We start from the raw sequence: 51,224 nt of genomic DNA on the forward strand, positions 1-51,224 counted from the left end.
ATGTGTTAGGCACGCCGCCAGCGTTCGTTCTGAGCCAGGATCAAACTCTCCAATTGTATTCTTGGTTTGCTTGAACCGGCGTTCCCCGAGACCCGGCTAAGGAGTCTCGGCTCGCTGATTCGTCGGCACTTCCCTCTCGCTGCGCTTTTCAGCGCTGCTCTTGAGGTGAAGCGCCCTCAAAAAATTGACTGCGGGTTTCCGCAATCCATTACTACTTGGGCTTGCTATTTGGTTTTCAAAGACCGAGCCGCTTGTTGCGACTTTGTTGCTTGCCGGCTTGTTTCGCCCGGCGGGGTTGCAGCTTCTATTTCAGTTCGCAGTCAGCGTCAACTTCGCTTTTGCGTCCTGCGGGCTGCTTCGAAGTTCGTCGGCGCCGTCCAGTGACTTCCGCCGTTTCTTTTCGAAGGGGAGCGGCTTCTACTTCAGCGCCGCGTTCCCTGTCAACCGCTTGCTGTCAGCTTTCTTCACCGCTTTGCGTCCGTCGTGTTGCCTTCCGGACCGCTGCTTCTTCGGTGGGGCGCGGCTTCTATCTCTTCGCCGCGCTCGCTGTCAACCCGCTTGTTGACTGCCCTATTTTCTTGTCGGTGCTGCTCTCTCCCCGAAGTGCCTTCCGCGCCAGTGCGCGGGCTTCGAGGTGAGGGGCGCGGCTTCTACCTCTTCGCCGCGTTCGGGATCAACAACCTTCGTCGATCCTTTTCTTCCCCCCCGCGCTGATTTCCGAGGCCCGGGGGCCAGCGGTTCGTCGCGGGGGGTGCACTCTCTAACGCTTCAGGCCGATGACGTCAAACCCTCGTTTGAGCGGACCTGGTCATTGGCGCTCCGACGAAAGGAGGCCTGGACGCCTGGACGCTGACCGGGCTGCAGGCCACTCCCTCGGTCCGGACACGACAAGGCCCCCGACCCGGTGACAGGTCGGAGGCCCTTTCTCCCTACGGATGCCGATTTACGTCACGGCGTCGCGGGGTCGAACGTGGAGATGCTCCAGCCCATGCGCTCGTGGCCGAACTTGTTCCAGTCCGGGTTCTTGCCGTCGACGACCTGGGCGTCCGTGTAGGACGGCGCCCCGGAGCCGGAGCCGGAGCCGGAGAAGATGTTCACGCTGATGGTGGAGCCCGTGTACGTCGGGTGCGTGTTGTCCGACTGGATGTAGTCGTAGCTGGTGCTGCTGTTCGCCAGGTGGCCGTTCGCGTCGCGCAGCGTGCTGCGCAGGGTGACGCTGATGCGCTGGACGTAGGCGTCCTCGGTCTCGCCGGCGCGGTACGCGATGGCCGCGGAGTCAATCTGACCGTCGCCGTTGCGGTCGTAGTCGGAGGCCATCATCTCCGCGAAGGCGTCCGCGCACTTGAAGCCGTACTTCGCCGCCAGGTTGCAGGCGCGCCAGTTGCTGCGCGCCAGCAGCGGCAGGAAGTACTGCTGCTTGTTCACCTTCTGGCCCGTCGTCGCGTCCGTGCAGGACGTCAGCACGTTGTCCGCGTCATAGCCGGGGTAATAGATGTTGGAGATGACCTTCACCTTGGCGGTGGTCGCGTACTGGTTGATGGCCTGCATGCCACGCTCCATGTACGTGGTGCACGCCGTCAGCGCGTTCTGCAGGCCGCTGTAGTTACAGGTGCCGGTCTGGTCGGAGAACGCGCTGCGGGCCTGCAGGTAGTCGTTGCCGCACATCTCGAACATCACGACGCGCGTCCGGGAGTCCTGCATGTAGGAGCGCTCGGAGACGATCTTGTTGTTGTAGATGTCGTCCGCCTTCGCGCCGGACTTCGTGCGGCGGATGACCTCCACGTTGGTGCCCCACTTCTTCGCCGCGTACTCACCTTCCACCACCGGGGCCGCACGACGCCCCACGCTGGTGATTCCGCCGTTGTAGCCGGCGAAGATGGAGTCGCCGTAGGCCACCACCCGGTACGTCTGCGACGCCGAGCGGTTGATGGTCCACGACGTGTTCTGGTTGATGGTGCTGGCCATCGCGGTGCCACTGAGGGTGGTGGCGGCGAGGACGGCGGCGAGGGACAGCCCGCTGCGACGAACGGACATACCGGCTCCTGAAGAGGTAGGGGGTTCCCGCCCCGGCAATGGGGAGAGGCCGCGCACGGTACACGGGTTTGACTCTGGAATCACTCCTCAGACCTGAATTAACCCCGCAATATGTATTCCATGTTGAACACGAATTCCGCCACGGTGCGTCAGAATGGAGCCGTTGTGTCCCCATTGCTGACGCAGCGCTTCCGGTTGACGCATTGTTTCACGGCTAGAGTCCAGCCATGAACCTCTCCGGGAGTGCTCGAGCGCTGGGCCAGTGGCTGCTGTTGGGCGCCATCGTGGGGGGCGTGTGTGGCGTGGCGTCCGCGGTGTTCCTGGCGCTGCTGGAAGAGGCCACGGAGTTCCGGCTGGCGCATGAGTGGCTGGTGTACGCGCTGCCCGTGGCGGGACTCGTCCTGGGTGCGGTGTACGGCCGGTGGGGCGCGTCCATCCGGGGCGGCAACAATCTGGTGCTGGACACGGTGCACGCGGGCGACGCGGTGATTCCCCTTCGCATGGCGCCCATGGTGCTGCTGGGCACGGTGCTCACACACCTGTTCGGCGGGAGCGCGGGACGCGAGGGGACCGCGGTGCAGATGGGCGCGAGCCTGGCGGACCAGATTGCCTGGCGCTTCCGTGTGACTCCTGACACCCGGAGCGAGCTGCTGGCGGCGGGCATCGCGGGCGGCTTCGGTTCGGTGTTCGGCACGCCGCTGGCGGGCACGGTGTTCGGCCTGGAGGTCGTGTGCGTGGGCCGGCTGGGCTACGAGGCGCTCCTGCCCGCGCTCACGGCTGCTGTCGTGGGCGACATCGTGACTCGCGGGCTGGGCATCCATCACACCGCGTACCCGGTGCCTCAGGCGCTGGCGCTGACGTTGCCCGTGCTGGGCAAGTGGCTGGTGTTCGCGGTGGGCATCGCGGGCGTGGCGGTGGCCTTCATCGAGGGCACGCATGGACTGAAGCGGGTCCTGGAGCGCCGTGTGCCGTGGCTTCCCGTGCGCATGGCCCTGGGCGGCCTGGGGGTGGTGGGGCTTTGGAAGCTCGCGGGCACCAGCGACTACCTGGGCCTGGGCGTGCCCGGCATCCTTCGCGCGTTCGAGGATGTGTCGCTGCCTTGGGGCGCGTTCGCCTGGAAGCTCGTGTTCACGGTGGTGACGCTGGGCGCGGGGTTCCTGGGCGGTGAGGTGACGCCGCTGTTCTTCATTGGCGCGGCGCTGGGCAACGTCCTCGCTCGGCTGTTGGGACTGCCGGTGGACCTGGGCGCGGCGGTGGGCATGGCGGCGCTGTTCGCGGCGGCGGCCAATACGCCGCTCGCGCTGTCCCTGATGGCGGTGGAGCTGGTGGGCGCCTCCGTGCTGCCTCACGTGGCCATCGTCGCCACGGTGGCGTACCTGCTCACCGGCCACCGGGGCATCTATCCGTCGCAGCGCATCGCCCGGAAGAAGCTGGGCGGGCCTCTGCTGGACCGTGTTGTCGCGTTGCGCGACCTGCACGAGGCGCCCCGGAAGGAATCCGAGGCGCCTCGCTGAGTGGGCGCTACTTGCAGGTGAACGACCAGCGACACGTGCCGGAGGCGCACTCGCGATCGCTGGAGCAGGCCGCGCCCCGGCCTCGCTTGTTCACGCACTTGCCGGAGTTGAGCCCCCAGCCGCAGAACTGGTTCGCTCCGCAGTGCGAGTCGCTGTCGCAGAGGCAGCTTCCCGTGGGGTTCAGGTAGCAGTCCGCGCTGCAGCGGTCGGTGGTGCACTCGCGGTCGGACTTGCAGGTCTGCCCGTAGGCCTTGGAGCGCGGCGTGTAGCACCAGCCCACCGCGTTGAAGCAGCCTCCGCAGGCTCGAGAGAGACACTGGCCGTCGCGGCTGCACGACGTGCCGTCCGTCTTGCGGTCCACGCAGTCGTTGTCGCCGGGGTTGCCCGGGATGTCGTTCTGGCAGTAGCGGGACATGCCGCAGTCGCCGTCGTCATTGCAGACGCAGCGGCCGTCGAAGGTGGCGCAGAGCACGGAGGTGCACTGCTCGCTCTGGCACTCGTCGTCGAAGCGGCAACCCTGGCCCAGCGTCTTGGAGTCCGGTGCGTAGGCCTTGCCGCAGACGGTGGGGTACGCCTTCTCGCGCTCGTCCGGCGGCACCCACTGCGCGATGCCTCCCGTGTCGATGTCCAGCGCGGGGTCCGCCATGCTGCCGTTGCGCGCGGTGCTCGCGGTGCGCTCCCACATGCGGATGAACAGCTCCGCCGAGCGGTCCAGCGGCGTGGTGTCCGCGCCCAGGTTGCGCACGTCCCGGAGCAGGTCCGGCAGGAGGCCCACGTGGGCCAGGCCCTGCTCGTCGAACGGCGTACCCAGCCTGCCCGGTGCCTCCAGTTCCTGCTGGTGGGCCTGGGCGTCCGCCTCCGCCTGGAAGCCCGCGGAGCATGCGCCGTTGGGGCCAAAGCGGGGCCGCGTCTGCTGGATGAAGCCGTTGAAGTCCGCGCCGAAGGCCATGGGGACCTTGAGGCCCTGGCGGCCGTACTCGTAGGCCTGCGCGAAGGAGCGGCTGGAGCCCTGGCAGTCGTTGGCGATGTTCGCGGGCGTGTACGTGCGCGTCTCGTCGTGCGCGGTGCGCAGGCCGAACATGCCTCCCGTGCGGCGGAGCATCTGCACCACCCAGGCGGGCGTGGTCTTCTCGTGCTGGGCGAGCTTGCCGTTCATCACCTCGCGGAAGTGGCCGTGGCTGATGAAGAGCGGGTAGTAGCGGTTCGCCTGGGAGACGGCGTACGCGTCACGCACGCTCTTCTCCGACAGGTGCGCCAGGTCGATGAGCATGCCCTTGTCCATCATCGCCTGGAGGAGCTGCTGTCCGTCCGCGGTGAGGCCCTTCACGTTGCGGCACTGGGCGTCCACGTCGAAGCCCAGCGTGAAGCCGGAGGCGGTGATTCCGCAGTCGGTGTCGATGTGGCAGTTCTCCAGGAACTGCGCGGCCTGGAAGATGGCGTTGTGCGGGGCCGCTCCTCCGAAGCGGTTGTCCAGCTGGTGCACGGGCTGGAGCGTGCGCACGCCCAGCGCGTGGAAGCGGTTCAGCTCCGCGCGCCAGTCCTTCGCGCCGAAGAGCTTGCTGGTCTCAATGGAGAGGACCATGGCGAGCTTGCCTTGCGAGATGATCCGCCTCGCGTCCGCGGGCGACAGGGCGATCTCCACCCAGTCGTTGGCCGCGTCGAAGGCGCGGGCCATCTGGAGCTGGACCTCCACGTCCATCATCTCGTCGCAGGCGCGCTTGCGGTTCTGCGGGGGCAGCGCTTCGCAGAGGAAGCCGTTGCTCACTGCGGACACCACCACCAGCGACATGCCTCCCTGGTGCGCCTGCTTGAGCCACCCACCCCAGGACTGCTGGTGGGCGATGGTGTCCCAGCGGGGCCACTCCGTGCCGGGCTGACGGCGGCCCATGTGCAGGCCGGTGTCCCCTTCTGTTCCTTCAATCTTCCCGATGAACTCCGAGCCCACCGCTCCCGCGACTCCGAAGAGCTGGGACAGGATGGGGACTCCGCTCAGGTCCACGCCTCCGGAGTTGGGACATAGGTTGAGCAGGCCACTCAGGTCCATGCGGACGCGGGCGTGGTCGCTCTCGGGCCAGCCTCCGTCACAGGTGTCGAGCGCGCCGTTGACGCCGCCGTGGAACCAGCCGCCTCCGAAGGCCTCCTCGGCGAACATGTGGTGGTGCAGCTCGGCGAAGCCCGGCACGTCCACGCCCTGCTTCTGGGTGGTGGGTTGTGGCGGGGGCTCCAGGTCCTCGGTGGGGGCACAAGAGAGGGAGGCCGCCAGCGTCAGAGCCAGGGGACTCCAGCGGAACCATGGGAGGGGATGGGACACGAACGCTCCGGGATGAGGGGAGCGTTCACATGCTTCAGCCCGGACACCGCGTGCAAGACGCGGTGTCCCAGAGTGTGTTCAGTGCGCGGTCTGAGCCGTCAGCTCTCTTCGCCTCAGCTCCGGGGTGGCCACCTGGAACTCCGTGGGCAACATCCTCAGGATGCGTTCGCGACGGTAACGGGCGTTGGTCAGGCGCTGCTCCAGGGCGGCCTTCTCGGCTCGGGTCGCCTTGTCGGGCGTCACGGTGCGCTGGGTGAGTGCCGTCAACCTTCGCGATACTTCTTCAATCTCGCGGTCGATGAGCACCGGCTGGATGTTCCGCTTCGATTTCGCCTTGCGGCCCTGGGCGTTGTTTTCAATCCAGACCGGCAACACTGAGACATCCGCCAGGGACACCGGGGCTCCGGGCTCTGCCCTGGTCACTCCGACTCGCAGGAGCAGGGTGTCCCGCTTGTCTCCGTCCTTGCCCAGTTGTCCCTTCACGTGCCGGTAGAAGCGCGCCTGGTTCGCCACCAGGTTGCCCAATGAGTAGGCGATGAAACCCCGGCGCCCGGACTTCGTTGTGTATGCCTCCAACGGCTGGAGCACGTGCGGATGGTGGCCGATGACCGCGAAGGCTCCTGCTTCCAGGAAGGCCTGCCCCAAGGCCCTGTCCAACGGATGCGGCGTGTCCGCGTACTCGCGCCCCCAGTGCCCCATCACGAAGAGCGCGTCACACTTCGCTGCCGCTGCTCGCACCCGCTCCAGCGCTTCCTCCGGCTTCAGCCCCCTTCTCGAGGCGTGCTCCGGGTAGGGCAAGAGCGCTACGTGCGGCGCGTCCGCTTCCTTCGGGTTGCTGAAGCCGTTCAGGCTCCTCGAGAAGGAGAGGAAGCCCAGCTTGATGCCTCGCACCTCCATGAACACCGGCTCCCAGGCCGCGTCTCTCGTGAGCCCCGTGCCCGTGTGGCGCAGTCCCGCCGCGTCCAGGTTTCGCAGCGTCTCCACCAGGCCTTCCACGCGCTGATCCCTTGCGTGGTTGTTGCCCGTGGACACCACTTTCACTCCGGCGTTCACCAACGCCTGCACCATCGCTGGAGGCGCGTTGAAGACCAGCTCCTGTGTGAAGGCCTTTCGCTCGTCCGTGACCGGCGTCTCCAGGTTCACCACGCCTACGTCCGCCGTGCGCAGCACGTCCGACATCGGCCCGAAGACGTGGTCCCAGCCTTCGTGGTTTCCACTGCGCGCGTGGGCCTTCGCCACCGACTTCACCTCGCCGTGCGGAATCACGTCTCCGCCAAAGACGAGCTCCACTCGCGCGGGCGCGGCCATCCCCCACAGCGGGATGAACAGCAGCAGGGCCCCCCACCCTCGCATCAGTCCTGCTCCCGCACTCCGATGAAGACTTCCCGGTTCCAGGGGTCCCTGCGCGTCGTCGCGGGACAGCCGGCCTCTTGCATCCATTCGAGCCAGTCGTCTCGCCGGAAGAGTCCGAAGCGGTGACGCTCCTGCGACATGCTCACCGTTCCGTCCGCTTCGCGCAGCAGATAGGCGAACGCGGTCTCGAACGTCTCGTCCTCCGGATCCGGATCCCAGGTCCACATGAGGTAGCGCATTCCTCTCCCGTCCGGCCCGTCGTGGCCTCCGGACTCGGTGAGGGGCTCGAAGGTCTCACGCACGCAGTCCGGCAACAGCACGACCCGGCCTCCCGGACGGCAGTGCGCCGCCGCCGTGTGGACCGTGGCTCGCGCGTCCTCGCGCTCCACCGCGTACATGATGGCGTCGTGCACCATCACCCGGTCGAACGTGCGCCCCAACCGCAGCGTGCGCATGTCCCCTACGCGGTGCTCGCACTCCGGGTTCACCTTGCGGCTCACCGCCACCATCTCCGCCGAGCGGTCCGTCAGCGTCAGCGTGAAGTGCTTCTTCAGGTGGAAGGCCAGGCTTCCTCCGCCCGAGCCCAATTCCAGCATCGTGCTCGCCGGGCCCTCCTCCAGATGCAACATGGGGAGCAGGTCCTCCGCCTCCTCGCCGTACTCCTCTGGTGGCGAGAACAACGGCCACCAGCCGGCAAGGTCGGTGTAGAGCTGGGGCTCCTCCACGGGAGGCGGGAGCACGGTGCGCAACGACGCCATGGATGACTTCCTCGGAGATGGGGCACCGTTCTATCGCCCGGACAACCCGTGCGTCCATGAGGCCTAACGGACCTGGATGGCGTCCGCGACCACGTAGGTCCCCGCCGTCACCCAACGGCTCAGCTGGACCTTGTTCCACCCCGCCGGGAAGCTCCACGTGCCGAGCGTGTTCCACCTTGCGCCGTTGACCGTCTGGTTCACCTTCACGTTCGCCAGCTGCGTGCCGGAGGCGTTCGTGACGATGAAGGGCGCCGCCGTGGAGCGGTCGCTCGCCGCCGTCCACCACGCGTCCACCGTCTTCGTTCCCGCCGCGGACAGGTAGAACCAGAACGTCGCCGGCTCCGACACCGCCGCTCCCGGAGACACCAGGTAGCTGGTGCCGTAGTAGCCCGCCACGTTCGTGGAGGACGCCCAGCTGGTGCCCGTGAGCTGGATGTAGCCCTTGGACTGGTCGTTGTTCGCGTTGTTGCTGTCGATGACCAGCCCCGTCGATGAACCACCGCCGGACGTCCACAGGTACGTCACGTCCACCCAGTCATTGTTCGACATGCCCAGGTCCAACCAGAACGTCCCGTCCGCGAGGTCGATGCCCGCGGGGTTCGCCGGCCGGCGACCGAACTGGTCCAACCCACCGTTGAAGTTGTCCTGGTATGCCGCCTGCGCCTCCGGCTTGCCCTGCGGCAGCGTCTTCCACATCTCGCGCACGCTGGACGGGTTCCAGTAGTCGTCCTTCGTGTTCCACGGGCCCACGTCCCAGACGGACGTCGTCGCGCACTTCGCCGTCTTCGAATAACAGACGCGCACCTGGTACTCGGAGCCTCCGTTCGACGCGAGGCCTCGCCGCGATGGCAGCGCCACGAAGCGGTCGTTCGTCTTGATGACGTGGCCGTTCGCCGTCGTGCCTCCCACCAGACCCTCACGGGTGGCGTAGACGCGGTAGGTCAGCGGCGCGAGCGTCTGGAGCCCCTCCTCCGTGCCTCCTTCGCGCCAGCCCTCCAGGCCCACCTCCTGGACCACCGGACCGCGGCCTCGCTCGTCCGCGATGAGCGCGAGGCGCACCTGCACCTCCGTGCCCGAACGGGGCAGGCGCACGGTTTCGTCTCCCGTGGCGGTGCGCCATTCGCTCCAGGCTCCTCCGGAGGTTCTCACGCGCACGTCCACTTCGACGCTCTGTCCCAGGCCCACCGTCGCCTGGACCCGGGGACGGAAGGTGTCCACGGGCTGCTCGAGCTTGCGCGCCGGGAACTCGAAGAGGCCTGTGAGCCGGCTCAGGCCTTCGGGACGGCGCATCACGGCGTTGGGTTCGTAGAGCAGCCCGTCTCGTGTGCCCACGAGCTCCGACGTGCCCGTTCCGGCGGAAAGGTTCTCCGTCCAGTGCTGCGCGCCGGGCTCCGCTGCCTCCACTCCTTCCGCGAAGACCGCGCCCAACATCACCGCCATCAGGGTGGACCGCCACGACGCGCGCATGCCTGGACTCCCGGGAAATGGACAAAAACGTTTAGACCGCTCAACGTTTAAATCCGTCTTTCCCGGTTCTCAAGAGCCAAGGCGTGAAACCGCCGTGGCTCGGTGCATCACGTCCCGTTGATGACGGAGCGGAGCCACGGCGTGTACGTGGCCACGTTGGTGAACATGGAGAACGTGTTGCACTGGTTGGAGCCGAACGCGCTCACAATCCCATACAACTTCCCGTTGAAGGCCAGGGGTCCGCCATCGTCCCGGGTGCAGACGTTCGCGGTGGCGCTCGGCGCCGTGCACAGCACCGCGCCGTTGACGTAGTCGCTTCCCACCATGTCGCGGCAGGTGGCCGTGGAGGTGATGCTCAGGCTCACGCGCTTGAGCGCATCGGAGGTGGGCGCTGTCGGCGTGCGCCCCCAGCCGCTCGCGACGTACGGCACTCCCATGGGCGCGGGCGCATCCGGCAGCGTCAGCGTCTGAACCGCCTGTGACAGGTTGAAGGGCTGGGCGAGTTGGAGGAGCGCGACGTCGTGGGCCCACCCGTCGTAGGACGGGTGCATCACCTTGCGCGACACCGCTCGGTACTGCTCGTCCGCCTCCACCGCGCCCAGCCGCAGGTCTCCCGCGTAGATGCGCATGGACGCGGGGGTGACGCCCTCGACGCAGTGGGCGGCCGTCACCACCCAACCGGCCCGGATGAGCGTGCCGCCACAGGTGAACGCGCCCGTTACATGGAGGCGCACCTGATGGGGCAGCTCGTACCGGGCCGCGAGGCCTCCGCCGATGATCTCCTGGGTCTGGACGCCGGGGACAGCTACCTCATCCGGCGCTCCACCACAGGCGAGGAACCCCAATGCCATCAACGCGGACGCGAAACGAGATGTCTTCATGCGGTGAGACATGAAGGATTCATGCCTCACCGTCAATCCAGCAAATCGCGACTAGTCAGTCCACTGACTTCGTGCCGAAGAGGCGGTCTCCCGCGTCGCCCAGGCCGGGCAGGATGTAGCCGTGCGAGTCCAGCTTCTCGTCGATGGCGGCGGTGAAGACTCGCACGTCGGGGTGGTGCTCGCGCAGGTTCGTCAGGCCCTCCGGACACGCGAGCAGACACACGAAGCGCAATGAGCCCGGGCGGCTTCGCTTCACTCGCTGGAGCGCCGCCACCGCGGAGTTGCCTGTCGCAAGCATCGGGTCACAGACGATGACGTCGCGGTCCTCCAGGTTCGCGGGCACGCGGTAGTAGTACTCCACCGCGCTCAGGGACTCCGGGTCGCGGTACAGGCCGATGTGGCCCACTCGCGCGGAGGGGACGAGTTGCAACAGGCCGTCCAGGATGCCCTGCCCCGCTCTCAGGATGGGCACCAGCACCAGCTTCTTGCCGTCCAGCGCCCAGCCCGTGGTGCGCGCCATGGGCGTTTCAATCTCTTCCTCGCGCAGCTTCAGGTCTCGCAGCGCCTCGTACCCGAGCAGGAGGGAGATCTCCTCCAGCAGCGCCCGGAAGGACGCCGTGCTCGTGTCCGTCCTGCGCATCACCGTCAGCTTGTGCTTCACCAGCGGGTGATCCACCACCGTGCAGTTCGGGAAGTCCATGCGTCCTCCTCTTGGATTTGGGTTTCAGAACACCGTGCCGTCACTGCGGATGCGGATGGGCGGCACGCCTCCGGGGCGCAGCTCCGCCGCCACCCGGCGGCCCGCCGTCCACGTGCCGCCCTGGAGCACCTTCGCCAGCGGCAGCTCCTCCGCGCTCAACTCCAGACGCCCTCGCACCAGCGCTGCAACCCGGTCCAAGAGCGCCACCGTCAGCGCCCGCCACTCCACGATGGGCGGGTCCCCCGGTCCGTAGACCTCCGTCGTCATGCGGGGGTCCTGCGGCACCAGCACTCCCAGGTCCACGAAGAGGCCTCCGTTGCGGTACTCCGGCAGGCCGGTGAGCGCGTCCAGCTCCGTCACCGTCACGCCCGCTTCCGCCAGCGGCTCCACCAGCGAGTACGCCAACCACTGGGACAACTTGTGGAAGGGCACCAGCGCGTCCGCGCTCCCGGGTGGCCCGAGCGCTGGATGCGGCCAGACGTCTCCCAGGTTCACTCCGTCCACCGTCGTGCGACCCGGCCAGATGGGGCCCAGCACCTCCAGCACCGTGCCCAGCACCTCCGCCGCTCGCACGCTGCGGCGGTGCGCGGCCAGCATGTCGAACAGCGTCCCCGGCCTGGGCAGCACGCGCGACAGCGCCTGCATGAGGTGCAGCCGCCCCTCCACGCCCAGGAGCGGATTGGATTCCGTCACCTGGAAGCCGCGCTCCAAATGCTCGCGCGTCATGCGGCCCAGCGCCTCCGCGTCCGCTCGCAGCGGCCGGTCCGGATCCGAGGAGAAGCCGCCCGCCATGAACATGCGCAGCGACGCCACCGCCAGTCCCTCCGAGCGCACGTAGGACGCGCCTCCGGGCTCCTGGTAGCGCCACGCGGGCCCGCTGCCCGCGTCCAGCAGCACGCTCACCACGCCCAGGTCCACCTTCGCCCTCGCTCGCTCCTCCGGCGGCAGCGGGGCCAGCCTCGCCTCCAGCTGCGCGAGCCTGGGCACTCCTCCCGCGTCGAAGTGCCTCCAGCGGCTGTGCACCGGGATGTCCAGGCGGGGGTACGCCTCATGCGTCACCGCCAGCACCCGGTCCACCACCGTGGGCAGACGGGACGGCTCCACCCGGAAGTACTCCAGCCGGCCGGCGAGCCCCAGGTCCAACACCTGGTGACAGCGCTCGCGGATGGCCGCCGGGCTGCGCAGCCACGCCACCGTGGGGGACACCTCCTGCACCCGGATCGCGTCAAGCATCGAGGTCCCGTCCCTTCACCTGCGCCAGCTCCCCCGCGTCCGCCACCGGCCCGCGCGTGAAGTAGCCCGCGGCCTTCTTCGCCTCCATCTCCACCTTCGCGTCGGCCGGGATGAGCCCGTCCGGGATGGGCACCCGCTCCAGAATCTCGATGCCCGAGCGCACGATGGCGTCGTGCTTCATGTCGCTCATGGAGATGAAGCGGTGGATGCGCGTGATGCCCAGCCAGTGCAGCACGTCCGGCATCAGCTCCTGGAAGCGCATGTCCTGCACGCCCGCCACGCACTCCGTGCGGTGGAAGTACGTGGCCGCGGAGTCTCCGCCCTCCTGGCGCTTGCGTGCGTTGTAGACCAGGAACTTGGTCACCTCACCCAGCGCACGGCCCTCCTTGCGGTGGTAGACGATGAGCCCCACCCCGCCCTGCTGCGCCGTCCGCACGCACTCCTCGATGCCGTGCACCAGGTAGGGCCGGCAGGTGCAGATGTCGCTGCCGAAGACGTCCGAGCCGTTGCACTCGTCATGCACCCGCGCCGCCAGCGGCACGTCCCGGTCCGCGAGCGAGTTGATGTTTCCAAACACATACAGCGACAGACCGCCGATGGGCGGCAGGAAGACGTGCAGGTCCGGGCGGGTGATGAGCTCCGGGTACATGCCACCGGTGTGCTCGAAGAGGCCTCGGCGCAGCGCGCCCTCCGTGAGGCCGAAGCGTTCGGCGATGCCGGGCAGGTACCAGACGGGCTCCACCGCGGCCTTCACGACCTTCACGTCACCGTTGGCAGCGACGAGGTCGCCGTCCACCTTCAGGCGCCCGGCGGCCATGGCCTCACGCACCTCCGGCATGTTGATGTGGGCCCGGGTGACGGCGATGGTGGGCCGGTAGTCCACACCCTGCTCGGCGTAGGCGCGGAACACCTGCGACGCCACCGCGCCCCACGGGTCCAGCGACACGATGCGCTTGGGGTCGCTCCACGCCGGATGCGGACCCACCTGCGCCGCCGGCGAGGTGTTGGTCAGGTCCGCCTTGTGGTCCTGCGGCAGCTTGCCCGCGGACACCGCCAGCGCGCGATAGATGGAGTACGCGCCCGAGTGCGTGCCGATGACGTTGCGGTTCGCGGGGTCGGAGAGCGTGGCCACCACCGGGCCCCGGCGCAGCGGCTCCGACTCGCCCCAGCGCAGGGGGACTCCGGGTGCCTGGCCATCAGGATGGGACGTGAGACGGATGTGATTGACCGGCTTCTTGTCAGCCATGGGTGCACCCTCCTCGCGGGGCGCGTGGGAAAAGACAGATGTCTGGGAATGGGCGAAGCAGCGGCGTCAACTCATCCAGGAGCCGTCGGTGCGCGTGGACCACTTGCGCGTCACCTTCTTGAGCTGGCTCCAGAAGTCGAGGCTCGACGGTCCGGTGATGTCCCCGTGGCCGAACTTCGACTCGCCCGTGCCGCCGAAGGAGAAGGGCTCGCGCGGCACCGGCACGCCCACGTTCACGCCCACCATGCCAGCCCTGGCGCCCTCCACCACCGACTGGGCCACCGCGCCGTTGGTGGTGAAGATGGACGCCGCGTTGCCATAGGGCGACGCGTTCTCCACCGCGAGCGCCGCCGACAGCGTGGGAACCCGCACGATGGAGAGCACCGGGCCAAACAGCTCGCGCCGCGCGGCCTCCATCTCCGGACGTACGCCGTCCAGCACCGTGGGCCCCAGCCAGTGGCCGTTCGCGTAGGCCTCACCCGCGGGCCGCTTGCCTCGCCCGTCCAACAGCACTCGCGCCCCGTCCGCCTGGGCCCTGGCGATGGCCGTCTCCAGCCGGTCCACCGCGCCCCGGTCGATGAGCGCCCCCATGCCCGGGCCGACCTCCAGACGGGATGCCCGCCGGAGGATGTCGTCCACCAGCGGCTGCACGTCTCCCACCGCGAGCATCACGCTGGCCGCCATGCAGCGCTGGCCCGCGCAGCCGGTGAACGAGTCCACCACCGCCTGCGGCGTGAGCTCTGGATCCGCGTCCGGCACGACGATGAGGTGGTTCTTCGCGCCGCCCAGCGCCAGCACGCGCTTGCCGTGGCGGCTGCCCTCTACATAGACGTGCCTCGCGACCGGGGACGAGCCCACGAAGGCCAGCGCCTTCACGTCCGGGTGCTCCAGCAGCGCGTCCACCGCGGGCTTCGCGCCGTGCACCACGGAGAAGACTCCCGGCGGATAGCCGGCCTCCACCATCAGCTCGCCCATGGCGGTCGCGGTGAGCGGCACCTTCTCCGATGGCTTGAGGATGAAGGCGTTGCCCACCGTGACGGCGATGGGGAACAGCCACAGGGGCACCATCGCGGGGAAGTTGAACGGCGTGATGCCGGCGACGACGCCCAGGGGCTCGCGGCGGTATTCGCAGGTGACGCCCCGGCTCACCTCCAGGTGCGCTCCGCCATCCAGGTTCTGGAGCGACAGGGCGAAATCACAGACCTCCATCCCCTTGAGCAGACCCGCGCGGCCCTCCGCCACCGTCTTGCCGGATTCGCTCGCGGCCAGGTGCGCGAGCCTTTCCAGGTGCGTCTCCAGCAGCGTGCGGAAGCGTTGCAGGAATTGGGTGCGCTCCCGCAGCGGGGTGACGCGCCAGCCTTGCGCGGCGACCTTCGCGGCCTCCACGGCCTGGGCCACACCGGAGGCGGTCGTCAGCGGCACTCGGCCGATGAGCGCGCCTGTATATGGACTGCGGACCTCCTGCGCGGACGCTCCGGACGGAGAGACCCACTCTCCGCCCACGAGGTTGCGACAAGAGACCACGCTCTCGGGTAACCGAACAAAGGACACGCGCACCCCCCCGGTGTTGCGTGACAAATGGGCGGCAAGGATAGACGCAACCCCGGAAGCCAGGGCAAGGCGGGGAGCGTCACCGTGTCCGCGCCTGATCGGAAGCGATGGATCTCCCCAGGTTGCTGTGTCGTAAACCCGACCGATGCGCGGGTGCGCGAACGTGCGCGCCGCGCTTCGTCAGGCCTGGGAGAGCATCCGCTGGTGCCGCTCCGACAGCGCGGAGAGATCCGTGAGGGTGCGCAGCTCCGCGATGGCGGTGGCGTCCTCGGTGTCCGGGTTGAGGCCGAGCGAGATGGCCTCCAGGTACAGCTCCAGCGACAGCAGGAAGCGCGAGTCCGCGGTGAGGGGGTCGCCCTGCTCGCGCATCAGCTCGCCGTCCTCTCGCACCAGCTTCGCGAGCATCCGCACGCGCGAGGCGGTGCCGAGCAGGCGAGAGGTGGACTCGGCGTCCGCGAGGACGAGCGCGCCGTACTCCATGCCCAGCACGGTGAGGGAGGTGTCGCGGATGAGGGCGCGTGCGTCCCCGTACCGCTTCTCCTTCCGGGCCTTGAGGATGCTGGCGATGGCGGCGACGAACTGCTCGATGGCGCGCTCGATGAAGTCCTTGCGGAGGGACATGGGTCCCGCAAGGTAAGCCCGACCCGGGGCATCCGCACGTTTCCCACCGTGGGGGCACTCTTCTGTCACATGAAACCCAGGAGGTTTCTTGGCTTCAGTGCCTTGGCGTGAGGGGGGAGTGTCCGGTGGACGCACTCCCTTTGCCCGGGAAGCGCGGCGGCACCTGTGTAGCGCGTGCCGCCGCCCATCACCCATCCAGGGCCCGCGGCCTCAGTCCGCGATGGACCACGAGTCCGCGCAGGGCTCGATGTCCGACGGGTTGTAGATGCTCGCCAGCGTCGGCGTCATGTTGCCCGAGGAGGGGATCTGCGCCACCAGGTCATCCCCGATGAAGAAGCCCACCACGTAGCTCTCCATCTGGGAGCAGACCCCCATCTGGAAGACCGGCGCGGCGTTCGGCTGCACATCGAAGGCCTCCAGGTAGACGACGCCCGACAGGCCGACCCGCTTGTAGAAGACGACGATGTCGAACCAGTCCGCCGAGGTGAGGTTGCGCACCGTCACCGTATAGATGTCCTCCAGCAGCGCCCCGGACGAGGACGGCGTCCCTCCAGCCAGGATGGACAGCGGACGGGCCGTCACGGGACGGAGCGCGAGCAGCGCCCGGGCCTCCGCCGTGCCCGGAAGCGTCCCATCGAACTGGGACACCAGCCGCAACAACCCTACGTCCACGGGGTCCTGGGCCCTCAGGGTCACGGAGACGAGCCCCTCCGCCTGGATGCGAGCGAGCAGCGCCTGGGCACGCGCCGCCATCCCCTCCTTCCGCGACGACGTCCCACTCCCGGACGCCGGCCCCTCCGCGAGGACAGTCGTGGAACCCAGCAGCATGCACATCGAGGCAACGACGGTCAGCAACCGCTTCACTGGCAATCCCTCCCACTTGCCAGTGATTCCCAACTCCTACCAAATGGGCTCAAAGCTTTTCAAGATCTTTCCTGAATTTACCATCTGCGTATGGATTTTCGATTGAGGCTGGAAAGGCATTCCGGGAGCCGGCCCGGCGCCTCGGGGCACATCTGACAGGCTTCTGGGGCGCACCATGACAAACTGTCGCGGTCCCAGGAGGGGAGGCACCCCATCCTCGAGGAATCCCAGTGGGTTCCAGACGGCATAGCGATTGCTAAGCTTTCACCCAAAAGGAGTCAGGCCATGCCCCTGTCCATGATGAAGTCTGGGATTCGCGCCGCCATGCTGCTGTCTGTCTGCATTGCTGGAAGGACTGCCTGGAGCGAGGAGGTCCAGCTCACCGTCCAGGACGTGCCCCAGCCGCTCGCCGCCGCGGTGAAGCAGCTGGAGACCCGCGAGGGGTGGGGCATCACCTATGAGGAGCCGCCCGACAGGCCCGCGCCGAAGGGCTCCATCACCCTGACCTATGCCGTCACGGACGCCACCCGGACGGATGCCAAACTCCAGGAGGAGGTCCTCACGCGGCTGCTCGCGCAGCAGGCCGGGAAGGAGGCCCCGCGTTTCCGGTTGGTGCAGGCGGGAGGACTCTGGCACGTCACGCCCGAGCAGGGCTCTCCACTGGAGACGCCCCTCACCCTGCCCCGCCAGGAGCGCTCCCTGGGAGAGCTCCTCCGGCTCCTCTGCGCGGAGGTCTCGAAGCAGAGCGGGACGCAGGTCGAGCTGGGGAGCACGGCCGGGCTTCCGTTGGAGAGCCGGGTCACCCTGGAAGCCGTGACCCGGGAGCCCGCGCGGGCCGTGCTGGCGCGGCTGCTGAACACCCCTCCCCGGCGTGCGGCGTGGACCCTGAAGACGCAAGGCCCGGAGCGGAAGTTCATCCTTTCTCCCCACCGGATCTTCCGTCTCACGGGCGGCACGCCGACGACCGCCGGGAGCGCGCCGGGGCCGGCTCCATCGAAGTGACCCACCCGTGACCTTCGGATGAGGAGGGCTTCCGGCGGGATTGAACGACCAGACCCAAGGTCCGGTTGCGTATCCCGTTCAAGCGCGGATCCACGGGAGCCCCGGAGGATTCGCGCGCCCCCCGACGTCATTCATCTGGAGAGTCCACCGTGGGAGCGCCTTTCGCTCGCGCACAGCTGCGTCCGTTGTCCGAGGCACCGGTCCTGGAATGGGGGATCCGGTGGGACGTCACCGACTCCGAGCGCATCCGCATCATCCTCGCCACCGCCGCCGCGATGGGCTCGTCCGCCCTGCTGCGACGGGGAGACATGGCGTCGCCGCTGCGGCTGGAGACGCTGGAGCTGGAAGGCGGAGTCCTCCACTGGTCCGGGCTGACGGTGGATCCGGGCGCGGACGCGTGGGAGGTGGAGGTGTTTGGCCATGGCTGCGTCTACCGGATGCTCCTGTCCGGTGAGCCGGCGGAGCCGGGGACGTGGGTGACGCCGCTGCCTCGTCAGTTGATCCAGGTGCGCCGCCGGGCGCATCGGCGTGCTCCCGCGCCTCCGGACCTGAGCGTGCGCCTGCCGCTGCCAGGGTGGCTGGGCCGGGAGCGCGACGCGGTGGATGTGTCCCTGCATGGGATGGCGCTGCGGCTGGGGACCGGGGAACGCCTTTCGCCGGGCCGGGTGCTCCAGCCCATCGAGCTGCGCACGGCGGCGGGTGAGGTCCTGTCGCTGCGCGGAGAGGTGCGCCATGTGTCGGACCGCACCGATGGGGAGCTCCAGTGCGGGCTCCTGGTGACGCCGCTGACCGCCGAGGACTCGGAGCGCTGGCAGGCGCTGGTGGCGCGGGCCCTTCATCCGACGACTTGCACCGATGGCGCGCGGGTGGAGGAGCAGTGGCGGCTGTTCATCGACTCCGGCTACTTCAACCTGGCGGGCAGGTCCGTGGAGGACTTCGAGTCGCGACGGCGGAGCTTCATCGAGCTGGGCCGCCAGGCCGGTTCGATGGGCTCGGTCCTCACCGAGGTGGTGTGGCCTTCCGAGCGTGGCTTGGAGGCGACCCTCTCCGCGATGAAGCCCTACCGCTCCGTGTGGATGGTGCACCAGCTGGCGCGGCGTCAGGACGCCACGCGGTTCGAGCGCCTCAAGGGGCAGATGCTGCGTGAGCTGTACGTGCATTGTGTGGAGCACGCGCAGCGGGACAGCGGGTTCCGGTGGTTCGCGGCGTACATCGAATCGACCGTGCCCTTCACGTACCGCTCGCACGTCGGCTTCGCCGAGCGCATGGCGGCGACGGGGCGGACGCTGATGCTGCCGATGCGAATGATTGACGTCGAGTGTGGCCATTCCCCTGCCCCGCCGTCGACGGGGCTGGAGCTGGGGCCCGCGACGGAGGCGGAGCGGAGGCTGCTCGTGGAGCGGATCGCCCTCACCCGCCCTGCCTGCTACGCCGAGGCGTTGGACCTGCGCCTGGAGACGCTGGACCTGCGGGACGTGACGCGGGCCTGGCAGGCGGTGGGCCTGGAGCGCGAGCGGCATCTGCTGGTCGCTCGCGAGGGCGCGAAGCCGGTGGCGGTGGCCGTCCTGGAGTCGGGGTCTCCCGGCACCAATCCCTTCGGGCTGCTGGACTCCGTGCGGGTGTTCGCGCTGTCGCCGCGTGCCCGGCAGGCCTATCCGGCGCTGATGGATGGGGCTCGCCGCTGGTTCGCCCAACGGGGCCGCGACGGCTTCACCTTCCTGGCTGAAGAGGCTGGCGACGTGGAGGCCGCGGGCCTGCATGACACCGCGCCCGACGCGAAGCCCTACCTGTGGCTCATCCCCGCCGACCTCGCTCCCGAGTTCCTGGAGCACATCCATGAGCAGACGGCGCCCCGTCCGCTCTCCCACCCCCAGAAGGAGCTGTCATGAGCCTCGTCCAGACGCAGTACCTGCCGCACGCCATGGAAACCCGCGCCCGCCTGGAGACGGAGCCCGTCGTGCGCACGCTCCTGTCGCCGGACATCACGCCGGACCTGATGGCGCGCTTCCTCATCGAGTGGTCCGCCCGGGGCGCGTACATGACCGAGCCCGTGGACGGATGGATCCGCGGCGCCGGTGAGCGCTGCATCGCGCTGGGCCAGGAGAAGGTGGGCCGGCAGCTCATCACCCACGCGAAGCACGAGGCCGGCCACCACCTGATGACCCTCCAGGACGCGCGCGTGCTGACGGCGCAGTGGAACGCGAGCCACGCGCGGAAGCTGGACGCGGATGCGCTGGTTGCCCAGGCGCCTACGGCCGCCATGCGCGAGTACCGGCAGGTGCACGACGAGGCCATCACCGGCGACCTGCCGCTGGGTCAGGCCGCCATCGAGTACGAGGTGGGCTACCTGGCGGTGGTGCTGGTGCCGCGCATCCTGGCGCGCGTGCGCGAGGTGCTGGGACAGGGGACGCTGGACACGCTCACCTTCCTGCGCGAGCACGCGGAGGTGGACGTGGGCCACACCGCGCTCAACGAGCGGATGATGGAGGGGATGCTGAGCACCCATCCCGAGGAAGGCCGGCGGCTGGCGTCGTTCGGCTCGCGCGGTCTGGACTGCTACCTGCGCTTCCTGGGTGACTGCATGGAGGCGGCGCGCCGGAGCGTGGGCGGCGTCACCGCCGCGGCGGCCTGACGTCTTCCCGGAGGGTCACGGAGCCGCGTGGCTCCGTGACTTCCAGTACTCGCGTTGCGCGGGCACGGAGATGAGCTCACGCTCCGGATAGCGCAGCGCGGTCAGCTTCCCTCCGAACACACAGCCCGTGTCCACGCAGAGGGTGTTGTTCACCCATTCGGCTTCAGGCACGGGGGTGTGGCCGTACACGACCGTCGCCGGTCCCCGGTAGTCCCGGGCCCAGTCGGCTCGCACCGGCAGGCCGTAGGCGTCCGCCTCGCCGGTGGTCTCTCCGTAGAGGGCGAAGTCGCGCACCTCCGGGGTGTCCCGGCCGTGCATGGACTCCTTCAGGCCCGCGTGCGCCACCACGAGGTGGCCGTCGTCCAGGACGTAGTGCGGCGAACGGGCTTCGATGAAGTCGGCGACCACCTGGGAGAATCCGGGCGGCTCACGTTCCAACTGCTCCAGCGTCATCGCGAGCCCGCGCGCCACGCGCACGTCCTTGCCACGCAGCTTCTTGAGCAACTTGATTTCGTGATTGCCCGGCGCGCACAGCGCCGTGCCCGCCTCCACCATCCCCATCACCAGCCGCAGCACTTCCACCACGCCGGGCCCCCGGTCCACCAGGTCGCCCAGGAACACCACCTTGCGCCCGGCGGGCGTGCCCACGTCGAAGCCGGGGGCTCCGTCCGCTCGCGGCGCGACCGTGTAGCCCAGCTCCGTCAGCAGGGCCTTCAGTTCGGTGAAGCAGCCGTGGATGTCTCCGATGATGTCGAAGGGGCCGTGCTCGTCCTGGCGGTGGCTCGGCAGCGGGCGGTGCTCGAAGGCCACCGCGCCCACCGTCTCCGGCGTGAGCACGTGCACGTGCCGGATGCCTTCCTTCGTCAGCCCCTTCAGCGCGTTCTGGAGCTGCTGCAACTGATTGCGCAGGGCCCGGGGACTGGTGTGCGACCCGGAGCGCGTGCGGTTGCGCTCCAGACAGAGCGCTTCCGGCGTGTCCATGGCCACCGCGACCAGGGCCACGTGGTGCTCGCGTGCCAGGGTCACGTAGTGACGGCGTGACTCGGCGCTGAGGGGGACGCCGTCGATGACGGTGAGCGTGCCCTTCGCGAGCCTTCGCGCCACCTCGTCGTGGAGCTTCGTTTCGTTGCCCGTGCCGGGCAGCACGTCCTCGGGGAGGAAGTGCGCGTTCGCGAGGGTGGACTTGCCGGAACCGGAGGGGCCCAGGAGCAGCACGAGCGACTGCTCGGGAATGGGAATCATCATGGTGGGAACACCGGGGTGGGGGTCGGCGTACCGACCGGCGCCCCTTCCGGGGCAGGGCGCACGCCACGACTCCGGCGCGCGATCCCTTCCAGTGCCCGGGTCACACGAGCGTTCGCGGACCCTCCGGCGTCAGACGGGATGCGCAATCCACGGATGAACGCGTCCCCGCCTGACATGCGTCACTTCAGGGGCAGCAGGTACGCCTCCAGGAACACCTCCGGACGACGGTCCATGTCGCCTTCCGGCACACGCTGGTAGCCCCGGCGCTGGTACATGCGCGCGACGCCCACGACCCCCTGGCGCACGTGGAGGGAGATGGCGTCCACGCCCCAGTGCTTCGCGAGGACCTCCGTCTCCGCCAGCAGCGGCTGGGCCAGGCCCTGGCCGTGGAAGCGCACCGCGGTGGCCAGGGCGCGCAGGTCCGCCGTGCGAGGCAGCCAGGCCTCGGTGCCGGGCGCGCCGGGCGGATACAGGGCCACCGTGCCCGCGATCTCTCCGTCCACTTCCGCCACCAGGATGGTGCACACCTTGCGCCGGGAGGCGATGTCTCGCAGGAACGCCTTGCGCTCGTCGGAGTAGACGATCTCCGGCAGGTGCTTCGCGTACTGCGTGACGTAGGCGTCCACCAACAGCTCGCCAATCGCCTTGTCGTCCTCGGGCCGCGCCTCGCGGATGACGGCTCGCTTCACCACGTCCGTGCTCATGCGACGCCCTCTAGCATGACGGCCCGGGCCCACGCGGCGCATCCGGGCAGGCAGCCAGTCTTGTACCTCCCCCGTCCGACACGGGCCCGACCTGGCTACCAGGACCGGGGGTCCGGGCCCCGGTCTTCCGAAACCTGTCCGACTGTCGGACAGGTTCGTGCGCTGTGCCTCCGGCGGAGAGGGTCTGCTGTCTTGGCGCGTTGCGGCAGGCGCGCTACGCCTGCCCCCGCGCCTACCTCCTCCGCGCGGGCACGGTCACGCGAGCGTGACGACGACGCATGCCGCCGAGCGCCCAGGCCGCGAACAACAGGCCCCCCGCGACCGCCGCCGTGCCGCCTCCGCCCGTGGTGCAGCCTCCCGCCTGCGCGTCACCGACCGCGGCCGGCGCCACATCGGAAGTGGAGCCGGGCGACCCCTTCGATGGGCCTCCCGCGGCTTCATCCGGCTTGGGCCCCGTGCCTCCGTCCGCGGGGCTTCCCGTTCCCGGCTGCTGCGTGTCCGGAGTCTGGGTCGCGGTCAGCTCCTCGTAACGCTGGATGAGCTTCAGCCTCGCCGCGTCGAACGCGGCGCCGTCGTCCGTCACTCGCGACGCGGCCGGGATCAGGTCCCTGGCCACCTTGCGCGCGAAGTCCGGGTCTCCCGCGTCACTCACCGCCTTGAGCCACTCGTAGTCCTGCATGCCCTGACGGATGAGCTTGAGCCGCAGCGAGGCCACCGGCACGTCCGTCTTGCCACCGATGGCTTCCGGCGTGCCCGGGTAGAAGAGCGTCCCGTCCCCGTTGCCGTTGAAGCGGTACTGGTCCGACCATGCCGTGGAGAGCATGCCCACCGACTGGTAGTAGAGCTCGCCCGTCGCGCCCTCCAGGAACGTCACCCACTCCATCGCGCGCGCCTTCGCCGCCGACCGGTCCAGCATGTACGACGGCCAGCCCGCGCCCGGCTGGTTCTCCGGCGCGTTGGTCCCATACGCACAGCCGTGGCTCATGCAGCTCTGATACATCCACAACGCCGTTCCAGGACGCTCCAGGAAGTTCGTGTACGTCCCCCGCTGGTCGCCCTGGAAGTTCGCGTCCGTGCCGTCCAGGTGGTTCACCAGCGGCACCACCGTGTCCACCGTGCCCTCCAGGCCGTTGGCCTTCAGCTCGCGCGAGTTCGTCGTCAGCAGCGTGCGCAGCCCGGGCGCAGCCTGGCGCACCAGCTCTCCCGTCGCTTGCACCTGAGCGAAGGGCGTGCCGTAGGGCGGTTCGTCCCCCAGCTGCACGTAGGCCCGGTCCAGCCAGCCCTTCTCCTTCATGTGCGCCGTGAAGTCCTTCAGGTTCGCCGCGTCGAGCGGACCCACGTACTCCAGGCTCGTCATCCGCGCGCCTTGCAGGCGATTGGGCGCCGTGCCCTCCAGGTACGGTCCCCACGTCGCGTCGAAGGCGCTCCACTCCGGCGGCCACGGCTTGCGCGGGAAGAGGCTGGAGAGCGTGAAGCGGTGCTCCAACGCCATCCGCTGGTAGCGCGTGAGCAGCGGCTGCAGCTCCTCCGGCGTGCAGTCCTCGCGGCCCGTGTGCGCGCGGCACACGTGCGGCGGCCAGAGCAGGAACGCGGACGGCAGTGAGGACGTGCTCGGCAATGCCGCGTCCACCACCGTCAGCCTCGCCGTCACCTGCCGCTGGAAGCCTCCTTCCGCCTCCACCGTCACCGTGCCCGTGTAGTCGCCGGGCGGTGCGTCCTCCGGCACGTGCACGTCCACCCAGAGGGCCCGTGCCTCATTCGCGGGCACGTCGAAGGGGAAGGCGCTTCGCGTCTCTCCGGCGATCTCGTCCGTGTCCGGCACCAGTCCGTCCGGCCACGCGCCCACGGACTCGCCCGCCACCGATGCCTGCTTCGTGGTGACCAGCGCCTCGCGGTACAGCGTCACGTCCGGCCCCGTCAGCTTCGCGGGCCCTTCCAGCGAGGGCAGGTTCGCGCGCACGCCCTTCAGCCCCGTGTCACCGCCTTGCAGCGCGACCTGGAAGGAGACGAACTCGTTGCGCGCGGCGGTGAGCCGCACCTCGGTGGCGCTCCGGGCGGCGGTCTCCGGCCGCACCTTCACCATCATCCCCTCACCCCACACGGCGGGCCCGGCCGCGAACACCGGCAGGGCCACGGTCAACGACAGCAGGGCAGCACGGAACGGTCGAATCGAAGGCATGAAGAAACCAACGCGCCCTGGCCCTGGCGGCCTTCCCACACCGGGTGTTCCTTGTCAGCCGGACAGGCAGGCGGCCAGGGGCTCCAGACCTCGCGGGGTGAGCTCACAGGAAGTCGCTGATGAACCACGGCAGCTGCTCGCCCAGCCTCTGAAGCAGGCCCCGCCGCTTCCAGCCGTGCCAGTGGACCTCCGCTGAGTGCGTGAGGTCCACCTCGAAGGACTTCGCCAGCTCCTCCGCGAACACCGGATCCTCCACCATCACCGAGGCCTCGTCGGTGTGGCTGAGCGCCAGCGGATCCAGGTTGGTGGAGCCCACGATGCTCAGCGTGTCGTCCGCGACCAGCGTCTTGGAATGCATCATCGAGATCTCGTACTCGTAGATGCGCACGCCTGCCTCCAGGAGCCTCGCGTAGGACGCCCGCTGCGCGTTGAGCACGGGCTTCACGTCGTGGTAGCGGCCGGGCACCAGCACCCGCACGTCCACGCCCTCGCGCGCCTTGAGGATGAGCATGTCGCTGATGGCTTCCGACGGGATGAAGTACGAGTTGGCGATCCACAGCCGGTGCTTCGCGGCGGCGATGGGCAGCAGCCACATCTTCGTGGCTTCCGACAGGAAGCGGTGCCCCGTGCTGGCGACGAAGAGGGCCCGCGCGCCGCCCGCGGGCGCCAGCTCCGGGAAGGACTCCGGGGGCAGGAAGGCGCCGCCGGACTCCTGCCAGTTCTGCGCGAAGGCGAGCTGCATGCCTCGCACGACGGGGCCCCGCACCCTCACGTTGGTGTCGCGCCAGGTCTCCGCCGCGTCGCCGTTGCCCAGCCAGCTGCGCCAGATGCCGAAGCCGCCGGTCAGCGCGACCTCGCCGTCGCGGATGACCATCTTGCGGTGCATGCGCGCGCGGATCCTCACCGCGTCCAGGGACGTCACCGCGCCCTGGTAGGGACGGTAGATGCGCACGTCGCAGCCCGCGTCCGCGAGCACCGGGGCCACGGCCTCGAAGTTCACGCTGCCCAGCGGATCCACGATGACCCGGCACTGCACACCGGGGGCCCGCTCGCGCAGCGCGATGAGCAGCCGGTCCGACGGGATGCCCGGACGCCAGATGTAGCTGGCGATGTGGATGCTGGAGCGCGCGGCGCGGATCTCCTCCTCGATGACGTCGAAGACCTGACCGTTCTGCACCAGCTCCACGCCGTTGCCGGGCTGCATCGGGACGCCCATCGTCTGCTCGATGGCGAGCTCCCTCGCGGCCGGGTCCTCCGGCAACGCGCGCAGGCGCAGGTCCTGTCGGTGGTTCGGGTAGGGACACCCCGCGGCGAGCAGGGCGAGCAGGATGGGCCAGACCAACCGCACGGTCCGGAAGCTATGGCAGCCCCCGCCCTTCCGCATCCGCCGTGTGTCTCCGAGTGGAGGAAGCGTGTGGATGGACACGGACACCGTCCACCCGCCGACGCTTGAGCCCCATGACACCCGAGCCCGGTGGTGCTGGACGCGCCGCGTGCGCACTGCTGGGTGCGGACAGCGGATGCACAGGAGGACGGACACGGCATGGGGCGACAGGGGATGGCACCCGCGTACGCAGCGCTCCTGTGGGTGGGCCTGCTGGGGGCACCGGCCGCGTCCGCCTCGGTGTGGAGGCAGGACGTGCCGCCCGCAGGGGATGTCTCATCCGCGCCTCGGGATGAGCAGACGCCCACGCCGGACGCGCCCGCGCCTCAGGATGAATCGAGCGCCGCGGATACGCCCGCGTCACCCGCGCCTGAACCTCCGCCGCCTCCGCTGAGGCCCACCGTCCTGGATGCGCCGTTCCTGGACGCGGATCCTCCGCCTCCCGCCGTGCCCCCCCGTCCGCTGCGGCCCTTCATTCCGCACGGCGAGCCCTACACCGAGGCACCGTTGTCCGCCGGCACCTGGGCCGCGCATGGCGGTGTCACGCTGCTGCCCCTGGGCACCGTCTGGGCCGCGACCCGCGTGGGCGGTGACACGCGCCTGGGCGCCAGCGCCGCGGAGGCCGCCGCGGGCACCGTGCTCGCGTCGCTTCCGGGGCGCTTCCTCTTCGTGCATCCCTCCTATCCGCAAGGGCGGTGGATGGAGCTGGAGGTGGGCGCGTTCGGCGCCGCCATGGTCGTCACGCCGCCCATCGCCGCGCTCGGCACCTGGGGCATGGGCGAGGTCGCGTTCGGCGGCAGCCAGGATCGCGGCCACGCGTACCTGGGCGCGCTCGGCGGCGCGACCGTGGGAATGCTCCTGGGCCTCGCCGCGCATGAAGGCCTGCGCCACCTGGCCGGCACCAGCGAACGGCTGGACCTCCTGCGCCAGTACCTCGCGTTCTCGCTCATCGGCAGCGGAGCGACGGTGGGCTATCAGTGGAGTCGCACCCCCACGCCCAGTCGTTGACGCATTGTTTCGCCGCATCGGTGTTTCAAATTTCTTCCCGCGTGCGGCGCCTTGGCGCCCCGCCCTCCGCGCGTGCGCGCGTGCCTGCAATCTCGCCAGTGGCGTTGTCAGCCCCGGTCCCTAGAGTGCTCCGTGCAGCGCCAACACATCGCAGGGAGACGACACCATGCAGGCTCGCAAGAACGTCCGTCGCATCGCCTTCGTCCTCGCCGCCGCCGCCACCGTGATGGGCCTGGGCATCGCCGCCACGCCGTCCTCCGCCGACGCGCAGGACTGCACGCCCCAGTGTTTCAAGAACCCCATCTCCGGGCAGATCACCTGTACGTACCCCTGCCCGTAGTCCCGGGCCGGCCACGACCGTGATGAAAAAAGGCCCCACCCGCTTCATGCCGGGTCGGGGCCTTCTCATGCGCCATGCTCGGATGAGCGCGTGCTACTCGGTGCGCATCGCCTCCACGGGGTCCAGCTTCGCCGCGCGCGCCGCCGGGTAGATGCCGAACGCCAGCCCCACCCCGCAGCTCATCACCAGCGACACCACCACGGACCACATGGGGACCTCCGTGGGCAGGTTGATCATCCACCGCGCCAGGTGCGCCAGGCCCACGCCCAGCGCCACGCCCACCGCGCCGCCCACCAGCGACAGCACCACCGCCTCCAGCGCGAACTGCGCGAGGATGCGGTAGCGCTTGGCCCCCAGCGCCTTGCGGATGCCAATCTCCCGCGTCCGCTCCGTCACGGCGACCAGCATGATGTTCAGGATGCCGATGCCGCCCACCAGGAGCGACAGGATGCACACGCCGAAGCTGGCCGCGGACACCGCCGCGGAGAGGCTGTTGAACATCTCCGTGGCGGACGCATTGTTGTAGAGGAAGAAGTCGTCCGGTTCGGTCGGCTTGAGCCCGTGGCGGCGGCGCATGAGCAGCGTCACTTCATCCTGGGCCCGCTGGAGCACCTCCGGGGACTTCGCCTGGATGCTGATGCGGAAGTCGCGCACGCCGAACATGCCCGCGAAGGTGGACAGCGGAATCATGGCCTGGTTGTCCTGGCTGCCGCCGCCCAGGAACCCGCCCCGGCGCTTGAGCGTGCCCACCACCTGGAAGGTGCGGCCCAGGAGGCGGAACTCGCGGTTCAGGGGGTCCAGGCCGGGCCACAGCGTGTCCGCCAGGTCCTGGCCAATCACCGCCACGCGCCGGCCGTCCACGAACTCCGCGTCCGTGAAGGGCCGCCCGGTGGCGAGGCTCACCGAGTTGGTGTTGAAGTACTCCGCCGTGCCGGCCCAGACGTTCACGTTGGGACGCGACTCGCGGTCGGCGGTGGAGGCCTTCTGGCCGCCCTTGGAGTCCTCGCCGGCGGCCTGCGAGATGGAGGGCTGCGTGCGGATGGCGTCCAGGTCCGCATAGGTGAAGCGCGGCCGGCGCGCGAGCTCCGCGATGGACAGCTCACCCTGGCCGAAGGGCAGCCGCTGCACCTGGAAGCAGTCGCTGCCCAGGTCCGACATCTGTTCGTTCACCTGGTTCCGGAGGCCCTCGATGAGGGCCATCATGGACACCACCGTGGTGACGCCGATGACGATGCCCAGCAGCGTGAGGAAGGAGCGCAGGGGGTTGGAGCGGAACGTGCCGAACGCCAGCCGCACCGTGTCCCAGAAAGCCATCCACATGGTCAGGTCTCCCGCTCGCGCCTAGTCGTGGCGGAGCGCTTCCACGGGGTCCAGGTTCGCGGCGCGCGCCGCCGGCCAGATGCCGAACAGCAGGCCCACCACCGCGGAGAAGCCCACGCCCAGCACCACCGTCATGGGCTGCACCGCCGCCGCCAGGGGCGTGAGGTAGTTCACCAGCCACGCGAGGCTCATGCCCACCGCGGTGCCCATCGCGCCGCCCACCGCGGACACGCTGGCCGCCTCCATGAGGAACTGGAGGATGATGGTGTGCTTGCGAGCGCCCAGCGCCCGCCGCACGCCAATCTCGCGCGTCCGCTCACGCACGGACACCAGCATGATGTTCATGATGCCGATGCCGCCCACGAGCAGCGTGATGAGCCCGACGCCGGTGGCCGCGCCGTAGAGCGCGCCGGTGAGCTGCGCGTACATGTTGGCCAGCTGATCCGGCCGGTTGATGGCGAAGTCGTCCGGCGCGCCGGGCTTGGTGTTGCGCTCACGGCGCAGCGTCTCCGTGAGCCGGTCCTGCACGCGGGGGACGTTCTCCTGCTGGTCCACCGCGAGCACCAGGGTCACGTCACGCTGGGTGCCGAAGTGCCCCTGGAACGCGGTGTACGGCAGCATCACCACCAGGTCCACGTTCTGCCCCAGCAGCGTGCCGCGCTCCACGATGACGCCCGCGACGCGGTAGGGGCGGCGGTCCACGAGGATGCGGTGGCCCACCGGGTTGATGCCCGGGAAGAGCACCTTGCCTATCTCCGCGCCAATCACCACGACGGCGGAGCGGTTGTCCACGTCCGCCTGCGTGAGGAAGCGCCCCTGGCCCATCTCCACGGAGGACGTCATCGCGTAGTCGGGGCTGGTGCCCATGGTCTGCACGGAGGCGAGCTTCCGGCTCTGGAAGGACACCTCCGCGTTGACGAACATCATGGGGGCCACCGCGATGACGTGCTCGGAGGCGGCACGCATGGGCTCCACCAGGTCCAGCGAGAGCTTCTTGCGGTTGCGGTACGCCCACCAGTCCCCGTTCATCACCCAGGGGAACTTGGACACCTGCAGCGTGTTGGAGCCAATCTTGCTGAGCTGGTCCGAGAACGAGCTGTTCAAGCCCTGGATGATGCCGACGATGGCCAGCAGGGTGCACACGCCCACGCCGATGCCCACCGTGGTGAGCACCGTCCGCAGCCGGTTGGAGCGCAGCGAGGTCAGCGCGATGCGCGCGCCCTCCCACACGTCGACCCGGAAGTTCACGAAACCACCTCTTCACGCTGGAAGCCATGCGGCCCACCGCACCGGGAAGGTCCCCGGCGGGCGGGCCGCGTCAGGCACTCTACGCCCAGGAGGGCCGCTCATTGCACGCGGCCTTCACCGGACGGCGTTTCGCGGCGGGATTTTCCCGTTTCAGGGCAGCACGGTCACCGTGTCACCGGTCAGGCGCACCTTGACGGTGACCTCGTTGGGCAGCGTGTCGGCCTCGTCCACGATGTGGTTCTCATCCACGCCCACGCGCACGGTGTACTCGCCGTCCGGGGTGTCGGTGACGTCCAGCCACTGGCAGGGCAGGTCCGCGGTGTAGACGTCCGACCAGCCGGGCGAGATGCCCGTGCCCGGGTCGTACCAGCTGTAGGGTTCCCCGTCCGCGCAGTACTGGGTGAAGTCGATCATGTAGAAGCCCTGCTTGCGCCCCACGGACGTCGTGTTACCGGCCGCGTCCTTCAGGTCGTAGCCTGCGAAGTTCGTCAGGTGGTGGTGCTGGTGGCACTCGTCGTAGACAAAGAGGTCCGGCCGCTCCTCCGGTGAAGGCACCACCAGCGGGCCCGTGCCCATGTTCATGATGGAGGTGGTGAAGCGCAAAAGGCGCCGCTCACCGCCCGCGGGCACGCAGCCCTCGCGAACCTCACACGAGTCCGCCGTGAAGGAGCGCCGGTCGATGTAGAGCGAGCGGGCGATGACGTCCCGGTCCACCGTGAGGTCCGGCTTGCCGTTCACCGGATCCACCTGGAGGCCGCACGTCCGCGTGGGAGCCAGCGCGGGCGCGGGCTCCTGGGAGTCCGGCACCGCGCCGCCGCCGAACACCATCACCCGGCCCAGGGCGGACTCGCCGTCGCCTCCCGAGGGTGTGCCCGCGGGCGTGCCGCTGAGTCCCGGGGACACGCCCACCACCAGGTCGTCGTACCCATCCCCGTCCAGGTCACCCGCGGAGGCCATGCCCAGGTAGTCGGTGCCCAGCGACGTCCGGGGGTCGAGCCGGTTGGCGCGCGGCCACGCCCACACCGGCTCCAGCGGGCCGGACACGTTCGCGGTGGGGCGGAAGAGGTACACGCGGCCGACAGCGCCGATGGCGAAGTCGTGGCCCGTGCCACCCTCCACCATGGAGCCCGCGGAGATGACGGTCTTGTTGAAGGTGATGAAGGCCTGTCCGAAGAGGGGGAAGGCCGCGTCGTCCATGGGCTGCCAGGTGATTTGCGGCGCGTAGCCCGGGCCCGCGGCGTCGGACAGGTGCAGGCGCTGGCTGCCGTCCAGCAGGAGGAGCGCCTCCGAGCGGCCGTCTCCGTTCAGGTCGGGCAGCGCGGCGAACAACTCGGCCTGGCCCGTCCACACGGGCTGCGCGGTGAGCGGTCCTTCACAGACGTGGGCGCTGCCCGCCTTGCACCCCAGGAATAGCTCCACCTTGAAGTCGTCGTGGGTCACGGCCAGGTCCTTGACCCCGTCCCCGTCAACGTCCCCTGCTGGGTTGGGGACGCCGGTCAGCTTGCGCACGGCGGTGAAGGCCCCCTCCGGTGCTCCCGGCGTCGCCCGGTAGACGGTGAGCTCCCCGTCGAGCGTGGAGACGGTGAGCTCGTCCTTCCCGTCCCCGTCCAGGTCCAGCAGCCGCGCGCCGCTGAAGCGCAGGGTGGTGGAGTCCGGCGCACGGAACACCGGCTGGGCCAGCACCTGGGACAGGTCCGGCCCGCCCTTGAAGACGCTGACGCCGAAGCCGGTGGCGACGAGAACGTCCGTGTACGCGTCCCCGTCGATGTTGCCCGTGGTCACCGTCATCCGGTTGCTGGAGGAGCGGGGGCTGGGGTGCACCCACGTCAGCGTGGTGGTGACCGGCGTCTTCGAGAAGTCGCGCGCCTCGCCCGCGTACACCATCACGCGGCCAGGGTCCGTCTGGGTGCTCGAGCAGGGCGCGGACGTCACCAGCAGGTCCTTGCGCCCGTCTCCGTTGAGGTCTCCCACCGCCACGGTGCGGCCGAAGCACTCCTTGGGGTTCGCGCCGTCACCGGTCACCTGCCAGCGCGGCGTTTCGGAGAGGGTGGGACCAGCGGAGGTGCCGCCGTCATCCCCCGAGCCCGCGTCCGGCGTGCCCGCATCCGGCTGGGGCTTCGGGTCGTCCTTGCAGCCCGTCAGGGCCAGGAGTCCCACCACCGCGCAGGACCGCGCGAGTCGCATCCGCATCGTGTCGTTCTCCCCGGAATGAACCGGCCGGCATTGCACCGGCCCCATCCCCAGGAGTCCCTTGGCGGAGAAACAATGCGCGCGGTCCGCCCTTTCGCTTCAGGGCAGCACGGTCACCGTGTCCCCCTTCAAGCGCACCTTGACGGTGGCCTCGTTGGGGAGCGCGTCGAGCTCGTCGATGATGTGGTTCTCATCCACGCCCACCCGCACGGTGTAGTCGCCGTCCGGGGTGTCCGTGACATCCAGCCACTGGCAGGCGGTGTCCGCCGTGTAGACGTCCGACCAGCCCGGCGAGATGCCCGTGCCCGGGTCGTACCAGGTGAACGGGGTGCCGTCCGCGCAGTACTGGGTGAAGTCCACCATGTAGAAGCCCTGCTTGCGCCCCACGGACAGGGAGTTGCCGGAGGCGTCCTTGAGGTCGTAGCCGGCGAAGTTCACCAGGTGGTCGTGCTGGTGGCACTCGTCGTAGACGAAGAGGTCCGGCCGCTCCTCCGGCGAGGGCACCACCGCCGGCGCGGTGCCCATGTTCACGATGGAGGTGGTGAAGCGCAGCAGGCGCCGCTCGCCGCCCGCGGGCACGCAGCCCTCACGCACCTCGCAGGAGTCCGCCGCGAAGGCGCGCCGTTCGATGTAGAGCGAGCGGGCGATGACGTCCCGGTCCACCGTGAGGTCCGGCTTGCCGTTCACCGGATCCACCTGGAGGTTGCACGTCTTCGTGGGCATCAGCGCGGGCGCGGGCTCCTCCGAGTCCGGCACCACGCCGCCACCGAACACCATCACCCGGCCCGGGGCGCGCGTGCCGTCGCTCTCCTGCGAGGCGCCCACCACCAGGTCGTCGTAGCCGTCCCCGTCCAGGTCGCCGGGGCTGGCCACGCTGGGGAGGATGAAGCCCAGCATCGTCTGGGGCAGGAGGCGGTTGGCGCGCGGCCACGACCACACCGGCTCCAGCGGACCGGACACGTTCGCCGTGGGGCGGAAGAGGTACACGCGCCCCAGCGAGGCGAGCACGAAGTCGTGGCCCGTGCTCCCCTCCACCATGGAGCCCACGGTGAGGCTCTGGGCGGCCACACTGGGGAAGGCCGGGTCGTCCATCAACGTCCACACGGGCGTGGCGGAGTAGCCCTGGACGGAGGCGTCGGACAGGTGCAGGCGCACGCTGCCCCTCAGCCCCGCGAGCATCTCCGGACGGCCGTCCCCGTTCAGGTCCGGAATCCCTCTCACACTCTCCGCCGTGCCCTTCCACACCGGCTGCGTGGTGAGCGGTCCATCACAGACGCGCGAGCTGTCCGCCTTGCAGCCCAGGAAGAGGCCCTGGCTGTTCTCCTCGTCGTACAGGGGGATGAGCAGGTCCTGGGCGCCGTCCCCGTCCGTGTCTCCCGCGGGCTGCGCGTAGCCGGACAGCACGCGCACGTTGGTGAAGGGGCCCTCCTTCCCGCCGGGCGTCGCGCGGTAGATCGTGGTGCTCCCGGTGAAGGTGGAGACGATGAGGTCGTCCAGCCCGTCACCATCCACGTCCAGCAGCCGCCCGATGCCGAAGCGCGTGGTCGAGGAGTCCGGCACGCGGAACAGCGGCTGGGCGAACACCTGGGACAGGTCCGGCCCGCCCTTGTACACACTGACGCCGTAGTAGCTCTTCACCACCACGTCCGCGTACGCATCCCCGTCGACGTCGCCCGTGCCCACCGTCATCTGGTAGCCCGACGTGCGCGGGCTGGGATGCACCCACGACAGCTTGGAGGTGACGGGCGTCTGGGAGAAGTAGGACGCCTGCCCCGAGTACACCATCACGCGGCCGGGGTTCGTGGGGCCGCTGGTGCACGGCGGCGAGATGACCACCAGGTCCTTGCGCCCGTCCCCGTCGAGGTCACCCAGCGCCACGCCACGGCCGAAGCACTCCTTCGCGTCGAGGCCATCGCCTTCCACCTGCCAGCGTGGCGTTTCGGAGAGGGTGGGCCCGGCGGTGCCGGCATCGTCCTGAGAGCCTGCGTCCGGAACTCCCGCGTCGGGCTGGGGCTTGGGGTCGTCCTTGCAGCCCGCCGTCAGGAACACCACCACGGCGCAGGCCAGCGCTCCACGGATCCGCATGTTCACTCCTGGGCAGGACGCGCTCACGCCCCCAGCGCGTCCGACGTCCGGTATGAAGGGAGGCGCAGGATAGAACCGCGCACCATCCTCCCCGAAAGACCCTTGTTGGATGAACGGCACTTCCGACAGCTGCCCGACGGCGCATTGCCTTCCGGACGGAGAGCAGCCGGGCAGGCGGACGTGGCCAGCCCCCGCCGCCATCCCCAGATTCGCGCGAATGCACGCGCCCTGAGCGCGTGCCCGAGCCATGGCCGACACCCCCGCCGACACCGCCCTGGACTCCCATGCCGCTCCGGCCTCAGAGCGGTTCAGCCGTTCACAGAAGGCCTTCACGCTGGCGGGGGCGCTGCTGGGGCTGCTGCTGGCGGCGTTGGATCAGACCATCGTGGCCACGGCGGGGCCCACCATCCAGGCGGACCTCCACATCGCGCCGGAGCACTACCCGTGGCTCACCACCGCGTACCTGGTGGCCTCCACGATGATGGTGCCCGTGTGGGGCAAGCTGTCCGACCTGCTGGGCCGCCGCGCGGTGCTGGTGGCGGGCATCGCCGTGTTCCTCACCGGCAGCTTCCTGTGCGGCGCGGCCCGCTCCACGCTCGTGCTCATCCTCTGCCGCGCGGTGCAGGGGCTGGGCAGCGCGGCGCTCTTCACCGGTTCGCTGGCGGTGGTGGCGGACCTGTTCCCGCCGCGCGACCGGGGCAAGTACCAGGGCCTGTTCGGCGCGGTGTTCGGCCTGTCCAGCGTCATTGGTCCGCTGGCCGGCGGCTTCATCACCGACTCGCTGGGCTGGCACTGGGTGTTCTTCATCAACCTGCCGGTGGGTGCGCTCGCGCTGGCGCTCATCTTCCTGCGCATGCCGCCGCTCAAGCCGGAGGGCGTGCACGGCGGGAAGCTGGATGTGTTGGGGGCGGTGGCGCTGGCGGTGGGCGTGGTGCCGCTGCTGCTCGCGCTCAGCCTGGGCCATGGCGCGGCGGTGCCCCGAGCGGGCGGGTTCCCTTGGGGCTCCGCGCCCATCCTGGGGTTGTTCGCGCTGTCGGCGGTGGGGCTGGGGCTCTTCGTGTGGCGGGAGCGCCATGCGAAGGAGCCGCTGCTGGATCCGTCGCTGTTCCGCCTGCGCGCGTTCTCCGCGGGCAACGCGGCGGTGTTCATCATCGGCGCGGTGTTCCTGGCGTCCGTCACCTTCCTGCCGCTGTTCATGGTGAACGTGGTGGGCCTGTCCGCGACGCACTCCGGGCTGACGCTGACGCCGCTGACGCTGGGCGTGGTGGCGGGCAACGTGCTGTCCGGGCAGCTGGCGTCTCGGATGGGCCGCTACAAGGCGCTGATGGTGGGGGCGCTGCTGTTCCTCATGGGCGGCTTCGCGGTGATGGGCTTCACGCTGACGCCCGACTCCAGCCAGGCCGAGGTCACCGTGAAGATGGTGCTGGTGGGCCTGGGCCTGGGCCCGTCCATTCCGCTCTACACCGTGGCCGTGCAGAACTCCGTGCCGCCCCAGCGCATCGGCGTGGCCACGTCCGCGACGACGTTCTTCCGGCAGCTGGGCATGACGGTGGGCGTGGCGCTCCTGGGCACCGTGTTCGCGGGCACGCTGGGCCGGGAGATGCACACGCGCACGCAGCAGGCCACGCGCGGACTGCCTCCGGACGTACGACAGGAACTGCACGCGTCCGCGCCGGCGGGCCTGGGCGGAGGCGAAGGCGCGCCGCAGGGCCAGCGGTTCCAACCGGAGCAGGTGAAGGCGAAGCTGCGCGAGGGCTTCGCCGAGGAGCGGCGGCAGGCCCTGCGAGAAGGGCCCGAGGCCCGCGCGCGAGTGGACGCGGACGAGGCCCGCGCGCTGTCCACAGTGGACCGCATGGAGCGCGCGCTGAAAGAGTCCTTCACCCGCGCGACGATGGCCGTGTACCGCTTCGCCATCTTCGTCGCGCTGGCGGCCCTGCTCGTCACGCTGCTCTTGCCGGAGCTGCCGCTGCGCCGGGGCGGGCCGCACAAGGCCCCGGCGGAGGCGTAGCGCGGCCTACTTCTTCGCCGGCGGCGGCATGTCCGACTCCGGCGCGGTGGGGCGCGCGAGCGTGCCCGGCGACTCCGCCAGCGCGTACGCCATCCACGTCACCGCGGCGGTGCTGCGCGACAGGTCCTGGGGGTCCACCTTGTCCAGCGTGTCCGCCATGGAGTGGTGCACGTCGAAGTAGCGGCTGCTGTCCACGCGCACGCCCACGAAGGGCACGTGCGCGGGCTCCATGGGGCTCAGGTCCGCGCCCGTCGCGTGCCCCACCAGGAACTTCGCCGCGCCCAGCCCTTCCAGCGGCGCCAGCCACGGCCACAGCAGCGTCTCACCGCCCGGCCCCGCGTGCAGGCTCACGCCCAGGGGGCGCCCTCCGCCCGCGTCCATCTCGATGGCGGCCACGTGCTTGGGCAGCTCCTTCGCGTGCGCTTGCGCGTACGCGCGGCCGCCGCGCAGCCCGTTCTCCTCGTTCATGAACAGCACCACGCGCACCGTGCGCCGGGGCGCCTGGGGCAGCTTCGCGATGAGCCGCGCGGCCTCCATCACCATCACCACGCCCGCGCCGTCGTCATGCGCGCCCGTGCCCACGTCCCAGGAGTCCAGGTGCGCGCCCAGGAGCACCACCTCGTCCGGCTTCTCGCGGCCCCGCACCTCCGCCACGACGTTGGACGAGTCCGCCTCCGGCAAATCCGAGCACCCCAGCACCAGCCGCACCTTCACCGCCCCGCCCTGGAGCATCCGGTGCAGCGTGAGCGCGTCCTCCACCGACACCGCCGCCGCGGGCAGGCGCGGGCCGCCTTCGTCGAAGCGCGTGGAGCCCGTGTGCGGCGTGCTCAGCGACGCCGTGGCCAGCGAGCGCACCAGCGCGGCCACCGCGCCCTGCTTCGCCGCCGCCGCCGGACCCCGGCCGCGCAGCCCCGCGAAGCGGCCGTAGTCCGCCGCCTCCGACATGGTGTGGTTGAAGAACACGATGCGGCCCTTCACCTTGTCACCCAGCGCCGCCAGCTCCTCCAGCGAGCCCACCTCCACCACCTCCGCCGTGATGCCCTCCGGCGGCGTGGGCGCGCTGCCGCCCAGGGCCAGCAGCGACAGGGGCAGGCCGCGCGTGCGCTCGGAGGCGAGGATTTCGCCGTGCTCCTCGCCCCGCACCCAGCGCGGCACCTTCACCGGCTCCTTCCACGCCTTCACCCCGTCCGCCTGGAAGCTGCGCAGGGCCCACTGCACCGCGGCCTCCGCGGACTCGGAGCCGGACAGGCGCGGCCCGATGCCGTCCGTCAGCTCCGCCAGCCGCGCGTACGCATGGCCCTCCGCGAGCGCGGGCCCCACCAGCTTCGCCGCCGTGGCCTGCTGCGCGGCGCTCAGCTTCGTCACGGCCGGGGGCGTGGCCTTCACCGACGAGGTGGCCGGGGACTTCGGCGCGGGCTCCTGGGAGGGCGCGGTCGCCGTGTTCTGGGGGGAAGGCGACGCCGAGGTGAGCAGCTGCAGGGCCAGCGAGACGGGCAGGACGAAGGCGGACGTGGACACTCGAATCCTCGAGGGGACCTGATGAGTGAGCAGGGCGGGGTGGAAGTCCCAGGGGCCACCGCGCGCCGAGAGGGGGAACGCGGCGCGCGGGGCTCAACTGGGACGTCACGCACCGGTTCCGCGGTTGGGGAACGCGAGGTCCGGTACATACGCCATCTTCCAAGAAGAAGAGGACGTGCGTGCATTCTTTAAAGAAATTCCTGGCAGCGTCAAGGCGGGAAGTGAGCATTGCGACCCGCGGGTGATGTGAGTGTTCACGACTCTCCGCTACGCGGGACGTCCCATGGCCCGGGCCTCCCCTGGGTAACCCGAGACGTTCTCCAGAATCCGGGGTCCTGGACACGCCGCGGCGCGCTGTATTCCCCAGGTCCCAGGACGCCCTGACGCCCTGGCTGCCCTGCGTCAAGGCGACGGGCCAGAGGGGCTCGCGCGCCGGCACGACGGACTGGCGACGCACCTTCGGGCGTTCACCCGGAACAGCCGGGCGCGGACGCCGACACCGGGGAGGATGCTCCGGTTCTGGAGGAATGACTCCTTCGGAATTCTCCGTTGCCCACCCCGGAGGACCCGGGCGACAGTGCCACGGCCGGAGGTCGTCCCCCGCGACCCGCGGTCCCCCCGCTCATGAGCGTGCCCCCTTCCGAAACGGAACAGGCCCTGAGGGCCGAGGTCGAACGTCTGCGGTTCCGCCTGCGCGCCGCGGGCCTGGATGACGGCGTTGGCACGGTCCCCGAGGACCCGGCGTCCCATGCTGGGAACACCGACGCGCGCGTGAAGCAGGAACAGCTGCGGCTGGCGCAGGAGGCGGGCGGCATTGGTGTGTTCACGCTGGACATCGCCACCAACCAGCTGACGGTGACGCCGGAGTTCTGCCGGCTGTACGGCGTGCCGGTTTCGGACACCCTGCCCGCGCCGGTCATCGAGGCGCTCGCGCTGGAGGAGGACCGGCGCCACGTGTCCAACGCGCGGACGCGGGCCTCGGGGCAGGTCACGCCGTCGGTGGAGTACCGCATCCGCCGTCATGACACCGGGGACGTGCGGTGGATCCACCGGCGCGCGTCGCTGGTGTACGACGCGGCCGGCAAGCCGGTGCAGTTGGTGGGCATCACCCAGGACGTCACCGAGCGCCGCCAGGCCGACGATGCCTTGCGCGAGGCGAACGAGCGCGTGCAATTGGCGCTGAACGCCGAGGCAATGATTGGCACCTGGGTGTGGGACGTGCCCGGCAACCGCGTCGTCGCGGACGAGCGCTTCGCGCATTCCTTCTCTCTGGACCCCGAGCAGGCGCGCGAAGGTCTGCCCATCTCCCAGTTCGTGGCCGCCATCCACCCGGAGGACCGGCCCGCGGTGGAGGCGGCCATCACCCGCACGCTGGAGACGGGCGGTGCGTACCGCGCCGAGTACCGCGTGCTCCGCGCCGACGGCGCGAACCGGTGGGTGGAGGCCAGCGGCCTCTGCCAGCTCTCCGCGCAGGGCGCGCCGCTGCGCTTTCCCGGCGTGCTGGTGGACATCGACGCGCGCAAGCGGGCGGAGCTGCGGCAGACGGCGCTGCTGGAGATGGCGGACCGGCTGCGAGAGGCCTCGTCCGCGGACGCCGCCGCGCAGCTGGCCATGGAGGTGGTGGGGCGGATGCTGGGCGTGCCGCGCGCGGGCTACGGCACGGTGGACGCGGCGCACGCGCTGGTGCTGATGCACCCGAACTGGGTGGCCTCGCCGGACGTGGTGCGCGTGGAGGGCGTGCACCGCTTCCACGACTACGGCGTGTTCCTGGAAGACCTCCTGAAGGGCGAGGTCGTGGCCATCCCGGACGTGCGGAAGGACCCGCGCACGGAGCCCCAGGCGGACGCGCTGGAGCAGGTGGGCATCCGGGCGCTGTTCAACATCCCGCTGCTGGAGCACGGCCGGTTCGTGGCGGTGCTGTTCCTGCACGACGTGCAGCCGCGCACGTGGACCGCGGAGGAGATCGAGCTGTCGCGCAACGTGGCCGACCGCGTGTGGGCGACGCTGTCCAGGCTCAAGGCGCTGTCGGACCTGAAGCAGGCCAACGAGACGCTGGAGCAGCGCGTGGCGCAGCGCACGCGGGAGCGGGACCGCGTGTGGAACGTGTCCCAGGACCTGCTGGTGGTGGGGAGCCTGTCGGAGGGGAAGTTCGTCAGCGTCAACCCGGCCTGGACGCAGATGCTGGGGTGGACGGAGGAGGAGCTGCTGGGCCGCACGTCGGAGTGGCTGGAGCGCCCGGACGACTACGTCCGGACGCGCGCCGAGGTGCACCGCCTGGAGGGAGGAAATCCCACGCTGAACTTCGAGAGTTCCTACCGGTGCAAGCACGGCGGTTACCGGCGCATCTCCTGGACGGCGGTGCCGATGCCGGAGGACGGCGTGCTGTACGCCAGCGGGCGCGACGTCACCGAGCAGCGGCAGACGGAGGAGCAGCTCCGTCAGGCGCAGAAGATGGAGGCGGTGGGGAAGCTCACGGGCGGCGTGGCGCACGACTTCAACAACCTGCTCCAGGTGGTGGGCGGCAACCTGCAGCTGCTCCAGCGCGACGTGGCGGGCAACGAGCGGGGCTTGAACCGGGTGCGCTCGGCGCTGAGCGCGGTGGAGCGCGGGGCGCGGCTGTCCGGGCAGTTGCTGGCGTTCTCGCGGCGGCAGCCGCTGGAGCCGCGCTCCCTGAGCCTGGGCCGGCTGGTGCGGGGCATGGACGACCTGCTGCGCCGCGCGCTGGGCGAGGACGTGGAGGTGGAGACGGTCATCGGCGGCGGGCTGTGGAACACGATGGCGGATCCACACCAGTTGGAGAACGTCATCCTCAACCTGGCCATCAACGCGCGCGACGCGATGGGGGGCGCCGGGAAGCTGACGCTGGAGTTGAGCAACGCGGCGCTGGACGACCACTACGCGCAGGCGCACCGGGAGGTGATGGCCGGGGCGTACGTGCTGCTGGCGGTGTCGGACACGGGCGGGGGCATGTCGCAGGAGGTGATGGAGCGCGCGTTCGAGCCCTTCTTCACCACGAAGCCGGAGGGCCGGGGCACGGGCCTGGGGCTGAGCATGGTGTACGGCTTCGTGAAGCAGTCCGGCGGGCACGTGAAGCTCTACAGCGAGCTGGGGCACGGCACGACGGTGAAGGTGTACCTGCCGCGCGCCTTCCAGCCGGAGGCGCCGGTGACGGAGGTGGTGACGGGGCCGGTGGAGGGCGGGAAGGAGACCATCCTCGCGGTGGAGGACGACGCGGAGGTCCGCGCGACGGTGGTGGAGCTGCTGACGGAGCTGGGCTACCGCGTGCTGCGCGCGGTGGACGGCCAGAGCGCGCTGTCCATCCTGAAGAGCGGCGTGGCGGTGGACCTGCTCTTCACGGACGTGGTGATGCCGGGGCCGGTGCGCAGCCCGGAGCTGGCGCGGCAGGCGAAGGCGCTGCAGCCGGACATCGAGGTGCTCTTCACGTCCGGCTACACGGAGAACGCCATCGTGCACGGCGGACGGTTGGACCCGGGCGTGAGCCTCTTGTCCAAGCCGTACCGGCGCGAGGACCTGGCGCGCAAGGTGCGGGCGCTGCTGGACCAGCGGCAGCAGCGGATGGCGACGCCGAAGCTCCAGTGGCCGGAGGTGCCGCGCACCGGGGAAACGTCGGCGACGCAGGAGGCCGCGCGGCGGATGCACGTGCTGCTGGTGGAGGACGACGAGGACATCCGCGCGTCCGCCAGCGAGCTGCTGGGGCTGCTGGGCCACGCGGTGATGTCGGTGGCGAGCGCGGAGGAGGCGCGGGTGGCGCTGGCGGCGGAGCGGTTCGACGTGCTCTTCACGGACGTGACGCTGCCGGGCATGTCCGGCGTGGACCTGGCGCGCGAGGTGGTGCTGCGCAAGCCCGCCATGCGGATCATCATCGCGTCCGGTCATGGCCGCGCGGCGCTGGAGGGAGATCCGCAGCAGTGGTTGGGCGTGGTGGTCCTGCCCAAGCCCTACGCGCTGCCGCAGATACAGCAGGCCCTGGCCCAGGTGGCCGCGACGGCCCGCTGAGGGGTCAGCGGCGCTGGCGCTCCAGGAAGGCCAGCAGGCCTTCCGTGTTGCGTCGCTCGTGGTCGTCCAGGGACGGCAGGTACTCGCGGACCTCCGCGAGCATGGCCTCCGCGGCGGGCAGGTCCGCGGGGGAGACCTTGTACGCCCACTGCCAGTACTCCGCGGCCGTATAGGAATACATCATCGTCTCCAGGGGATGCCGCAGGAGTTCACGCAACGCGCCCCGCACGACCCGAGGTGTTTGCCCCCAATGCGCCCCACAGAAGAAAGCGGTCTTGGCGATGTATCGATGAAGAGGGGCTGCCGGCACCCGTCCCTCATGGCGCCGCTCGACCTGCTTGAGGCCCGCGCGGAACCGGGGCCAGTCCCTGGGCGCGAGGCCACTCACTTCCGATACATCTTCACTGAAGGCACACCAGGCCAGATCCCGAAAGGACGGATCCGGGAACGCTTTCTTCATTTTCGTTGGCATGGCAGCGCCTCCCCATTCCAGGTGTAAACAGCGTCAGGCCAGAACCCATTGGCCATACAGTAAGACCGACAAGAGTCACAAAGGCTCTCTCCCTTCACGCGTCCGGGCTTGCTGTCTCCACCAGTATCAGCACAGCGAACGTAGTCCTGGGTGCAGGTCTCCCTGACCCGTTCCTTCTCCGTCTTCTCCAGTTCCTCACCCGCTCCAGGTGGAGGCAACGGATTCGGCTTCCGGGGCCGGGGCGGCTTCATCATCTCCACCTGCTCGCACGCCGCCGCCGAACCGCTCTTGCACTGGCAATCCACCGTGCTGACGCAGCCCGGCCCGGGCCCCGGGCCCATGGATTGACGGAGCTGTCGCGGGCCGCCTGCGCAGCCCGCGAGCGCTCCACACAACACGAGGACGACGCCTAATCGCAGACCTGCTCCGTGGCGTGCGTGGTGGCGCGGGGGCTCCAGCCCTCGTTGCCATCCTTCTCGAAGTAGAACTTCGCGCGCGTGCGCTGCCGCGTGCCCACTTCGTTCAGCGTGTTCGCGTCGTACAGCCGGCCGTTCACCATCGTGTAGCGCACCGTGCGGCTGTTCGAGATGTCCTCCAGCGGGTTCCTGTCCAGCACCACCAGGTCCGCCAGCTTGCCCACCTCCAGCGAGCCCAGGTCCTTGTCCATGCCCAGGTGACGCGCGCCGTTGAGCGTGCCCACGCGCAAGGCCTGCATCGGCGACATGCCGCCCTGCACGAACATCGCCAGCTCCCAGTGCGCCGCCAGGCCTTCACGCTGACCGTGCGCGCCCAGCTGCACGCTCACCCCCAGGTCGTTCAGCTCCTTCGCCACGCGGGCCACATTCTGGTGGTTGAACTCCTCGTCCGGAATCATCACGCGGCGCCGCGAGCGCCCGTCCACCACACGCCGGGGCACGAACGACAAGAGGCGCGTGTCCTCCCAGACGTTCGTCTTCTGGTACCAGTAGTTCTCCCCCATGAGCCCGCCGTAGGCCACGCCCAGCGTCGGCGTGTAGTCCACCTGCGTGCCCTTCCAGAGCTGGCGCACGTCGTCGTAGATGCGCGCCACCGGCAGCGAGTGCTCCAGCCCCGTGTGGCCGTCCACCACCATGGTCAGGTTGTGCTGGAGCAGCGAGCCGCCCTCGGGCACCACCAGCATGTCCAGCTCGCGCGCCGCCTGGAGAATCTTCTGCCGCTGGTCGCGCCGGGGCTGGTTGTAGCTCTTCACGCTGAACGCGCCCAACGCCTTCATCCGCCGCAGGTGCCGCCGCGCGTCGTCCAGCGTGTCGATTTCGACGTGCGCGTCCGCGCTCGCCGCTCCGTACAGGATGGTGCCCGTGGAGAAGATGCGCGGCGACGTCAGCATCCCCGCCTTGCCCAGCTCGCTCGCGGCGAAGATGGTCTCCGAGTGGTTGGACGGGTCGTGCAGCGTCGTCACCCCGAACGCCAGCGACGCCGCCTGCACCCAGCTCTGCTCCGGCATCAGCCCGTCCACGCCCATGGCCCCGTGCCAGTGCACGTCAATCAGGCCCGGCATCAGCGTCTTGCCCTTCACGTCCACCACCTTCGCCGCCGCGGGCACGTTCACCTTCCCCACCGGGCCCAGCGCCACGATGCGGTTGCCCTTCACCACCACCACGCCCTCCTCCACCACCTGCTCGCCCTTCATCGTGACGAGCCGCCCGCCCACCAGCGCCAGCATCCCCTCCGGCACGTCCGACTTCTGGGAGAACGCCACGTCCACCCCGTCCGCCTCCGGCGGCGGCAGCGTCTTGGGCGCGCCATCCATGAACGTGAACGCGTCCTTCAGCGCCCGCGTGTAGAGCTTCGGCCCCAGCGCCCAGTGCAGGGACAGCCGCGCGTCCGCGCCGGACCAGTGCAGGTATTCGCCCGCGTCACGGCTCACCTGCGTCACCGGCATCGCCTTGCTGCCCGGCCCCACCCGCGCCTCCTTCGCGCCGCGCACGAAGGGCGTCACGTAGGCGTTGAAGTCCTCGCGGAAGGCCACCCACTTGTCATCCGGCGACACGCGCATCTCCAGCGCGCCCCCGCTCGTCAGGTGCGTGCGCGGCTCGCCTCCGTCCAGGCCGATGCTGCGCAGCGTGCGCACGTCCTCCACGTCCTTGGACTCCACGTGCAGGAAGTACACGCGGTCCGACTTCGCGCCGAAGTGCGGCTGCTCCCCGTCGCGCGTCAGCTTGCTCGCCACGCCTCTACCCGTGGACGGCACCACGAACAGCCCCGTCTCCCGGCTCCACGTGCCCGGCATCAGGTAGCCGTCGCCCGTCGTCCGGTACACCACCCACTTGCCGTCCGGGCTCATCGCGGGCTCCACGTAGAAGCCCGGCTGCGTCGTCACCACGCGGCCCTCGCCGCCCGTCACCGCCACCACACGCACCGCGCCCAGCGCGTCGTCGTCCCACGTCGTGTAGACGATGGAGCGCCCGTCCCGGGAGAACGACGGATAGAACTCCAGGTGCTCGTTCTGCCGCGTCAGCCGCCGCGGCGTCCCGGACGGCAGCTCCTTCACGTACAGCTTGCCCAGCGCCTGGTACACCAGCCTCTTGCCATCCGGTGACACCTGCATCCAGCGCAGCATCTGCACGCCGAAGCGGTCCGGCGCCACGGGCCGAGTGCCCTTCACCGCCGCGAACACCGTGCGCGTGCCCTTCACGTGGAAGGGGATGGGCGACACCTTCTTCGTCGCCACGTCGATGCGGTGCAGCGTCCCTCCCGCCCAGAACACCAGGGACTTGTTGTCCGGCGTCCACGCCATCACCGGGGACACGCCGTGGATGGCCCACGTCTCCTGCATGTCCCGGTCGAGCCCGTCATGCAGCGGGCGCTCCGCTCCGGACTTCACGTCCGTCACGTACAGCACGCTCCTACCGCGCACCCGCCGCACGAACGCCAGCTGCTTGCCGTCCGGCGACGGCGTGGGCCGGATGGAGCCACCCGGACCGGTGACGAAGGGCTCCACCTCCTTCGTGTCCAGGTCCAGCCGCTGGATGGCGTAGAGCTCCTTGTTCGGGTCCTTGTCGTACTCGAAGGACTTCCCCGGCGTGACGTCCTGGCTGAAGTAGACGTAGCGGCCGTCCGGGGAGAACGCGGGCTCGCCCAGGTCCTTCTGGTCGTTGGCGCGCTCGGTGAGCTTCACGCCTTCACCGCCCGCGCGGTGGTACATCCACACCTCGCCCGCGCCCAGCGAGCGCCGGCCGGTGAAGTGCTTGCGCGCCACCAGGAACTGGCCGTCCGGACTCCACGCCGGGCTGTTGAGCAGGCGGAACTTCTCCTGCGTCACCGCGCGCGGGTTCTTGCCGTCGCGGTCCATCACCCAGACGTTGTCCCCGCCACCCCGGTCGCTGGTGAACACGATGGACTTCCCGTCCGGGCTGTAGCGCGGCTGCATGTCCCACGCGGCGCCGGACGTCAGCGCGCGCGCCTCGCCGCCCGCGATGGGCAGCGCGTAGAGGTCCCCCAGCAGGTCGAAGAGGATTTCGTCCCCGCGCGGGCTCACGTCCACGTTCATCCACGTGCCCTCGCGCACGTCGATGGGCACCTGCGTGCTGGCCACGCCCGGGGGCGCGTCCACCTTCCATTCATCCTTCTTCGCGTCCGGCTGCTCGGGCGTGGCGACGGGGGCCAGGGTGCCGCCGTCGCCCTCGCTCGCCCGGGCGGCTTCGCGCGCGGTGTCCTTGGGCGCGGGCGGCTTGGGCGGTTCCTGCGGAGGCGCTTCACCCTGCCCTGGGGGTGCGGGCTCGGGTGCACTCGCGGGCCGGGGCAGGGGCTGCGCCGCCAGGAGCAGGCCTGGGACGAGCAGTGCGAAGCAGAGAGCGGAGAGGGGTCGGTTCACCGGAAGTGTCCTCGGGGAAGACGCGGGGCGCGGCATCCTGCCAGGATGCGTGGGCTCGCAGGGTGCCCGTGAACTCGCGGACGGGCAGGCGTGTTCCTGGGCGCGGCGTGCCGCGGTGCGTTCCCCCGGCGCGGTCCGAATCTGCTACTGCATCCAGCCCATGTCGGACTTCAGTCTTCCCACGGATCCGGCGGAGCGGCGCGAGGCGCTCTCCGTCCTGTTCTCCGAGGCGGTGCCCCACAACCATGCGCTCGGGCTGCGGCTGGAAGCGGTGGGGACCACGGACGCGACGGTGGTGATGCCGTACGCGGATGTGCTCGTCGGCAACCCGGAGACGGGGGTGGTGGCGGGCGGCGCGGTGACCACGCTCATCGACGCGGCGAGCGGCGCGGCGGTGATGGCGGCGCTGGGCGCGTTCGCGGCCATCGTCACGCTGGACCTGCGAATCGACTACCTGCGCCCCGCGCGCCCGGGCCTGCCGCTGACCGCTCAGGCCGAGTGCTACAAGGTCACCCGCATGGTCGCCTTCGTGCGCGCGCTGGTGCACCAGGGCGACCCGGCGACACCGGTGGCCTCGTCACAGGGCACCTTCATGCGGGTGGAGAGCTGATGAGCACGCCTTCGCTTCCCCTCGCGGACCTGGTGCGCCAGGTGCGCAAGTCGCGCGAGTACCACCGCCTCACGGACGCCATCCCCTACACGCGCTTCGTGGGCATTGGGGTGGAGAACCTGGCCGGCGAGATGCTCTGCCGCATGCGCTACGCCCCGCACCTCATTGGCAACAGCATCCTGCCCGCGCTGCACGGCGGCACGCTGGGGGCGCTGCTGGAGTCGAGCGCCATCTTCGAATTGCTGCTCCAGACGGACACCGAGCGTGTGCCCAAGGTCATCTCCACCACGGTGGACTTCCTGCGCTCGGGCAAGGCGCAGGACACCTTCGCGCGAGCGTTCATCACGCGGCAGGGACGGCGCGTGGCCAACGTGCGCGTGGAGGCCTGGCAGGACGACCGCACGCGGCCCATCGCCAGCTCGCACGCGCTGTTCCTGCTGTCGGAGCCGTGAGGCTCCAAAGCTCGGGGGGACGCTAGCCGTCCACCACGATGCGGTACGTGCGGCGCTTGCCGTCAGCGCCCCAGATGATGAGCGTGGTCGTCCCCTTCGCCAGCGCGGAGACCTCCACGCCGTCCTTTCCGGTGGTCTTCACGTCCGCGACGGACGGGTCGCCCAGCGCCACGCGGCTCATCCCTGGCACCGTCAGCACCTGCTTCGCGCCCTTCTTCAGGGTGAGCGTCTCGTCCGCGGCAGGAAGCTCCTTCGTGTCCCCAGCGCGAGCGGCGGGCTCCCTGGCCCCCGCGGGCAGGGCGCTGAGCAGCAGGGTTCCCAACGTCAGGGCCACGAAGCGTGAAGCCATGGATGCGACCTCCGGGTGACTCCGGGAGAGTCCGGAGCTGCCCCAATGTCCCATGCGTGGGCATCCGACGTCTCCCGAGAGCCCCCGCGATGCGGGCACTGACGTTGTTACAGCGTGGTTCCCATTTCTACAGGGTTCATGCCGGGTTCTTCAGCGGACAGCGTGCACGGGGGCACGGTGGATTGCCTTGGGGTCCGCCGGGTGGAGAACAGGGTTTCCAGCCTGGGGTCGCGGTGGGGGCACGGCAGTGAACGCGAGCGCGCGTCACGGGAGCGCGGCACGTCGCCTGCTAGCTCACGGGAGCGACACCGATGCGGAGACCCCCATGAGCGAGCGCGAGTCGATGAAGCTGCGGGAGTTGAAGGAAACCGCCTACGCGCTGTACCAGCGGGGGAGGTATGCGCAGTGCGTGGAAACGTACGCGCAGCTCGCGAAGTTGCTGCCGCGCGACGCGAATGTGCGCGTCCGGCTGGCGGAGGCCTGCCGCCGCGCGGGGCAGAAGGTACAGGCGATCGCCGCGTACCGTAAAGCCGCGCAGGTGCTGTTGTCACTCGGTTGCGAGTCCCGTGCGCGAGGCGCCCTGAAGGCAGCGCTGGAGTTGGATCCGCGCGACCCGACGTTGCAGCAGGAAGTGGTGCGGATGGGTCAGGGCGCGGTGACGCCGACGGCGCTGGAGGACGAGGAGCTCTACCATTTCGACCGGCTGCCGCCGCCGACGCCACCGCCCGGACGGATGCGCCGCGTGCTGACGCCTATCGTGCTCAACGCCGCGCAGGAGCCGGACGCACCGCGGAGTCTTCCGGCGGCGCCGCCCATCACGCCGGTGAACGTCCGTGGGACACCGAGCGCGATGCCGGGGCCGGGGCGACAGGCGGTGCTGCCTCATCCGCGTCCTGCCATGCCGGCCGTGACGCCCGCGCTGGATTCGGCGACGGAGTCGATGTCGCGTTCCATGGCACAGGTGGCGGCGGGTGCACCGGAGGCCGCGCCGTTGCCAAAGGTCATCGTGTCGATGTCCGCCTTCGGGGAGCCACCGGCGCCCGGCGCCGCGCGGCCGGGAGGGAATACACCCCCGGGCATCACGCCGGTCACGGTGGGCAGGAGCGTGCCCCAGAAGGCCCTGACGGGTGTGCCGCGGGGCTTGCCCGCGCTGCCGCGGAGTCCTCCGGGCGTACAGCCGTCCACGGTGAATCCTGCTCCGACGCCGGAGCGCCCCACGGTGAAGGTCCTCGCGCTGATGAATCGCACGTCTGGGGCCCAGCCGACGCCGCAGCCCTCCGCGCCGAGGCCACCCGACCCTCCGCACGCGGCGCAGCCGCTGGCGGTGATGCCCTACAAGCCGGAGATGCGCCGCCTGGCACCGAACGTGGTGGCCCTGCGCGTGTCGCCGCAGGCGCGCTGGGTCATCATCCGCTCGGAGAGCGAGCTCGAGGTGAGCCGTTCGGAGGCACTGCCCGGCGAGTTTGTCGCCGCGCATTGAGGCGGGGCTGTGCGCGGAGCATGCCCTCTGCATTCGTCTGCCATTGCATGCTCAAATGACTCTCACGGAGCGTCTCGGTGATCCGGCATAACCTCACGGGCTCAGGCGGATTGACCGTGCGGCAATGGTTGAGCACCCAGTCGTACGCGGCCCAGCGCGACTTCGGACTGCGGGCCATCGAGAACGTGTCGAAGGGACTCTGGCAATGACCTTGGAAAAGCTGGTCGAACAGGTCGCACTGCACGTCGCCACCCAGACCGATGCCATCTGGAAGGGAGACGCGAAGACCGGCAACAAGCACGCCAGGAAGTACGGAGCCGCGATCGATCAACTCCTGGCCCACGGCGATCCTGGACGGGATGCGCTCCTCGTACTGCTCAAGCATGAGCGCATGGACGTGCGGGTCATGGCCGCTGCCCACCTGCTTCGCTACCGGACAGCGGAAGCCAGGGCGGTCTTGGAGGAAGCCGCGAAGGGCCAGGGACTCGTGCCCTTTGAAGCTTCGGAAGCACTGAAGCGATGGGACGAAGGCACCTGGACCCTGGACCCGGGATAGCCGTCCCCACAACGCACCATGGCGCCCTCCCCTCTTCAGGGAAGGACGCCCGGTGATTCCACTCCCACTCAGGAACCGTCCTACATGGACACGGACTTCGCCGGGTCGATGAGGCTCTGGAGCGGATTCGTGGCCTCCGCGGTCTCCTGCTCCACGTCCGGCACGTAGGCGCGGACCTGCGCCTCGCAGTGGTTGCTCTTCCGGTTCTGGTGGCAGTGCCGGATGCCGTACACGTGGTGGCACCCGCATGGATCCACGCGCTTCTTGGCGCACAGCGAGGGATTGAACACCGGAGCCGCGGTCATCTCCACCGGCCCCGCCTGCAACGCCACCGACAGCACCATCCCCGTCAAAAACCCCATCGCCCACCCCCTTGATGCACGCTGCAGAAATGGGAATGCCGATCCGCCGCCGCAACCCCCAGGCTTGTCTGAATGCCGCTCCGTGCACTCCCGGCCGTTCCCTCCGTCCACCCCACGGGGTTTCTGCTCGGCACAGGCCAGGCAGGCAGCCAATCGTGTGTCCGGAAACCGGCACCGTCAGGGATGATGGAGGGCTTCGTCCCTGCCGCGGGTTCACCCACCTGGGGGATTCACCATGAGCTGGAAGCAACACCTGGAAAAGGTCTCCGAGGGCCACTACGTCCTGCCACGCACCAAGACGATGCGTGTGCACGCGGACCTGTTCCTCTCCGACAAGCTCCTCTGGGGGGAGGAAGGCAACCCGGAAGCCCCCCCGCTGGAAGACGCCGTCTTCGATCAGGTCGTCAACGCCGCCACCTTCCCCGGCGTCACCCGCGTCGCCGTCACGCCCGACTGTCACGTGGGCTACGGCGTCCCCATTGGCACCATCGTGGAGACGGACGGCATCCTGCTGCCCACCGCCGCCGGCTACGACATCGGCTGCGGCATGGTGCAGCTGCAGACCTCCCTCACCGTGGAGGACGTCGCCGACCCCGCGAAGCGCCGCCAGTGGATCGACGAGGTGACCGACCGCATCGCCGTGGGCGTGGGCGCCACCCGGGCACGCAAGCAGCGCAGGCTCAGCGAACCCACCCTCAAGGAAGTCCTACGCCACGGCGCCAAGGCCCTGGGCCGCAGCCGCTCCGTCACCGAGCGCGACTTCATCCCCGTGGAGGACACCGGCGTGTCCATCCCAGAGCGCGCCTTCGACAAGCGCGGCCAGCTGGGCAGCCTGGGCGGCGGCAACCACTTCACCGAGATGCAGGTGGATGAGACGGGCCGCGTCTGGGTGATGCTCCACACCGGCAGCCGGGGCTTCGGCTGGAACATCGCCAAGCACTTCTTCGTGGCGGGCGCCGCGCAGCTGGGCCTCAAGAGCCGCAGCGAGGACTTCGTCTGGCTGGACGCGGACAGCGCTCTGGGCCGCAGCTACTGGAACCTGCACAACATGGCGGCCAACTTCGCCGTGGCCAACCGGTTGCTCATCGGCGAGGCCGTGTGCGGGGCGATCGAGGACGTGTTCGGCGGCACCGCGAACATCTACTACGAGATCAGCCACAACCTCATCCAGCGCGAGGGCGGTAGGTTCGTCGCACGCAAGGGCGCCACGCGGGCCTTTCCGGCGGGACATCCGGCCCTCAAGGGCACGACGTGGGAGGCCACCGGGCACCCCATCCTCATCCCCGGCTCCATGGAGACGGGCAGCGCCATCCTCTTCGCGGAGCCCGGGGCGGAGAAGTCCATCTACTCGGTGAACCACGGCTCCGGCCGGCGGCTGTCACGCTCCGCCGCGCGCCGGCAGCTCCAGCAGGAGGAGACGGACCGGCGCATGGCGGAGGCCGGCATCCTGCTCAACACCCGCACCACGCCGCTGGACGAGTCCGGGCCCTGCTACAAGAACCTGGACGACGTGCTGGAGACGGTGGAGCAGGCGGGACTCGCCCGGGTGGCCCACCGCCTCAAGCCGGTGGCCTGCATCAAGGGCGCGGACTGACGGGGTATCCCTGGAAGGGGACTCGTGGGGGAGGCCGGGCGGCGGTAGACTGGGCCTCCGCCTGGAGCCCCACCCATGCCCCC

General features: G+C 69.8%; 39 protein-coding genes. 14 read left to right on the forward strand and 25 right to left on the reverse strand.

Going from position 1 to position 51,224, the window contains the following annotated elements:
• Nucleotides 1–948: 948 nt before the first annotated feature.
• Nucleotides 949–2,034: an SGNH/GDSL hydrolase family protein gene (locus tag D7Y21_RS15650; RefSeq protein ID WP_120564765.1), complete on the reverse strand. Its 1,086-nt coding sequence runs from the start codon at nt 2,032–2,034 to the stop codon at nt 949–951.
• A 227-nt stretch (nt 2,035–2,261) separates the two neighbouring features.
• On the opposite strand from D7Y21_RS15650, the gene D7Y21_RS15655 reads away from it, so the two are divergent.
• Nucleotides 2,262–3,548, forward strand: a complete 1,287-nt coding sequence (locus D7Y21_RS15655) for a chloride channel protein (protein WP_121714096.1) — start codon at nt 2,262–2,264, stop codon at nt 3,546–3,548.
• Between the two features lie 7 nt (nt 3,549–3,555).
• Here the strand turns inward: D7Y21_RS15655 and D7Y21_RS15660 are convergent, their stop codons facing one another.
• The 11 genes from D7Y21_RS15660 to D7Y21_RS15710 form a co-directional block, all read right to left on the reverse strand.
• Nucleotides 3,556–5,859, reverse strand: a complete 2,304-nt coding sequence (locus D7Y21_RS15660) for a membrane dipeptidase (RefSeq protein ID WP_121714098.1) — start codon at nt 5,857–5,859, stop codon at nt 3,556–3,558.
• 78 nt (nt 5,860–5,937) lie between these two features.
• Nucleotides 5,938–7,212, reverse strand: coding sequence for a CapA family protein (locus D7Y21_RS15665; protein WP_121714099.1), 1,275 nt, complete (start codon nt 7,210–7,212; stop codon nt 5,938–5,940).
• On the reverse strand, nt 7,212–7,970 hold the full coding sequence (locus D7Y21_RS15670; protein WP_121714101.1) for a class I SAM-dependent methyltransferase: 759 nt from the start codon (nt 7,968–7,970) through the stop codon (nt 7,212–7,214). The genes D7Y21_RS15665 and D7Y21_RS15670 overlap by 1 nt, the downstream gene beginning before the upstream one ends.
• 63 nt (nt 7,971–8,033) lie before the next feature.
• A complete protein-coding gene (locus tag D7Y21_RS15675) occupies nt 8,034–9,437 on the reverse strand; it encodes a hypothetical protein (RefSeq protein WP_121714103.1) in 1,404 nt (467 codons plus the stop codon).
• Nucleotides 9,438–9,544: 107 nt separating this feature from the next.
• A complete protein-coding gene (locus tag D7Y21_RS15680) occupies nt 9,545–10,318 on the reverse strand; it encodes a trypsin-like serine protease (RefSeq protein WP_158627294.1) in 774 nt (257 codons plus the stop codon).
• A 55-nt stretch (nt 10,319–10,373) separates the two neighbouring features.
• Nucleotides 10,374–11,018 carry a uracil phosphoribosyltransferase gene (gene upp, locus D7Y21_RS15685; RefSeq protein WP_120564758.1) on the reverse strand — a complete coding sequence of 215 codons (645 nt, stop codon included), beginning with the start codon at nt 11,016–11,018 and terminating at the stop codon, nt 10,374–10,376.
• 24 nt (nt 11,019–11,042) lie between these two features.
• Nucleotides 11,043–12,251 carry a URC4/urg3 family protein gene (locus D7Y21_RS15690; protein WP_121714107.1) on the reverse strand — a complete coding sequence of 403 codons (1,209 nt, stop codon included), beginning with the start codon at nt 12,249–12,251 and terminating at the stop codon, nt 11,043–11,045.
• On the reverse strand, nt 12,244–13,497 hold the full coding sequence (locus D7Y21_RS15695; protein WP_120564756.1) for a GTP cyclohydrolase II: 1,254 nt from the start codon (nt 13,495–13,497) through the stop codon (nt 12,244–12,246). The genes D7Y21_RS15690 and D7Y21_RS15695 overlap by 8 nt, the downstream gene beginning before the upstream one ends.
• A gap of 66 nt (nt 13,498–13,563) precedes the next feature.
• Nucleotides 13,564–15,048 carry a CoA-acylating methylmalonate-semialdehyde dehydrogenase gene (locus tag D7Y21_RS15700; protein ID WP_121714141.1) on the reverse strand — a complete coding sequence of 495 codons (1,485 nt, stop codon included), beginning with the start codon at nt 15,046–15,048 and terminating at the stop codon, nt 13,564–13,566.
• A 180-nt stretch (nt 15,049–15,228) separates the two neighbouring features.
• Entirely contained in the window at nt 15,229–15,669 is a 441-nt protein-coding gene (locus D7Y21_RS15705) for a hypothetical protein (protein ID WP_120564755.1), read from the reverse strand.
• A gap of 210 nt (nt 15,670–15,879) precedes the next feature.
• Nucleotides 15,880–16,422: a hypothetical protein gene (locus D7Y21_RS15710; protein ID WP_121714109.1), complete on the reverse strand. Its 543-nt coding sequence runs from the start codon at nt 16,420–16,422 to the stop codon at nt 15,880–15,882.
• 396 nt (nt 16,423–16,818) lie between these two features.
• On the opposite strand from D7Y21_RS15710, the gene D7Y21_RS15715 reads away from it, so the two are divergent.
• The 3 genes from D7Y21_RS15715 (at nt 16,819) to D7Y21_RS15725 (ending at nt 20,167) form a co-directional block, all read left to right on the forward strand.
• Nucleotides 16,819–17,535 carry a hypothetical protein gene (locus tag D7Y21_RS15715; RefSeq protein ID WP_121714111.1) on the forward strand — a complete coding sequence of 239 codons (717 nt, stop codon included), beginning with the start codon at nt 16,819–16,821 and terminating at the stop codon, nt 17,533–17,535.
• 149 nt (nt 17,536–17,684) lie between these two features.
• Nucleotides 17,685–19,424: a PilZ domain-containing protein gene (locus D7Y21_RS15720; RefSeq protein ID WP_147469293.1), complete on the forward strand. Its 1,740-nt coding sequence runs from the start codon at nt 17,685–17,687 to the stop codon at nt 19,422–19,424.
• A complete protein-coding gene (locus tag D7Y21_RS15725) occupies nt 19,421–20,167 on the forward strand; it encodes a hypothetical protein (protein WP_121714114.1) in 747 nt (248 codons plus the stop codon). Before D7Y21_RS15720 ends, D7Y21_RS15725 begins: the two co-directional genes overlap by 4 nt.
• A 15-nt stretch (nt 20,168–20,182) precedes the next feature.
• On the opposite strand, the gene D7Y21_RS15730 is transcribed toward D7Y21_RS15725, so the two are convergent.
• From D7Y21_RS15730 to D7Y21_RS15745, 4 genes are all read right to left on the reverse strand, one after another.
• The gene (locus tag D7Y21_RS15730) at nt 20,183–21,412 is read right to left on the reverse strand and encodes an AAA family ATPase (RefSeq protein WP_121714116.1); all 1,230 of its coding nucleotides are present in this window, start codon (nt 21,410–21,412) and stop codon (nt 20,183–20,185) included.
• 179 nt (nt 21,413–21,591) lie between these two features.
• Entirely contained in the window at nt 21,592–22,116 is a 525-nt protein-coding gene (locus D7Y21_RS15735) for a GNAT family N-acetyltransferase (protein ID WP_121714118.1), read from the reverse strand.
• A gap of 232 nt (nt 22,117–22,348) precedes the next feature.
• The gene (locus D7Y21_RS15740; protein WP_121714120.1) at nt 22,349–24,295 is read right to left on the reverse strand and encodes a DUF4091 domain-containing protein; all 1,947 of its coding nucleotides are present in this window, start codon (nt 24,293–24,295) and stop codon (nt 22,349–22,351) included.
• A gap of 103 nt (nt 24,296–24,398) precedes the next feature.
• Nucleotides 24,399–25,643, reverse strand: coding sequence for a phosphatidylserine/phosphatidylglycerophosphate/cardiolipin synthase family protein (locus D7Y21_RS15745; RefSeq protein ID WP_121714143.1), 1,245 nt, complete (start codon nt 25,641–25,643; stop codon nt 24,399–24,401).
• A 195-nt stretch (nt 25,644–25,838) separates the two neighbouring features.
• Here D7Y21_RS15745 and D7Y21_RS15750 point away from each other — a divergent pair, with 195 nt between their 5' ends.
• Both D7Y21_RS15750 and D7Y21_RS42225 read left to right on the forward strand, forming a co-directional pair.
• The gene (locus tag D7Y21_RS15750; protein WP_147469294.1) at nt 25,839–26,687 is read left to right on the forward strand and encodes a hypothetical protein; all 849 of its coding nucleotides are present in this window, start codon (nt 25,839–25,841) and stop codon (nt 26,685–26,687) included.
• A gap of 166 nt (nt 26,688–26,853) precedes the next feature.
• On the forward strand, nt 26,854–27,027 hold the full coding sequence (locus D7Y21_RS42225) for a hypothetical protein (protein WP_167508051.1): 174 nt from the start codon (nt 26,854–26,856) through the stop codon (nt 27,025–27,027).
• A 93-nt stretch (nt 27,028–27,120) separates the two neighbouring features.
• Here D7Y21_RS42225 and D7Y21_RS15755 read toward each other — a convergent pair whose 3' ends face one another.
• The 4 genes from D7Y21_RS15755 to D7Y21_RS15770 all read right to left on the reverse strand — a co-directional run bounded on the left by D7Y21_RS15755 (nt 27,121) and on the right by D7Y21_RS15770 (nt 33,870).
• Nucleotides 27,121–28,347 (reverse strand): ABC transporter permease, encoded by a 1,227-nt coding sequence (locus tag D7Y21_RS15755; protein WP_120564746.1) that lies wholly within the window; start codon nt 28,345–28,347, stop codon nt 27,121–27,123.
• A 21-nt stretch (nt 28,348–28,368) separates the two neighbouring features.
• On the reverse strand, nt 28,369–29,595 hold the full coding sequence (locus tag D7Y21_RS15760; protein WP_120564745.1) for an ABC transporter permease: 1,227 nt from the start codon (nt 29,593–29,595) through the stop codon (nt 28,369–28,371).
• Nucleotides 29,596–29,745: 150 nt separating this feature from the next.
• Complete coding sequence (locus D7Y21_RS15765) at nt 29,746–31,785, reverse strand: lysyl oxidase family protein (protein WP_121714124.1); 2,040 nt, start codon at nt 31,783–31,785, stop codon at nt 29,746–29,748.
• Between the two features lie 99 nt (nt 31,786–31,884).
• On the reverse strand, nt 31,885–33,870 hold the full coding sequence (locus tag D7Y21_RS15770) for a lysyl oxidase family protein (protein ID WP_121714126.1): 1,986 nt from the start codon (nt 33,868–33,870) through the stop codon (nt 31,885–31,887).
• A 247-nt stretch (nt 33,871–34,117) separates the two neighbouring features.
• Between D7Y21_RS15770 and D7Y21_RS15775 the strand changes: the two genes are divergently transcribed.
• Nucleotides 34,118–35,878: an MDR family MFS transporter gene (locus D7Y21_RS15775; protein ID WP_121714128.1), complete on the forward strand. Its 1,761-nt coding sequence runs from the start codon at nt 34,118–34,120 to the stop codon at nt 35,876–35,878.
• Between the two features lie 6 nt (nt 35,879–35,884).
• Here the strand turns inward: D7Y21_RS15775 and D7Y21_RS15780 are convergent, their stop codons facing one another.
• Nucleotides 35,885–37,396 carry a M20/M25/M40 family metallo-hydrolase gene (locus tag D7Y21_RS15780; protein ID WP_121714130.1) on the reverse strand — a complete coding sequence of 504 codons (1,512 nt, stop codon included), beginning with the start codon at nt 37,394–37,396 and terminating at the stop codon, nt 35,885–35,887.
• A 624-nt stretch (nt 37,397–38,020) separates the two neighbouring features.
• Here D7Y21_RS15780 and D7Y21_RS15785 point away from each other — a divergent pair.
• Nucleotides 38,021–41,413: a PAS domain-containing protein gene (locus D7Y21_RS15785; protein ID WP_121714132.1), complete on the forward strand. Its 3,393-nt coding sequence runs from the start codon at nt 38,021–38,023 to the stop codon at nt 41,411–41,413.
• A gap of 4 nt (nt 41,414–41,417) precedes the next feature.
• Here the strand turns inward: D7Y21_RS15785 and D7Y21_RS41440 are convergent, their stop codons facing one another.
• On the reverse strand, nt 41,418–41,630 hold the full coding sequence (locus tag D7Y21_RS41440) for a hypothetical protein (protein WP_147443260.1): 213 nt from the start codon (nt 41,628–41,630) through the stop codon (nt 41,418–41,420).
• A 405-nt stretch (nt 41,631–42,035) separates the two neighbouring features.
• Here D7Y21_RS41440 and D7Y21_RS15790 point away from each other — a divergent pair, with 405 nt between their 5' ends.
• A complete protein-coding gene (locus D7Y21_RS15790) occupies nt 42,036–42,233 on the forward strand; it encodes a hypothetical protein (RefSeq protein ID WP_121714134.1) in 198 nt (65 codons plus the stop codon).
• Nucleotides 42,234–42,294: 61 nt separating this feature from the next.
• Here the strand turns inward: D7Y21_RS15790 and D7Y21_RS15795 are convergent, their stop codons facing one another.
• A complete protein-coding gene (locus tag D7Y21_RS15795; RefSeq protein WP_121714136.1) occupies nt 42,295–45,738 on the reverse strand; it encodes an amidohydrolase family protein in 3,444 nt (1,147 codons plus the stop codon).
• A 160-nt stretch (nt 45,739–45,898) separates the two neighbouring features.
• Between D7Y21_RS15795 and D7Y21_RS15800 the strand changes: the two genes are divergently transcribed.
• Both D7Y21_RS15800 and D7Y21_RS15805 read left to right on the forward strand, forming a co-directional pair.
• Nucleotides 45,899–46,348: a PaaI family thioesterase gene (locus D7Y21_RS15800; protein ID WP_120564788.1), complete on the forward strand. Its 450-nt coding sequence runs from the start codon at nt 45,899–45,901 to the stop codon at nt 46,346–46,348.
• Entirely contained in the window at nt 46,348–46,800 is a 453-nt protein-coding gene (locus D7Y21_RS15805; RefSeq protein WP_120564738.1) for a PaaI family thioesterase, read from the forward strand. Before D7Y21_RS15800 ends, D7Y21_RS15805 begins: the two co-directional genes overlap by 1 nt.
• A gap of 22 nt (nt 46,801–46,822) precedes the next feature.
• Here the strand turns inward: D7Y21_RS15805 and D7Y21_RS15810 are convergent, their stop codons facing one another.
• On the reverse strand, nt 46,823–47,149 hold the full coding sequence (locus D7Y21_RS15810) for a pilus assembly protein N-terminal domain-containing protein (protein ID WP_158619309.1): 327 nt from the start codon (nt 47,147–47,149) through the stop codon (nt 46,823–46,825).
• Between the two features lie 52 nt (nt 47,150–47,201).
• Here D7Y21_RS15810 and D7Y21_RS15815 point away from each other — a divergent pair, with 52 nt between their 5' ends.
• Nucleotides 47,202–48,629, forward strand: a complete 1,428-nt coding sequence (locus tag D7Y21_RS15815; RefSeq protein WP_255427323.1) for a BTAD domain-containing putative transcriptional regulator — start codon at nt 47,202–47,204, stop codon at nt 48,627–48,629.
• A gap of 205 nt (nt 48,630–48,834) precedes the next feature.
• Entirely contained in the window at nt 48,835–49,185 is a 351-nt protein-coding gene (locus D7Y21_RS15820; protein WP_199724468.1) for a DUF2019 domain-containing protein, read from the forward strand.
• An 80-nt stretch (nt 49,186–49,265) separates the two neighbouring features.
• Here the strand turns inward: D7Y21_RS15820 and D7Y21_RS15825 are convergent, their stop codons facing one another.
• Nucleotides 49,266–49,547: a hypothetical protein gene (locus D7Y21_RS15825; protein WP_120564734.1), complete on the reverse strand. Its 282-nt coding sequence runs from the start codon at nt 49,545–49,547 to the stop codon at nt 49,266–49,268.
• A gap of 235 nt (nt 49,548–49,782) precedes the next feature.
• Between D7Y21_RS15825 and D7Y21_RS15830 the strand changes: the two genes are divergently transcribed.
• Nucleotides 49,783–51,141: an RtcB family protein gene (locus D7Y21_RS15830; RefSeq protein WP_121714139.1), complete on the forward strand. Its 1,359-nt coding sequence runs from the start codon at nt 49,783–49,785 to the stop codon at nt 51,139–51,141.
• Nucleotides 51,142–51,224: the final 83 nt, after the last annotated feature.

Source organism: Corallococcus sp. AB045, assembly GCF_003668895.1.
Lineage (GTDB): Bacteria > Myxococcota > Myxococcia > Myxococcales > Myxococcaceae > Corallococcus > Corallococcus coralloides.

What these genes read in the sequence shown, in the direction of transcription:
- D7Y21_RS15680 (WP_158627294.1), bottom strand. Translation starts at nt 10,318, where the DNA reads ATGAAGACATCTCGTTTCGCGTCCGCGTTGATGGCATTGGGGTTCCTC.
- D7Y21_RS15765 (WP_121714124.1), bottom strand. Translation starts at nt 31,785, where the DNA reads ATGCGGATGCGACTCGCGCGGTCCTGCGCGGTGGTGGGACTCCTGGCC.
- D7Y21_RS15775 (WP_121714128.1), top strand. Translation starts at nt 34,118, where the DNA reads ATGGCCGACACCCCCGCCGACACCGCCCTGGACTCCCATGCCGCTCCG.
- D7Y21_RS15805 (WP_120564738.1), top strand. Translation starts at nt 46,348, where the DNA reads ATGAGCACGCCTTCGCTTCCCCTCGCGGACCTGGTGCGCCAGGTGCGC.
- D7Y21_RS15670 (WP_121714101.1), bottom strand. Translation starts at nt 7,970, where the DNA reads ATGGCGTCGTTGCGCACCGTGCTCCCGCCTCCCGTGGAGGAGCCCCAG.
- D7Y21_RS15655 (WP_121714096.1), top strand. Translation starts at nt 2,262, where the DNA reads ATGAACCTCTCCGGGAGTGCTCGAGCGCTGGGCCAGTGGCTGCTGTTG.
- D7Y21_RS15650 (WP_120564765.1), bottom strand. Translation starts at nt 2,034, where the DNA reads ATGTCCGTTCGTCGCAGCGGGCTGTCCCTCGCCGCCGTCCTCGCCGCC.
- D7Y21_RS15820 (WP_199724468.1), top strand. Translation starts at nt 48,835, where the DNA reads ATGACCTTGGAAAAGCTGGTCGAACAGGTCGCACTGCACGTCGCCACC.
- D7Y21_RS15725 (WP_121714114.1), top strand. Translation starts at nt 19,421, where the DNA reads ATGAGCCTCGTCCAGACGCAGTACCTGCCGCACGCCATGGAAACCCGC.
- D7Y21_RS15715 (WP_121714111.1), top strand. Translation starts at nt 16,819, where the DNA reads ATGCCCCTGTCCATGATGAAGTCTGGGATTCGCGCCGCCATGCTGCTG.
- D7Y21_RS15710 (WP_121714109.1), bottom strand. Translation starts at nt 16,422, where the DNA reads ATGGCGGCGCGTGCCCAGGCGCTGCTCGCTCGCATCCAGGCGGAGGGG.
- D7Y21_RS15755 (WP_120564746.1), bottom strand. Translation starts at nt 28,347, where the DNA reads ATGTGGATGGCTTTCTGGGACACGGTGCGGCTGGCGTTCGGCACGTTC.
- upp (WP_120564758.1), bottom strand. Translation starts at nt 11,018, where the DNA reads ATGGACTTCCCGAACTGCACGGTGGTGGATCACCCGCTGGTGAAGCAC.
- D7Y21_RS15690 (WP_121714107.1), bottom strand. Translation starts at nt 12,251, where the DNA reads ATGCTTGACGCGATCCGGGTGCAGGAGGTGTCCCCCACGGTGGCGTGG.
- D7Y21_RS15815 (WP_255427323.1), top strand. Translation starts at nt 47,202, where the DNA reads ATGCGTGGGCATCCGACGTCTCCCGAGAGCCCCCGCGATGCGGGCACT.
- D7Y21_RS15800 (WP_120564788.1), top strand. Translation starts at nt 45,899, where the DNA reads ATGTCGGACTTCAGTCTTCCCACGGATCCGGCGGAGCGGCGCGAGGCG.
- D7Y21_RS15735 (WP_121714118.1), bottom strand. Translation starts at nt 22,116, where the DNA reads ATGAGCACGGACGTGGTGAAGCGAGCCGTCATCCGCGAGGCGCGGCCC.
- D7Y21_RS15750 (WP_147469294.1), top strand. Translation starts at nt 25,839, where the DNA reads ATGGGGCGACAGGGGATGGCACCCGCGTACGCAGCGCTCCTGTGGGTG.
- D7Y21_RS42225 (WP_167508051.1), top strand. Translation starts at nt 26,854, where the DNA reads ATGCAGGCTCGCAAGAACGTCCGTCGCATCGCCTTCGTCCTCGCCGCC.
- D7Y21_RS15665 (WP_121714099.1), bottom strand. Translation starts at nt 7,212, where the DNA reads ATGCGAGGGTGGGGGGCCCTGCTGCTGTTCATCCCGCTGTGGGGGATG.
- D7Y21_RS15770 (WP_121714126.1), bottom strand. Translation starts at nt 33,870, where the DNA reads ATGCGGATCCGTGGAGCGCTGGCCTGCGCCGTGGTGGTGTTCCTGACG.
- D7Y21_RS15810 (WP_158619309.1), bottom strand. Translation starts at nt 47,149, where the DNA reads ATGGCTTCACGCTTCGTGGCCCTGACGTTGGGAACCCTGCTGCTCAGC.
- D7Y21_RS15740 (WP_121714120.1), bottom strand. Translation starts at nt 24,295, where the DNA reads ATGCCTTCGATTCGACCGTTCCGTGCTGCCCTGCTGTCGTTGACCGTG.
- D7Y21_RS15705 (WP_120564755.1), bottom strand. Translation starts at nt 15,669, where the DNA reads ATGTCCCTCCGCAAGGACTTCATCGAGCGCGCCATCGAGCAGTTCGTC.
- D7Y21_RS15825 (WP_120564734.1), bottom strand. Translation starts at nt 49,547, where the DNA reads ATGGGGTTTTTGACGGGGATGGTGCTGTCGGTGGCGTTGCAGGCGGGG.
- D7Y21_RS15785 (WP_121714132.1), top strand. Translation starts at nt 38,021, where the DNA reads ATGAGCGTGCCCCCTTCCGAAACGGAACAGGCCCTGAGGGCCGAGGTC.
- D7Y21_RS15675 (WP_121714103.1), bottom strand. Translation starts at nt 9,437, where the DNA reads ATGCGCGCGTCGTGGCGGTCCACCCTGATGGCGGTGATGTTGGGCGCG.
- D7Y21_RS15695 (WP_120564756.1), bottom strand. Translation starts at nt 13,497, where the DNA reads ATGGCTGACAAGAAGCCGGTCAATCACATCCGTCTCACGTCCCATCCT.
- D7Y21_RS15830 (WP_121714139.1), top strand. Translation starts at nt 49,783, where the DNA reads ATGAGCTGGAAGCAACACCTGGAAAAGGTCTCCGAGGGCCACTACGTC.
- D7Y21_RS15730 (WP_121714116.1), bottom strand. Translation starts at nt 21,412, where the DNA reads ATGATGATTCCCATTCCCGAGCAGTCGCTCGTGCTGCTCCTGGGCCCC.